This window comes from Dactylosporangium cerinum (assembly GCF_042653625.1).
In the GTDB taxonomy this organism is placed as follows: Bacteria; Actinomycetota; Actinomycetes; order Mycobacteriales; family Micromonosporaceae; genus Dactylosporangium; species Dactylosporangium cerinum.
The window spans coordinates 56,073-113,743 of record NZ_JBHSIU010000053.1 but is presented as its reverse complement, the minus strand read 5'-3'; the positions used below and the strand labels follow the sequence as shown (position 1 = coordinate 113,743).

At 71.9% G+C, this 57,671-nt stretch carries 44 protein-coding genes and 1 tRNA gene (2 of these 45 cut by a window edge); 19 read left to right on the top strand and 26 right to left on the bottom strand.

Going from position 1 to position 57,671, the window contains the following annotated elements; translation table 11 throughout:
• The 6 genes from ACFPIJ_RS37465 to fabG form a co-directional block, all read left to right on the top strand.
• Positions 1-1,403, top strand: the final stretch of a protein-coding gene (locus ACFPIJ_RS37465; RefSeq protein WP_380122536.1) for a putative bifunctional diguanylate cyclase/phosphodiesterase. It extends 1,603 nt beyond the left edge of the window; the window shows 1,403 of its 3,006 coding nt (coding positions 1,604-3,006); the start codon falls outside the window, past its left edge; the stop codon is at positions 1,401-1,403.
• 172 nt (positions 1,404-1,575) lie between these two features.
• Positions 1,576-2,820 carry an aminotransferase class I/II-fold pyridoxal phosphate-dependent enzyme gene (locus tag ACFPIJ_RS37460; protein WP_380122535.1) on the top strand — a complete coding sequence of 415 codons (1,245 nt, stop codon included), beginning with the start codon at positions 1,576-1,578 and terminating at the stop codon, positions 2,818-2,820.
• Positions 2,820-4,082, top strand: a complete 1,263-nt coding sequence (locus ACFPIJ_RS37455) for an MFS transporter (protein ID WP_380122533.1) — start codon at positions 2,820-2,822, stop codon at positions 4,080-4,082. Before ACFPIJ_RS37460 ends, ACFPIJ_RS37455 begins: the two co-directional genes overlap by 1 nt.
• 167 nt (positions 4,083-4,249) lie before the next feature.
• Positions 4,250-4,648: a YybH family protein gene (locus ACFPIJ_RS37450; protein WP_380122531.1), complete on the top strand. Its 399-nt coding sequence runs from the start codon at positions 4,250-4,252 to the stop codon at positions 4,646-4,648.
• 19 nt (positions 4,649-4,667) lie between these two features.
• Complete coding sequence (locus ACFPIJ_RS37445) at positions 4,668-5,828, top strand: thiolase family protein (protein ID WP_380122529.1); 1,161 nt, start codon at positions 4,668-4,670, stop codon at positions 5,826-5,828.
• A gap of 2 nt (positions 5,829-5,830) precedes the next feature.
• Positions 5,831-6,562: a 3-oxoacyl-ACP reductase FabG gene (fabG, locus tag ACFPIJ_RS37440; protein ID WP_380122528.1), complete on the top strand. Its 732-nt coding sequence runs from the start codon at positions 5,831-5,833 to the stop codon at positions 6,560-6,562.
• On the opposite strand, the gene ACFPIJ_RS37435 is transcribed toward fabG, so the two are convergent.
• Positions 6,563-9,148, bottom strand: a complete 2,586-nt coding sequence (locus ACFPIJ_RS37435; protein ID WP_380122526.1) for an Hsp70 family protein — start codon at positions 9,146-9,148, stop codon at positions 6,563-6,565.
• 43 nt (positions 9,149-9,191) lie between these two features.
• Positions 9,192-9,857, bottom strand: a complete 666-nt coding sequence (locus ACFPIJ_RS37430) for a Dps family protein (protein ID WP_380122524.1) — start codon at positions 9,855-9,857, stop codon at positions 9,192-9,194.
• Positions 9,858-9,940: 83 nt separating this feature from the next.
• Here ACFPIJ_RS37430 and ACFPIJ_RS37425 point away from each other — a divergent pair, with 83 nt between their 5' ends.
• The gene (locus tag ACFPIJ_RS37425) at positions 9,941-10,813 is read left to right on the top strand and encodes a hypothetical protein (protein ID WP_380122522.1); all 873 of its coding nucleotides are present in this window, start codon (positions 9,941-9,943) and stop codon (positions 10,811-10,813) included.
• A 102-nt stretch (positions 10,814-10,915) separates the two neighbouring features.
• On the opposite strand, the gene ACFPIJ_RS37420 is transcribed toward ACFPIJ_RS37425, so the two are convergent.
• Both ACFPIJ_RS37420 and ACFPIJ_RS37415 read right to left on the bottom strand, forming a co-directional pair.
• The gene (locus tag ACFPIJ_RS37420; RefSeq protein WP_380122521.1) at positions 10,916-13,834 is read right to left on the bottom strand and encodes a tetratricopeptide repeat protein; all 2,919 of its coding nucleotides are present in this window, start codon (positions 13,832-13,834) and stop codon (positions 10,916-10,918) included.
• Positions 13,835-13,846: 12 nt separating this feature from the next.
• Complete coding sequence (locus ACFPIJ_RS37415) at positions 13,847-13,999, bottom strand: hypothetical protein (RefSeq protein WP_380122519.1); 153 nt, start codon at positions 13,997-13,999, stop codon at positions 13,847-13,849.
• Positions 14,000-14,114: 115 nt separating this feature from the next.
• Between ACFPIJ_RS37415 and ACFPIJ_RS37410 the strand changes: the two genes are divergently transcribed.
• On the top strand, positions 14,115-15,395 hold the full coding sequence (locus ACFPIJ_RS37410) for an adenosylmethionine--8-amino-7-oxononanoate transaminase (protein WP_380122517.1): 1,281 nt from the start codon (positions 14,115-14,117) through the stop codon (positions 15,393-15,395).
• Here the strand turns inward: ACFPIJ_RS37410 and ACFPIJ_RS37405 are convergent.
• Positions 15,392-16,693, bottom strand: coding sequence for a carbohydrate-binding protein (locus tag ACFPIJ_RS37405; RefSeq protein WP_380122684.1), 1,302 nt, complete (start codon positions 16,691-16,693; stop codon positions 15,392-15,394). The two genes, ACFPIJ_RS37410 and ACFPIJ_RS37405, sit on opposite strands and share 4 nt — an antisense overlap.
• 347 nt (positions 16,694-17,040) lie before the next feature.
• Here ACFPIJ_RS37405 and ACFPIJ_RS37400 point away from each other — a divergent pair, with 347 nt between their 5' ends.
• Complete coding sequence (locus ACFPIJ_RS37400) at positions 17,041-19,686, top strand: ricin-type beta-trefoil lectin domain protein (RefSeq protein ID WP_380122516.1); 2,646 nt, start codon at positions 17,041-17,043, stop codon at positions 19,684-19,686.
• A gap of 376 nt (positions 19,687-20,062) precedes the next feature.
• Positions 20,063-23,242, top strand: a complete 3,180-nt coding sequence (locus tag ACFPIJ_RS37395) for a GH92 family glycosyl hydrolase (protein ID WP_380122514.1) — start codon at positions 20,063-20,065, stop codon at positions 23,240-23,242.
• Positions 23,243-23,413: 171 nt separating this feature from the next.
• Here the strand turns inward: ACFPIJ_RS37395 and ACFPIJ_RS37390 are convergent, their stop codons facing one another.
• The 4 genes from ACFPIJ_RS37390 to ACFPIJ_RS37375 all read right to left on the bottom strand — a co-directional run bounded on the left by ACFPIJ_RS37390 (position 23,414) and on the right by ACFPIJ_RS37375 (position 28,724).
• On the bottom strand, positions 23,414-24,079 hold the full coding sequence (locus ACFPIJ_RS37390) for a sporulation protein (protein WP_380122513.1): 666 nt from the start codon (positions 24,077-24,079) through the stop codon (positions 23,414-23,416).
• Between the two features lie 376 nt (positions 24,080-24,455).
• A tRNA-Met gene (locus ACFPIJ_RS37385) sits at positions 24,456-24,529 on the bottom strand.
• Between the two features lie 126 nt (positions 24,530-24,655).
• On the bottom strand, positions 24,656-27,637 hold the full coding sequence (locus ACFPIJ_RS37380) for a UPF0182 family membrane protein (protein WP_380122511.1): 2,982 nt from the start codon (positions 27,635-27,637) through the stop codon (positions 24,656-24,658).
• A 61-nt stretch (positions 27,638-27,698) separates the two neighbouring features.
• A complete protein-coding gene (locus tag ACFPIJ_RS37375) occupies positions 27,699-28,724 on the bottom strand; it encodes a YlbL family protein (RefSeq protein ID WP_380122509.1) in 1,026 nt (341 codons plus the stop codon).
• Between the two features lie 56 nt (positions 28,725-28,780).
• On the opposite strand from ACFPIJ_RS37375, the gene ACFPIJ_RS37370 reads away from it, so the two are divergent.
• The gene (locus ACFPIJ_RS37370) at positions 28,781-30,169 is read left to right on the top strand and encodes a zinc-dependent metalloprotease (protein WP_417323609.1); all 1,389 of its coding nucleotides are present in this window, start codon (positions 28,781-28,783) and stop codon (positions 30,167-30,169) included.
• Between the two features lie 413 nt (positions 30,170-30,582).
• Here the strand turns inward: ACFPIJ_RS37370 and ACFPIJ_RS37365 are convergent, their stop codons facing one another.
• Both ACFPIJ_RS37365 and ACFPIJ_RS37360 read right to left on the bottom strand, forming a co-directional pair.
• Complete coding sequence (locus ACFPIJ_RS37365) at positions 30,583-31,185, bottom strand: hypothetical protein (protein WP_380122507.1); 603 nt, start codon at positions 31,183-31,185, stop codon at positions 30,583-30,585.
• Complete coding sequence (locus ACFPIJ_RS37360; protein ID WP_203848002.1) at positions 31,182-31,709, bottom strand: M48 metallopeptidase family protein; 528 nt, start codon at positions 31,707-31,709, stop codon at positions 31,182-31,184. The genes ACFPIJ_RS37365 and ACFPIJ_RS37360 overlap by 4 nt, the downstream gene beginning before the upstream one ends.
• A 369-nt stretch (positions 31,710-32,078) precedes the next feature.
• On the opposite strand from ACFPIJ_RS37360, the gene ACFPIJ_RS37355 reads away from it, so the two are divergent.
• The 3 genes from ACFPIJ_RS37355 to ACFPIJ_RS37345 all read left to right on the top strand — a co-directional run bounded on the left by ACFPIJ_RS37355 (position 32,079) and on the right by ACFPIJ_RS37345 (position 34,941).
• The gene (locus tag ACFPIJ_RS37355; RefSeq protein ID WP_425516560.1) at positions 32,079-32,234 is read left to right on the top strand and encodes a DUF5679 domain-containing protein; all 156 of its coding nucleotides are present in this window, start codon (positions 32,079-32,081) and stop codon (positions 32,232-32,234) included.
• Positions 32,235-32,511: 277 nt separating this feature from the next.
• Positions 32,512-33,579, top strand: a complete 1,068-nt coding sequence (locus ACFPIJ_RS37350; RefSeq protein WP_380122505.1) for a TOMM precursor leader peptide-binding protein — start codon at positions 32,512-32,514, stop codon at positions 33,577-33,579.
• A 9-nt stretch (positions 33,580-33,588) separates the two neighbouring features.
• Positions 33,589-34,941, top strand: a complete 1,353-nt coding sequence (locus ACFPIJ_RS37345) for an ABC1 kinase family protein (protein WP_380122503.1) — start codon at positions 33,589-33,591, stop codon at positions 34,939-34,941.
• A gap of 410 nt (positions 34,942-35,351) precedes the next feature.
• On the opposite strand, the gene ACFPIJ_RS37340 is transcribed toward ACFPIJ_RS37345, so the two are convergent.
• The 3 genes from ACFPIJ_RS37340 to ACFPIJ_RS37330 all read right to left on the bottom strand — a co-directional run bounded on the left by ACFPIJ_RS37340 (position 35,352) and on the right by ACFPIJ_RS37330 (position 38,653).
• Positions 35,352-35,735, bottom strand: coding sequence for a WhiB family transcriptional regulator (locus ACFPIJ_RS37340; protein ID WP_380122501.1), 384 nt, complete (start codon positions 35,733-35,735; stop codon positions 35,352-35,354).
• Positions 35,736-35,853: 118 nt separating this feature from the next.
• Complete coding sequence (locus ACFPIJ_RS37335) at positions 35,854-36,399, bottom strand: hypothetical protein (protein WP_380122499.1); 546 nt, start codon at positions 36,397-36,399, stop codon at positions 35,854-35,856.
• A gap of 139 nt (positions 36,400-36,538) precedes the next feature.
• Positions 36,539-38,653: an ATP-dependent DNA helicase UvrD2 gene (locus ACFPIJ_RS37330; RefSeq protein ID WP_380122497.1), complete on the bottom strand. Its 2,115-nt coding sequence runs from the start codon at positions 38,651-38,653 to the stop codon at positions 36,539-36,541.
• Positions 38,654-38,749: 96 nt separating this feature from the next.
• On the opposite strand from ACFPIJ_RS37330, the gene ACFPIJ_RS37325 reads away from it, so the two are divergent.
• A complete protein-coding gene (locus ACFPIJ_RS37325; RefSeq protein WP_033358418.1) occupies positions 38,750-38,995 on the top strand; it encodes a mycoredoxin in 246 nt (81 codons plus the stop codon).
• A gap of 39 nt (positions 38,996-39,034) precedes the next feature.
• Positions 39,035-39,646: a hypothetical protein gene (locus ACFPIJ_RS37320; RefSeq protein WP_380122495.1), complete on the top strand. Its 612-nt coding sequence runs from the start codon at positions 39,035-39,037 to the stop codon at positions 39,644-39,646.
• On the opposite strand, the gene nudC is transcribed toward ACFPIJ_RS37320, so the two are convergent.
• The 10 genes from nudC to ACFPIJ_RS37270 form a co-directional block, all read right to left on the bottom strand.
• Entirely contained in the window at positions 39,627-40,532 is a 906-nt protein-coding gene (nudC, locus tag ACFPIJ_RS37315) for an NAD(+) diphosphatase (RefSeq protein WP_380122680.1), read from the bottom strand. The two genes, ACFPIJ_RS37320 and nudC, sit on opposite strands and share 20 nt — an antisense overlap.
• A 5-nt stretch (positions 40,533-40,537) precedes the next feature.
• Entirely contained in the window at positions 40,538-41,869 is a 1,332-nt protein-coding gene (locus ACFPIJ_RS37310) for a M16 family metallopeptidase (protein WP_380122494.1), read from the bottom strand.
• A complete protein-coding gene (locus ACFPIJ_RS37305) occupies positions 41,866-43,161 on the bottom strand; it encodes a M16 family metallopeptidase (protein WP_380122678.1) in 1,296 nt (431 codons plus the stop codon). The genes ACFPIJ_RS37310 and ACFPIJ_RS37305 overlap by 4 nt, the downstream gene beginning before the upstream one ends.
• Positions 43,162-43,191: 30 nt before the next feature.
• Entirely contained in the window at positions 43,192-44,367 is a 1,176-nt protein-coding gene (locus ACFPIJ_RS37300) for a S8 family serine peptidase (protein ID WP_380122492.1), read from the bottom strand.
• 67 nt (positions 44,368-44,434) lie between these two features.
• Complete coding sequence (locus tag ACFPIJ_RS37295) at positions 44,435-45,406, bottom strand: hypothetical protein (RefSeq protein ID WP_380122490.1); 972 nt, start codon at positions 45,404-45,406, stop codon at positions 44,435-44,437.
• A 45-nt stretch (positions 45,407-45,451) separates the two neighbouring features.
• Positions 45,452-45,613 carry a hypothetical protein gene (locus ACFPIJ_RS37290; RefSeq protein ID WP_380122489.1) on the bottom strand — a complete coding sequence of 54 codons (162 nt, stop codon included), beginning with the start codon at positions 45,611-45,613 and terminating at the stop codon, positions 45,452-45,454.
• A gap of 112 nt (positions 45,614-45,725) precedes the next feature.
• Positions 45,726-49,340, bottom strand: a complete 3,615-nt coding sequence (locus tag ACFPIJ_RS37285; RefSeq protein WP_380122487.1) for a UvrD-helicase domain-containing protein — start codon at positions 49,338-49,340, stop codon at positions 45,726-45,728.
• The gene (locus ACFPIJ_RS37280; protein WP_417323608.1) at positions 49,337-52,516 is read right to left on the bottom strand and encodes an ATP-dependent helicase; all 3,180 of its coding nucleotides are present in this window, start codon (positions 52,514-52,516) and stop codon (positions 49,337-49,339) included. Before ACFPIJ_RS37280 ends, ACFPIJ_RS37285 begins: the two co-directional genes overlap by 4 nt.
• 12 nt (positions 52,517-52,528) lie before the next feature.
• Entirely contained in the window at positions 52,529-53,095 is a 567-nt protein-coding gene (locus tag ACFPIJ_RS37275; protein ID WP_380122485.1) for an LOG family protein, read from the bottom strand.
• Complete coding sequence (locus ACFPIJ_RS37270; RefSeq protein ID WP_380122484.1) at positions 53,095-53,889, bottom strand: LOG family protein; 795 nt, start codon at positions 53,887-53,889, stop codon at positions 53,095-53,097. Before ACFPIJ_RS37270 ends, ACFPIJ_RS37275 begins: the two co-directional genes overlap by 1 nt.
• Positions 53,890-53,928: 39 nt before the next feature.
• Here ACFPIJ_RS37270 and ACFPIJ_RS37265 point away from each other — a divergent pair, with 39 nt between their 5' ends.
• Together ACFPIJ_RS37265 and ACFPIJ_RS37260 are read left to right on the top strand one after the other, a co-directional pair.
• The gene (locus tag ACFPIJ_RS37265; RefSeq protein ID WP_380122482.1) at positions 53,929-54,726 is read left to right on the top strand and encodes a DUF3152 domain-containing protein; all 798 of its coding nucleotides are present in this window, start codon (positions 53,929-53,931) and stop codon (positions 54,724-54,726) included.
• Between the two features lie 112 nt (positions 54,727-54,838).
• Entirely contained in the window at positions 54,839-54,973 is a 135-nt protein-coding gene (locus ACFPIJ_RS37260; RefSeq protein ID WP_380122480.1) for a hypothetical protein, read from the top strand.
• 6 nt (positions 54,974-54,979) lie between these two features.
• On the opposite strand, the gene dapE is transcribed toward ACFPIJ_RS37260, so the two are convergent.
• Entirely contained in the window at positions 54,980-56,047 is a 1,068-nt protein-coding gene (dapE, locus tag ACFPIJ_RS37255) for a succinyl-diaminopimelate desuccinylase (RefSeq protein ID WP_380122479.1), read from the bottom strand.
• Between the two features lie 33 nt (positions 56,048-56,080).
• Between dapE and dapD the strand changes: the two genes are divergently transcribed.
• Positions 56,081-57,010 carry a 2,3,4,5-tetrahydropyridine-2,6-dicarboxylate N-succinyltransferase gene (gene dapD / locus ACFPIJ_RS37250; protein ID WP_380122477.1) on the top strand — a complete coding sequence of 310 codons (930 nt, stop codon included), beginning with the start codon at positions 56,081-56,083 and terminating at the stop codon, positions 57,008-57,010.
• 626 nt (positions 57,011-57,636) lie between these two features.
• On the opposite strand, the gene dapC is transcribed toward dapD, so the two are convergent.
• Positions 57,637-57,671: the final stretch of a succinyldiaminopimelate transaminase gene (gene dapC / locus ACFPIJ_RS37245; protein WP_380122475.1), read on the bottom strand. The gene runs 1,066 nt beyond the window's last position; the window shows 35 of its 1,101 coding nt (coding positions 1,067-1,101); the start codon falls outside the window, past its right edge — the gene reads right to left on this strand; the stop codon is at positions 57,637-57,639.

The window sequence follows — 57,671 nt, the reverse complement described above, 5'->3', positions numbered from 1 at the left end:
ATCTGCGCGACGACCAGACGGTCGGCGGCCTGGTGCTCACCGTGCGGGACGTGACGGAGCGCCGGCAGCTGGAGGAACAGCTGATCCGCCAGGCGTTCCACGACGCGCTGACGGGCCTGGCCAACCGGGTGCTGTTCCAGGACCGGGTCGAGCAGTCGGTGGCCCGCGCCAAACGCGACCCGCACGGCCCGGGCCTGGTCGGGGTCCTGTTCATCGACCTCGACGACTTCAAGATCGTCAACGACACGCTCGGCCACGCGGTCGGCGACGCGCTGCTGATCGCGGTCGGCGAGCGGATCCGCGGGGCGCTGCGCGACACCGACACGGTCGCCCGGCTCGGCGGTGACGAGTTCGCCGCGCTGATCGAGGCCGGCTCGATGCCGGACCTGGAGCTCGCAGCGGAGCGGGTCCTGCTCGCGCTCGCCGAGCCGTTCGAGATCGCCGGCCAGGACGTCAACGGCATCTCCAGCGTCGGGCTGTCCACCACCGTGGACGCGAGCTCCGCCGAGGAGCTCATGCGCCAGGCCGACCTCGCGCTGTACGTGGCGAAGGGCGCCGGCAAGGGCCAGTGGCGGCGGTACCAGTCGGACCTGCACACGGCGGTGCTGGAGCGCCTGGAGCTGCGGGCCGCGCTCGACCAGGCGGTCAAGGAGCAGCAGTTCGTCCTGCAGTACCAGCCGATCGTGGACCTGGAGACCGGCTCGCCGCTGGGCTTCGAGGCGCTCGTGCGGTGGAACCATCCGACCCGGGGCATGATCGCGCCCGGCCACTTCATCGAGGTGGCCGAGGAGAGCGGCCTGATCGTGCCGATGGGGCGGATGGTGCTGCAACAGGCGCTGAACACGGTCGGGCGCTGGCAACGCTCCACGGCGCCGGGCGCGCTGCGGTACATCAGCGTCAATGTCTCGGTCCGGCAGTTCCGCACCCCCGGCTTCGTGGAGGAGGTCCGGCAGCTGCTGCGAGCGTCCGGCGTCGAGCCGGGCACGCTGCTGCTGGAGATCACCGAGAGCCTCCTGCTGCGCAACGACGAGCAGGTCAAGGCCGACTTCGACGCGCTCAGAGCGATGGGGGTACGGCTGGCGATCGACGACTTCGGCACCGGGTACTCGTCGCTGTCGTACCTGCAACACATGCCGATCGACGTGCTCAAGATCGACAAGTCGTTCATCGACGACATGCTGGAGTCCAAACAGCAGCGGGCGGTCGTCACCGCCATCGTCACCCTCGCCCAGACGCTCGACCTGGCGGTCGTCGCCGAGGGCGTCGAGCAGTCCGCGCAGGCGCTCGCCCTGCGCGACATGGGTTGCCCCTACGGCCAGGGCTACCTCTTCGCGCGACCGCTGTCCGAGCCGGATGCGTTCGCCCTGATCCCCAAAGCCGCGCCCTTCGCGGCAATGGCCTGAACCACCGACGTCAGCACCACCAACGGCCGGACCACCAACGGCCTGCGTCACCAATGGTGTGCGTCACCCAACCGGACAGCAACCCGACCGGACCGGACGACGCAACCGTGGCCCGATGCAATGGATTGCGTCACCCCTTCTACGAAAGGCAGCTGGAATGACCGTCAGCCCGATGCACAGCACCAAGGCCAGCTACATCCGCCGCGACGGACGGTGGGCCGACCTGGAGCGCCTGCGCACGAGCAGCCCGATGTACGACGCCACGATCGAGGAGATCGCCGGCCGCCGTATCCGGGTCGGCCAGCACTGGCTGTCTGACTTCGCCTCGTGCAACTACCTCGGCTTCGACCTCGAGCCGGAGATCATGGACGCGGTCGACCCGTACATCCGCACCTGGGGCACCCACCCCAGCTGGTCGCGGCTGCTGGGCAACCCGAAGCCGTACGTCGAGATCGAGGAGCGCCTCACCGAGCTGCTCGGCGCCCCCGACACCCTGCTGCTGCCGACCATCACCCACATCCACATGTCGGTGATCCCGATCCTCGCCGGCCAGGGCATGATCTTCCTGGACTCGCAGTCGCACAAGACGATCTACGACGGCTGCATGTACGCCAAGGGCCTCGGCGCGACCGTCACCCGCTTCCGCGCCAACGACCCGGAGCACCTCGAGGAGCTGCTGAAGGCCGCCCCCGCCGGCGTCACCAAGCTGGTCGCCATGGACGGCGTCAACTCGATGACCGGTCTCGCCCCCGACCTGGCCCGCTTCGCGCAGGTCTGCCGCGAGAACGACGCGCTGCTCTACGTCGACGAGGCGCACGGCTTCGGCGTCATCGGCGAGCGCACCCCGGACGAGACCTCGCCCTACGGCTCCCGCGGCAACGCGATCGTCAAGTACGCCGGCGAGACCTACGACAACATCGTGCTGGTCGGCGGCTTCTCCAAGTCGTACTCGTCGCTGATGGCGTTCCTGGCGCTGCCGACGTGGCTGAAGAACCACCTGAAGGTCGCCGCCCCGCCGTACCTGTACTCCGGCCCGTCCCCGACGGCGTCCCTGGCCACGGTCATGGCCGGCCTGGACGTGAACGAGAAGCGCGGCGACGAGATCCGCGCCGACCTGTACCGCAAGACGATGCACGTGCTCGACCACGTGCGCGCGCTCGGCCTGTACACGCCGAACACCGGCACCACGCCCATCATCGAGCTGCCCCTGGCCGAAGGCCAGGACATCCAGCAGGTCGGGCAGTTCCTGTGGGACCGCGGGATCTACGTGACCCTGGCCGCCTACCCGCTGGTCCCCCGCAACCAGGTCGGCTTCCGGGTGCAGGTGACCGCCGCGAACACGTACGAGGAGCTGGACCAGCTCAACACCGTGCTCACCGAACTGGCGGGCAGTTCTCAACTGCGAGACGCAGCCTGATGGCCCGGCACCGCGCCCCACGGGAACTTCCCGGGCTGCTCGTCCCCCTGAAGCGGCGGGAGTTCCGCCTGCTGTGGACGGGGATGAGCACCTCCCTGATCGGCGACGGCATCCTGCTCGTCGCGCTGGCCTGGCAGGTGTACGCGCTGTCCGGCGCCCCCGCGGCGATGTCGGTCGTCGGGTTCGCCCTCTCGCTGCCCCAGGTCGCCACGCTGCTGTTCGGCGGGGTGATCAGCGACCGGTTCGACCGGCGGAAGATCATGCTGTGCACCGATCTGGTGCGGGGCGCGGTGCTCACTGTCCTGACCGTGCTGAGCCTGACCGGCGTCGTTCAGGTCTGGCACATCGTCGCCCTGGTGGCGGTCTACGGGGCCGCCTCGGGCTTCTTCGGCCCGGCCTTCGACTCGATCGTGCCGCAGCTGGTGCCGGAGGAGGACCTGGTCAAGGCCAACGCCCTGGACCAGTTCGTCCGGCCGGCGGCGCTGCAGATGGCCGGACCCTCGATCGGCGGCATCCTGATCGCGATCGGGGGTAGCGGACTGGCGTTCGCGCTGGACGCGGCCACCTTCGCGGTCTCCGCGACCTGCCTGTGGCTGATGCGACCGGTGGTGAACGAGGCGGCCGACGAGGCGGCCGGGTCGGTCTGGGAGGAGTTCAAGGAGGGGATGAACTACGTGCGCCGCAACGTGTGGCTGTGGGGCACCTTCCTCGCCGCGACCTTCACCTACCTGCTCTTCATCGGCCCCACCGAGGTGCTGCTGCCGTTCGTGGTGAAGAACGAGCTGCACGGCACCGCCGGGGACCTCGGCCTGGTGCTCGCCAGCGGCGGCCTCGGTGCCATCGCGGCCGCGCTGATCGTCAGTCAGCGTGGTGTGCCGCGCAGCTACATGCCCTTCGTCTACGTCACGTGGACCCTCGCCACCCTCGCGGTCGCGGGGTATGGCATGGCCACCTCCTCGTGGCACCTGGCCATCGCGTGTGCCCTGGTCAACGGCCTGGAGGCGGCCGGCACCATCGCCTGGGCGACCGCGAAGCAGCGGCTCGTGCCCGAGGAACTGCTCGGCCGGGTGTCCAGCGTCGACTGGTTCATCTCGATCGCGCTGGTGCCGCTGTCCTACGCGATGGCCGCGCCGGTGGCCTCCGCGATCGGCGTGCAGAACACCCTCATCGGCGCGGGCGTGCTCGGCGCGATCGTCACCTTCGCCTTCCTCTACCTGCCGGGCATGCGCTCGCCCCGGCAACTGGTGGTGAGCACTTCATGAGCGGCCAGCGGAGCGGCTCGGGCCGCTCATCATGTGACAGGTTGGCTCAGGCCGGCGCCGGAGCGCAGCGGAGGTGACGGCATGAGCGGCCAGCGAAGCGGCTCGGGCCGCTCATCAGGATTGCAGGTTGGCTCAGGCCGGCGCCGGAGCGCAGCGGAGGTGATGGCATGAGTGACCCCATTGAGATGGTCGACAGATTGGGGATGGCGTTCCTGTCCCAGGACGTCGCGGCGGTGCTGGCCTGTTTCGTGCCTGACGACGACATCACCTACGTCGGCAGCGAGGGCGGCGAGTCGGCGACCGGTCGGGTGGAGGTGGAGAAGCTGCTGGAGACCCTCTTCGCCCGGCCGAAGTCCTACAGCTGGCAGGCCACCGCGGCGACCGTGCACACGGTGCCGGGCGGGGCGTTCGTCCTGGCCGAGGCCGACGGTTTCGAACACCACCCGGACGGGTCGACGACGCCCTTCCCCTACCGGGTGACGGGGCTGCTGTCCCGGCGCGCCTCGGGGGTCTGGCTGTGGCGCGCCGTCCAGGGCGCCGAGCCGACCGTCGCTTCCCCAGACTAACAGTGTTAGTTTAAAGGCTATGCGTGCCGTCTACTTCGCCGCCGCGCGGCGGACCCCCATCGGGAAGCTGCGCGGCGGCCTCAGCCATGTCCGCCCCGACGACCTCGCCGCCACTGTCATCCGGACCCTGGTCGAGGGCATCGACCCGGCCCGCGTCGACGAGGTCTACTGGGGCGCCGCCAACCAGGCCGGCGAGGACAACCGCAACGTCGCCCGGATGGCGGTCCTGCTCGCCGGGCTGCCCGAGTCGGTGCCCGGGGCGACCGTCAACCGGCTCTGCGCGTCCGGCCTGGAGGCGGTCACCGTCGCCGCCCGCACCATCGCCGCCGGCGAGGCCGACGTGGTCGTCGCCGGCGGGTCCGAGTCGATGAGCCGGGCGCCGTTCGTGCTGCCCCGCCCCGACGACGCCCTGCCCAACGCGATGTCGATCGCCGACACCCGCCTCGGCTGGCGCCTGGTCAACCCGTTGATGAAGGACCTGCACGGGCTGCTGTCCATGGGCGAGACCGCGGAGGAGGTCGCCGCCCGCCACGACGTCTCCCGCGACCGGCAGGACGCGTTCGCGCTGCGCAGCCACCAGCTCGCCGCCGCCGCCCGGGACGCCGGCCACTTCGCCGACGAGATCATCCCGGTCGAGGGACTGACGTCGGACGAGGGCATCCGCGCCGACACCAGCCTGGCGAAACTCGGCAATCTCAAGCCCGTCTTCAAGGCGGGCGGCACCGTCACCGCCGGCAACTCCTCCCCGCTCAACGACGGCGCCGCCGGCCTGCTCCTGGTCAGCGAGGACGCGCTGGGCGAGCTCGGCCTGGAGCCGCTCGGCCGTTACGTCGCCGGGGCGTCGGCCGGCGTGCACCCGGACGTGATGGGCATCGGCCCGGTCCCCGCCACCGCCCGGGTCCTGGCCCGCAGCGGCTGGAAGCTCGGCGACGTGCAGTCCGCCGAGCTCAACGAGGCCTTCGCCGCGCAGGCCCTCGCCGTCACCGACCAGCTCGGGCTCGACCCCTCCCTGGTCAACCCCTCGGGCGGCGCGATCGCGCTCGGCCACCCCCTGGGCTGCTCCGGCGCCCGCATCCTGACCACCCTGCTGCACCGCATGCGCCGCACCGGCGCCACCCGCGGCCTCGCCACCATGTGCGTCGGCGTCGGGCAGGGCACCGCCGTCCTCGTGGAAAGGTGATCATGTCAAGGTTCGCTGGAAAGGTCGCCGTCGTCACGGGCGCGGCGCAGGGCATCGGCCTGGCGACCGCCCGCCTGCTCGCCTCACAGGGCGCCCGCGTCGCGCTGCTCGACCTGGACGCCGCCCGCGTCCCCGCCGGGGTGGGCACCGCGTACTCCTGCGACGTCACCGACCAGAGCGCCGTCGACCGCACCTTCGACGCCGTCGCCGAGGACCTCGGCTCGATCGACGTCCTGGTCAACAACGCCGGCATCACCCGCGACAACCTGCTGTTCAAGATGCCGGCGCAGGAGTGGGAGTCGGTCCTCACCACCAACCTCACCAGCATGTTCCTGTGCTGCCAGGCCGCGCAGCGGCACATGGTGCCGGCCCGCTCCGGGCGCATCGTCAACCTCAGCAGCCGCTCCGCGCTGGGCGCCCGCGGCCAGGTCAACTACGCCGCCGCGAAGGCCGGCGTGCAGGGCCTCACCGCGACCCTGGCGATCGAGCTCGGCCCCTTCGGCATCACCGTCAACGCGGTCGCCCCCGGCTACATCGCCACCGCGATGACCGCGGCCACCGCGACCCGGGTCGGCAGCACCCCGGAGGACCACCAGCAGGAGGTCGCCGCGCGCACTCCGCTGCGCCGGGTCGGCCAGCCCGAGGAGGTCGCCGCCGTCGTCGCGTTCCTGGCCAGCGACGAGGCCTCCTACGTCTCCGGCCAGACCCTCTACGTGAACGGCGGCGCCCGGTAGTTACTTGACGACGACGTCCAGTTCGACCACGTCGGTGGGTTTCCTGGCGTCGCCTGCGATGTCGACCACGCGCAGTTTGTACGTGCCGGGCACGTACTTGAACTGGAAGCCGAGGTTGCGGGCGGACGCCAGGTTCTCCGAGCCGGATGACATCGCCTCGTTCGGCGCGGTCTTCGGGGCGACCTCGGTGCCGTCGGGCAGGCCCAGGCGGAAGTGCTCGGCGCCCACGTATTCGCTGCTCTTGCCGTTGTACCGGATGTCGAGCTTGCAGGTGAAGACCCGGTTCTCCTTGAGCGCCTGACCGTTGTAGTCCAGGAAGCCGCCGCGCACGTCGCAGGTGGTGAACGTGACCTCGAGGTCGTGGATGCTGAGCTTCTTGTCCTTGAGCACGTTGACCGGCTCGTAGGCGACGACCTCGCCGCCGCCGAGCGGGATCTTGCCCTGGGCCTCCTTGCCGTCGCCGATGAGCAGCGTGCCGGTGCCGATGCTGGCCTTCAGCGGGTCGTACACGGCGAAGGAGATGTGGAAGTTGCTCTTCTGCCCGCCGGAGACCTGTGACGTCTCCTTGAACGAGCCGGAGTATTCCTGACCGTCGACCTGGAACGCGGTCCGCACGCCGTAGGACTGCACGGTGTCGTCGCCGAGGTTCTCCATCTGCACCTCGACGACCAACGGGTCCTCGTCGGCGTCGGCGTCATAGGTCATCTTGCCGAAGGTGAGCTTGACCTGGCCGTACCAGACCGCCTTGTTGATGTCGACGGTCTGCTGTTTCGCGCCCGGCTTGGCGTCCTTGGTGTTGGCCGGGCCGGCCTGATTACCGCTACCGCCGGTGCCGGTGCCGCGGTTGCCGGTCGCGCTCGAGGTGGGCTCGTCGGACTTGTCGCTGCTGACGGCCCGCCAGGTGGCCACGCCGCCGAAGCCGAGCAGCAGCACGACGACGAGCGCGAGGCCGACGATGAGCGCCGTCTTGCCGCCGCCGCCCGTCCGCCTGGGCGGTGGCGGGGTGAAGGGCGGGAAGCCGCCGGGCGGCCCGCCCGGCGTCGCGGGGCCGCCGACGTGCCCGAACTGCGCGGTCGGCGGCGGCCCCCCGAAACCCGTCGGCGCCTGCGCGCCGAACCCGGCGGCACCGGCGACGGGAGCGCTGGCGGGCGGCGTGAATCCGGCACCGGGTGGGTACGCGCCCGGGCCGGCCGCGGGTGAGACCGGTGGCCCGCTCGCCGGGGGTGCGCTGTGCGGCATGCCGCTCGTCGGCGGGGCCGAGACGGGGACCCCGGAGGACGGCGGGAGCCCGCCGATCCATCCGGGCGGGGAGGCCGGCGATCCGGCCGGCGACATCGGGCCGGGCACCGGCGCCGACACCGGTGCGGCGGCGCCCATCGCGGCGGCCGCACCCGCCGGGCCGGAGACGGGCGCACCCAGCGGCGCACCCATGCCCGGTGGACGCGGACCCGCCGGGAACCCCGGATGCATTGCCGTCGCGGGGCCGGCAGCCGGCGCGGGGCGGCTCGGCATCGCGGCGATCGCGCTGCCCAGCGCCACCACCAGCTCCGGCTGCTCGATGATCGTGGGAGCGACGCCGAGCCGCTGGTGCAGCAGGGTGCTGACCATCGGGATGCGGCTCGACCCGCCGACGAGGAACAGCCCGGCGATCTGGTCGGGGCGCACGCCCGCGCGCTGCAGGGTGTTGGCGGTCAGGTCGACGGTGCGTTGCAGGTACGGCCGGGACACCTGCTCGAACTCCGCGCGCGTCACGTGCAGGTCGACCTCGAACAGCGGCACGTGCACGCCCGCGGACGAGGTGCGCGACAGCTGCTCCTTCGCGGTGCGCACGTCCTCGCGGAGCAGGAAGCTGCGCCGGCGGGAGATGTCGTCGGCCGGGTCGGTGAGCTGCCGCCACCGGTCGGCGTCGCCCATCGCGAGGCTCCGGCCGACGTCGGTGAGCAGGGCCGCGTCGAGGTCGACCCCGCCGACGTCGGGCAGTCCGTCGCTGGCGAGCACGTCCCAGCCGCCGTCCGGGCGGCGCCGCAGGACGGAGGTGTCGAAGGTGCCGCCGCCGAAGTCGTACACCACCAGCACCCCGCCGGGCGGGATCTGCCGTCCCATCACGGTGGTGAAGTACGCGGCGGCCGCGATCGGCTCGGGCACCAGGATCGGTGAGGGCATGCCGGCGCGGGACGCGGCGTCGGCGAGGACGGCCCGGCGGTGGGTGGCCCAGTTGGCCGGATAGGTCAGCACGGTGCGGACGGGCATGATGCCGAGGACCCGCGACGCCTCGTCGGCGGTGCGCCGCAGGACGGCCGCGAGCAGGTCGGACACCGGATACTCGCGGGCGCCGAGCAGCACCGTGCCGTCGTCGATGCGGCGCTTCGGGTTGGGCTCGAAACGGCTCGGGTCGAGCCGGGCGCTGCGCTCCGCGTCCTTGCCGGTGAGCAGGTGCCCGTCGACCTCCGCGAACACCGACGACGGCAGCAGGAAGCTCGCGTCGAACAGCAGGGGCTGGCTGCGACCGTCGGCAGAGGTCAGCGCCGCAACCGTGTGGGTGGTCCCCAGGTCGACGCCCAACTGCGAGTCGGATTGCCTCGTCACGCCGACACGGTATCCCCTCCCATCAACGCCTGGGCATACGGCGTCAACGCCGCGCGCCACCTCCCGCCTTTGTGGCCTCCTTGATGGTTTCGTCGGTCTGCACCACGGGCGTGTCGACCAGGTGCTCGGCCAGGAACCAGGCCTCCAGCTCGCCGGTGCGGATCACCTGGGAGACCAGGAGGTCGTTGGTGCCGTCGTCGGCCATCGCGGCCGATTTCGCCGCCGCGTCGTGCGCGTCGGTCAGGATCATCTCGTGGGCCTCGAGCAGCCGCGACAGCATCGCCGGCACCTCCTCGGCGCCGTCCGGCGGGCGCGGCACCCGGGTGAGCTCGGCGACGTGCCGCGGGTCGCCGACCGCGATGCCGCCAAGGGTCTGCACCCGCTCGGCGATCGCGTCGACGAGCTCCAGCTGCTCCCCGGCGTGCTTGTCGAGCAGCAGGTGCAGCTGGTAGAAGGTCGGGCCGCGCATCAGCCAGTGGTGCTTCTTGTACAGGGCGTACAGGATCTGGGTGTCGGCGAGGACCTGGTTGAGCCGCTCGCAGGAGTACATCCTGGTCTCCGCGGACAGCCCGACCGGGAACTGCCGGATCGTGCCGAACCGCTGGATCTCCCGGCCCTGCTGATGCAGCCACGGCTGGCTGCCCTTCTTCTTCGTCGCCGCTGACGTGGTGGTCTTCGCCGCTGGCGCGGCACTCTTCGCTGGTGGCATGGTGGCGCTCTGCCCTGCGCCGCCGGGGGTGAACCTCACCCGGGGGGCGGAACCAGCGGGTGGGTCACGGCGTCACACCTGGTATGACACGCCTGCGCGCGCTCGCCGCCACGTTGGTCCTCCTGGTCGCCGGCTGTGCCGGGTCGGCGCCCGTCGGCGGTGTGGGCACCCCGGGCGCCGCCGTCAACTACCCGCCCGACCAGCTCGTGCTGCGCATCGACGTGTCCGGCGGTATGGTCCCGGTCGCCATGACGGTCACCGAGGTCCCGACCCTGAGCATCTACGGCGACGGCCGGGTCGTCACCAACGGCCCCATGATCGAGATCTTCCCGGGCCCGGCGCTGCCGAACGTGCAGGTGCAGGAGATCCTCGCTGCCTCGAACGTGACGAAGCTGGCGCAGATGGCCCTCGACGCCGGCGTCGGCCGGGAGACCGACTTCGGCATGCCCAACGTCGCCGACGCCCCCACCACCCACATCATGGTCCGCACCGTCGCCGGCGAGCAGGCCAGCGACATCCCGGCGCTGGGCATCGGCGAGGACTCGCTGTCCGCCCCGCACCGCGCCGCCCGCCTGCGCATGCAGCGCCTGGTGGAGGCGCTGACCGACCTGCAGGCGACGCTGGGCAAGGGCACGGTCTCCGAGTCCCGGCCGTTCCCGGCGAAGGGCGTCGCCGCCGTCGCCGCGCCGTGGGCCGAGATGGGCGGCGACCAGGGCGTGCCGCCGCAGGCGCCGGTGGCGTGGCCGGGCCCGGCGCTGCCCGGTGCGGCGGTCGCCGACCGGCCGGGCGTGCACTGCGTCAGCGCGACCGGCGAGGAGGGCACGCGGATCCTCGCCGCCGCCGGGAAGGCCAACTCCCGCACCCCGTGGTCGTCGGCCGGGTCGTCGTGGCAGGTCACGTTCCGCCCGTTCCTGCCCGGCGAGTCGAGCTGCGACGACCTGACACACCGTTCCTGACGACGGCCGGGCTCAGGACTCCGGCCGGGCTCAGGACTCCGGCCGGGCTCAGGACTCCGGCCGGGCTCAGGACTCCGGCCGGGCTCAGGACTCCGGCCGGGCTCAGGACTCCGGCTGGGCGATCCGCTGGCGGACCTGGTCGGCGTCGGGGTGGCCGAGGTCCTCGAGGATGGTGAGAGCGGCCAGCCAGCAGGCGCGGGCCTCCTGCTCGGCGCCGGCCGCCCGGTGCAGGTCGCCGAGGTGGGTCTGGGTCTCCGACTCGCCGTAGCGGTCGCCGATCTCCCGCCACAGCTGGAGGGCCTGCCGGTAGCACTCGGCCGCCGGTTCGTGCTCGCCGAGCTGGTGGTGGATGAAGCCGATGCTGTCCCAGCTGTACGCCTCGCCGGTCCGGTCCCCGATCCGCTGCTGCAGCTCCAGGGCCTGGTGGCAGTGGTCGAGGGCCTCGCGGTGCTCGCCCGACGCGGCGTAGGACCAGCCGAGGTTGGCCAGCGCCGCGCCCTGCCCGGCCTGGTCGCCGGTGGCCCGCAGCAGGTCGAGCGAGCGCAGCAGGTGTCCGATCGCGTCGCGCGGGCGGGCCTGCCGGTCGGCGATGAAGCCGAGGTTGCCGTGCACCCTGGCCCGGCCGGCGTCGTCGCCGATCCGCCCGTAGCGGTCCAGGGCCAGCTCCAGGTGGGTGGCGGCGGCGTCGTAGTCGCGCATCCGGATGCAGGCCCGGCCGAGCTGGTGCGCGCTGACCGCCTCCCCGGCGGCGTCGCCGGCCCGGGCCGCGGCGGCGAACGCGATCCGCTGCGCGGCGAGCAGGTCCGGCCAGTGGCCGCGCCGGTCGAGGTGGTCCACGAGGGTCCACGCCAGCCGCCACGCATGCGCGTCATGGCCGGTCGCGGTGGCCTCCCGCACGGCGGCGAGCAGGGTGTGGTGCTCGACGGCGTACCAGGCGAGGGCCTGCGCCTCGGTCTCCAGCGCACCGCCGGCGGCGACGTCCGGCAGCGGCGTGCGGTGCGGGTCGAGCAGCAGCGCCGCGGTGTGGGCCGTGCGCAGGTAGTGCTCCAGCAGCCGCAGCGTCGCCGCGGCGCGCTCGACCGGGCCGTCGAGGGTGCCGGACAGTTCGGCCGCGTACGCCCGGAGCAGGTCGTGCGCGATGAACCGGCCCGGCGCGTGCTCGGTCAGCAGGCTCGCGTGGGTCAGCTCGGCGAGGGCCCGGCGCGCGTCGCCCGCGGCTCCGGGTGGCGCGGCCACCGTGCCGGGCTCACCGGCAAGCCGGGCAAGCGCGGAAGGCCCGGCAAGCCCGGAAGGCCCGGCAAGCCCGGCAAGCCCGGTCGGCCCGGCAAGCCCGGTCGGCCCGGCAAGCCCGGTCGGCCCGGTCGGCCCGGTCGGCCCGGTCGGCCCGGTCGGCCCGGTCGGCCCAGTCGGCCCAGTGCGTGCGGTCGGCCCGGCAAGCCCGGTCGGCCCGGCAAGCCCGGTCGGCCCGGTCGGCCCGGTCGGCCCGGTCGGCCCGGTCGGCCCGGTCGGCCCGGTCGGCCCAGTGCGTGCGGTCGGCTCGGCAAGCCCGGTCGGCCCGGCAAGCCCGGTCGGCCCGGCAAGCCCGGTCGGCCCGGTCGGCCCGGTCGGCCCGGTCGGCCCAGTGCGTGCGGTCGGCTCGGCAAGCCCAGTGCGTGCGGTCGGCTCGGCAAGCGCGGAAGGCCCGGCAAGCGCGGTCGGGCCGTCGGGGAGACCGCCGGGCAGCGTCGTCGCGGGATCGGGCTCGCCGAGGAGCGCGGTGCTCGGCGCACCTAGGAGCATGGCGCCCGGACCGCCGGGGAGACCGCCGGGCAGCGCCGCCACGGGATCGGGCTCGCCGAGGAGCGCGGCGGCGGCGTCCCGGCCGACGTCCGGCCCGGGCGCGAGCGCGAGCAGCCGGAAGAGGCCGGCGGCGGGTGCGCTCAGCCGCTGGTACGACCAGGCGAACACCGACCGGACGTCGGTGGCCGCGGCGGCGTCGCGCAGCACGGCGAGCCGCCCGCGCTCGGCGCGCAGCTCCCCGGCGAACCCGGCGAGCGGCAGGTCCGGGCGCGCGGCCGCGCGGGCGGCGACGATCACCAGCGCCAGCGGTAGCCGGGCGCAGGCCTCGACGATCGCGTCGACCGCGGCCGGGTCGGCGGCGACGCGGGCCGGGCCGACCCGGGCGGCGAGCAGCCGCCGGGCCTCCTCCGCGGTGAGCAGGTCGAGCGTGACGGGCACCGCGCCGTCGGTGGCGACCAGGCCGGTGAGCTGGTTGCGGCTGGTGACGAGGACGAGGCTGCCGGACCCGCCGGGCAGCAGCGGCCGGACCTGCCCGGCGTGCGCGGCGTTGTCGAGCACGACGAGGAACCGCCGCCCGGTGAGGAGGCTGCGGAACAGCCCGACCCGGGCGTCCAGCTCCGCGGGGATCTGGTCGGGTGCGACCCCGAGCGCGGCGAGGAACGCCCGGAGCGCCTCGTCCGCGGTGACCTCCGCCTCGCCCGGGCCGAACCCGCGCAGGTTCACGTACAGCTGCCCGTCGGGGAACCGGTCGGCGACCCGGTGCGCCCAGTGCACGGCCAGGGCGGTCTTGCCCACCCCGGCGGTGCCGATGACGATGACCGTGCCGGCGTCGGCGGCCTCGTCGAGCCGGGTCATCGCCGCGTCCCGCCCGGTGAAGGCGTCCGGCGCCACGGGCAGTTGCCGCGGGACGCCGCCGCTCGGCTCGGCCCGGACCCGGTCGTCGGCCCGGCTGCGCTCCTCGGCCCGGTCGCGGGCGTCGGCGAGCGCGCCGAGCTCGTCCGGCGCCGCGTCGAGGAGCTGGACGAGCGTGTCGAAGCGGTCGGTGGGCGGCAGGATCTTGCCGGTGAAGTAGCCGCCGATGCTGCCGTGGGACCAGCCGGTGCGGCCGGCCAGCTCCCGGTAGGTCAGGGGCGGGTCGCCGCGCCGCCGCGCCTGCCGCCGGCGCAGGTGCCGCAGCAGCTCGGCGAGGCCCTCGACGCTGGAGACGGCGGTCGCCAGGACCGCCGCGCTGTCGCTGTCCACGATGGACGGCGGTCAGCTCTGCACGGGTGGGCCCGATTCCATCAGGCGGTAGTTGGAGATCTCCTCCGGGTCGGGGGACACCGCGAGCGCCCCCGGGTCCACGACGAGGACGGCGCCGAGCAGGGCACCGATGACGACTAACAGTAAGGATTTGCGCGCCGACACCTTGACTCCTTACCCCGTGCAGTTTTGTAGAGGCCGCAGGATATCAACCGGCCACCAGTCACTCAGCAACATGGATCTTTTCGGTGCGGCGGGCGGGCGCGGATAGGGTCGGCCCATGCGCGTCGAGGAGTTGCTGGCGTTGGACCGGGCCCATGTCTGGCACCCGTACGGGCCGATGCCGGGCCGGAGTGCCCCACTGGTCGCCACGTCGGCGCAGGGCACCCGGATCCGCCTCGCCGCGCCGTTCGAAGGCCACGACGAACTGGTCGACGGGATGGCGTCGTGGTGGTCGGCGATCCACGGCTACCGTCACCCCACCCTCGACGCGGCCGCCGCCGACCAGCTCGGCCGGATGAGCCACGTGATGTTCGGCGGCTTCACCCACGAGCCGGCGGTCTCCCTCGCGGCGCGGCTGGTCGAGCTGACCCCGCAGCCGCTGCGGCACGTGTTCTTCAGCGACTCGGGGTCGGTGTCGGTCGAGGTCGCGATCAAGATGTGCCTGCAGTACCAGCGTTCGCTGGGCCGGCCGGCGAAGCGCCGGCTGTTGACCTGGCGCGGGGGGTACCACGGCGACACCTTCCATCCGATGTCGGTCTGCGACCCGGACGGCGGCATGCACAGCCTGTGGTCCGGGGTGCTGCCGGCGCAGGTGTTCGCGCCGGAACCGCCGGCCGGGTTCGACCCGGCCTACGCGGCGCGGCTCACCGCCCTGATCCACGAGCACGCGCACGAGCTCGCCGCGGTCATCGTCGAGCCGGTCGTGCAGGGCGCCGGCGGCATGCGCTTCCATTCGCCCGAGTACCTGCGGGTGCTGCGCGACGCGACCCGCGCCGCGGACGTCCTGCTCGTGTTCGACGAGATCGCGACCGGGTTCGGCCGCACCGGGGCGCTGTTCGCCGCCGACCACGCCGGGGTCAGCCCCGACGTCATGTGCCTCGGCAAGGCGCTCACCGGGGGGTACCTGTCACTCGCGGCCACCCTGTGCACCGCCGAGGTCGCCGACGGCATCTCGCAGGGCAGCGTCCCGATCCTCGCGCACGGCCCGACGTTCATGGCCAATCCCCTGGCGTGCGCAGTCGCCGGCGCGTCGGTCGACCTGCTCCTGGCCGGGGACTGGCGGGGCGACGTCAAGCGGATCGAGACCGTCCTGGCCGCCGGGCTGGAAGCGGCCCGCGGCGCGAAGGGCGTCGCCGACGTGCGGGTCCTCGGCGGGATCGGCGTCGTGCAGCTCGACCACGAGGTCGACGTCGCGGCGGCGACCCGGGCGGCCGCGGCGCACGGGGTGTGGCTGCGGCCGTTCCGCGATCTGGTCTACACGATGCCGCCGTACGTGACGACCGCCGACGAGCTGGAAATGATCTCGTCGGCGGTCGTCGCGGCCGCGCTTGCCGGTTAGCGGCCCTGCAGTGACTTCACGTTGTCGCCGAAGGTCCAGCTCTTCGAACCGTCCCAGTTGATCGACCAGGTCATCAGGCCCTTGAGCTGGGTGTTGTACGCCTGCGACACCAGCGACGGGGTCATGTAGCCGCCGCCCGCGCCGGACTGGGCGGGCAGCCCCGGGACCTGCTTGTCGTAGGGCACCCGGATCGTGACGCCCTGGATCGTCAGACCGCTGTTGAGGCAGTTCGTCTGCACCTGGAAGCCCTGCACCGTGCCGGCCGAGTAGGAGTCACCGGCGCACCCGTACATGCTGCCGTTGTAGTACTGCATGTTCAGCCACCACAGCCGGCCGTTGTCGACGTACTTCTTGATGATCGGCAGGTAGGAGCCCCAGATCGAGCCGTAGGTGACGCTGCCGCCGGTCACGTACGCCGTCTCCGGCGCCATCGTCAGACCGAAGTTCGACGGCATCTGGGCGAGCACGCCGTCGATGATCCTGATCAGGTTCGCCTGCGACGTGGACAGCGTGTTGATGTTGCCGCTGCCGGTGAGCCCGGTCTCGATGTCGATGTCGATGCCGTCGAAGTTGTACGTCTTGAGGATCGGCACGATCGTCGCGACGAACCGGTCCGCGACGGTGCTGGAGCTCAGGTCGATGCCGGCCGCCGCACCACCGATCGACATCAGGATCGTCGCGCCGGCCGCCTTCGCCGCGCACATCTCGGCGGGCGTGGACACCTTGACCCCGGCGTCCATGCCGTTCTCCCACAGCACCGTGCCGTCGGACCGGATCACCGGGAACGCCGCGTTGATCACGTTGTACCCGTGCTGCTTGATCCGCGCGTCGGTGATCGGGATCCAGCCGAGGCCCGGGTGGACGCCGTTGGAGGCGCCGTCCCAGTTCTCCCAGTAGCCCTGCAGGACCTTGCCGGCGGGCCGCGACTTCACCGCGCAGGTGCTGCCGCCCGGCGACGTCGACGTGGACGGGCTGCTGCTCGGGCTGCTGCTGGGGCTGCGGCTCGGGCTGGCGCTCGCGCTCGGGCTGGTGCTGGGGCTGCGGCTCGGGCTGGCGCTCGGGCTCGTGGTGGGCGTCCCGCCGGTGCACGCACCGAGGTCCTTCCACAACGACGGGGTGGCGGCGGGGTTCCAGCCGGCCCCGGCGTACGCGGTGTGGGTGACGAGGGCCTGGTACAGCTTGCCGCCGTAGGTGACCTGCGTCCCGGCCGTGTACGTGTTGCCCTCCGCCCAGGCGGGCGCCGAGCAGGTGACCGCGGCGGCGTTGCTGGCGGCCTCGGCCTGGGTGACGGTGGCCATGACCAGACCCGCTACGAGCGTCACCGCCGCACCGGCAATCAGGGCAAATGTTCGACGTTGCGCTCTCATGGGCGAGCCCTCCACATCGATGGTTCGATGGGCAGGGAGCGTATCAGTTAAGTTTCTTTCACAAAAGAAGTACCTCTATGTACGCAGGTCGTAGCGTTGCGCGCTTTAAGGTTCCGTTACGTTTCGCCCCCGCGAACCCCTTCCGGCAAGCCCCTTGCGAGGCGAGTTCGGTTGCATCTTGTTGTGATGGGTTCTGTTGATTTTCGTGTGACATCGTTAACATATCCATCAACATTCACCGATGGCCCGCCCGCCAGCAGGACCCAAGGAGAACCCCCATGTCCGCAACGCCCCACCGGCGACGGCTGCTCGGCGCAGCGCTCGCCGCGGTGCTCAGCCTCGGGACGGCGGTGTCCGCCGCACCGCCCGCATCGGCCGCGCCGGCCCAGCCGTCGCCACTGACCACCCCCTGGACGAGCCAGGCGCTCGCCGGCCAGCCGCTGCCGGAGTACCCGCGGCCGCAGATGACCCGCCCCGACTGGCTCAACCTCAACGGCGAGTGGCAGCTGCGCCAGTCGACGACCAACGACAACCCCGTCTTCGGCCAGACCCTGCCGGAGCGGGTCAACGTCCCGTTCCCGGTCGAGTCGGCGCTCTCCGGGATCAAGCGGCCCGCGAACGACAACCGGCTCTACCTGTTCTACCGGCGCACGTTCACCGTCCCGGCCGGGTGGGCCGGGCGCCGCGTCCAGCTGCACTTCGGCGCGGTCGACTACCAGGCCACCGTGTGGGTCAACGGCGTGCAGGTCGGCGGCCACACCGGCGGCTACGACCGCTTCGAGTTCGACATCACCCCGCAGCTCAACGGGGGCACCAACGAGCTGATCGTGCGGGCCTACGACCCGTCGGACACCCCCGGGCTCAACATCGCCCGGGGCAAGCAGGTGCGCAACCCGGGCGGCATCATGTACACGCCGTCGTCGGGGATCTGGCAGACCGTGTGGATGGAGCCGACGCCCACGTCGTCGATCTTCAGCGCCGACCTGTACCCCAACCTCGCCAACAACACGCTGCGGATTCGCGTCTTCACGCGGGGGGACGTCACCGGGCACTCGGTCCTCGCCGAGGCGCTCGACGGCACGACCGTGGTCGGCACCGCCACCGGCGGCTTCACCGAGTTCACCGTCCCGGTGCCAAACGCGCGCCGCTGGTCGCCGGACGACCCGTTCCTCTACAACCTGCGACTCTCGCTGCGCAACAGCTCCGGCGCGACCGTCGACCAGACCATGCACTACTTCGGCATGCGTGAGGTCGGCAAGGCCGTGGTCAACGGCAAGCTCGTGCCGACGCTCAACGGCCAGTTCGTGCTCCAGACCGGCGTGCTGGACCAGGGCTTCTGGCCCGACGGCCTCTACACGGCGCCGGCCGACGCGGCCCTCGCCGGCGACCTGCAGAAGATCAAGGACCTCGGGTTCAACATGGTCCGCAAGCACATCAAGGTCGAGCCGCAGCGCTGGTTCTACCACGCGGACCGGCTCGGCTTGCTGGTGTGGCAGGACATGCCGAGCATGGGTGAGGCGCCGGGCACCGCGGCGCAGCACGCGCAGTGGGAGACCGAGGTCGGGCAGATCGTGGACGAGCACCGCTCCTCACCGGCGGTCATCGTGTACGTGCCGTTCAACGAGGGCTGGGGCGAGTGGAACCTCGCCGACACGACCCGCGTGGTGAACAACGTCAAGAACCAGGACCCGACCAGGCTGGTCAACGCGCACAGCGGGTACAACTGCTGCAACTCCAAGGGTGACCCCGGCAACGGCGACATCCAGGACTGGCACTGGTACGTGGGACCGAACTCCCCCACGCCGACCAGCACCCGGACCGCGGTCCTCGGCGAGTACGGCGGGCTGGGCATCCGCTCCGCCGGCCATGAGTACAGCCCGAACGGCCAGTACTTCGCCTACGAGACGCACCCGAACGGGTTGTCGGCCACCGACCGGTACGTCGCCGTCCAGGCCCAGGCCCTCAACCTGGTCTACACGCGCGGGCTGGCCGGCATGGTCTACACGCAGCCGTTCGACGTCGAGGGCGAGTTCAACGGCTTCTGGACCTACGACCGGCAGGTGCTCAAGTACGACGGCGCCCGGATCCGCGCCGCGAACCAGCAGATGATCGCGGCGTCGAAGCGGCTCAACACCGCCGGCCCGCCGCCCGGCGCGCCGGTCACCGGCCCCGGCGGCAAGTGCGTGGATGTGGCCGCGGACGACACCGGCGGTAATGCCTCCGCCGTGCAGCTGTGGGACTGCCAGCTCAGCGCCGTGGACCAGCACTGGTCCTGGGACGGCACCGCGCTGCGCACCCTTGGCCGGTGCATCGACGCGACCGGTAACGGCACCGCCAACGGCACGCTGATCCAGCTCTGGGACTGCAACGGCGGCGGCGCGCAACAGTGGGTGCCGCAGACCAACGGCTCGCTGCGCAACCCGCAGTCCGGCCGCTGCCTGGACTCGCCGAGCGGCTCCACGGCCAACGGCGCCCGGCTGCAGCTGTGGGACTGCAACGGCAGCGGCGCGCAGGTCTTCCGCCTCGGTGGCGGCTCCCCCGGCGCGACCTTCGTCAACGGGCCTGGCGGCCAGTGCGTGGACGTGGCGGCGGACGACACCGGCGGCAACGGGGCCGCCGTGCAACTGTGGGGCTGCCAGCCCTACGCCGTGGACCAGCACTGGGCGTGGGACGGCACCGCCCTGCGCACGCTGAACCGGTGCATGGACGCGACCGGTAACGGCACCGCCAACGGCACGCTGATCCAGCTCTGGGACTGCAACGGCGGCGGCGCACAGCAGTGGGTGCCGCAGCCGAACGGTTCGCTGCGCAACCCGCAGTCGGGGCGCTGCCTGGACTCGCCGAGCGGTTCGGTGAGCAACGGCGCACGGCTGCAGTTGTGGGACTGCAACGGCAGCGCGGCGCAGGTGTTCCTCAAGCAGTGACCGCGTGAACACGGCGGGGGGTGGCGGCTCGCTGCCCCCGCCGTCTCGATTTGTCAAGAGTTGACAAAACCCGATATCGGCGCGAATCTCCGTATGGACGTCCGCATCCCCTTTTCGTTCCCGCCCCCTTGTCGTACCCCGCCCCATCACGGCGCCGCCCCGCCAGGCGCGCGCGTGCCAACCATCCCTCGGCGCATCGACGGCTGGTGATGGCTCGCGCGCTGACATCGTTGACACTGGCGACGGCGGCGAGACAACCCTCACCGAAACGGCAGGTTGCCGCATGACCATCCGTCACCCCCGCCTTGGTAGAACCCCTCGCAGACGCACCTGGTTCGCGGCGGTCGCCCTCGCCGCCGGCCTGATCAGCGCCACCGTGTCCACCGAGCCGGCGGCCGCCGCCCCCGGCGACTGGTCGACCGGCTTCGAGGCCGGCGAACCGCAGCCGACCTGGACCAACAGCGTCGAGAACAGCAACGGCATCGGCGGCTACTGCTGCTCGCTGACCGGCATGGAGAGCATCCCGGGCACCGGGACGGCCCACACCGGGACGACCGCGCTGCTGTACTCCGGCAACGACCTGAGCGCGACGACGTCCTTCTCGTACAACCGGGTCTTCGACGTCGACATCCCGGTCGGTGCGGCCAGCACGCTGTCCTACTGGGTGTACCCCCAGTCCGGCGGCCATCTCGACGTCGCCGTCGACCTGATGTTCACCGACGGCACCAACCTCCGCGACTCGGGCGCGGTGGACCAGTACGGCGTGCGGGTCCACCCGACGTTCCAGGGCAACGGCTCGACCCTCGGCTTCGACCGCTGGAACTTCGTCACGTCGAACATCGGCGCGGTCCGGGCCGGCAAGACGATCGACCGGATCATGGTCGCCTACGACCAACCGCTGAACACGGGCCTGTTCCGCGGCTGGTTCGACGACATCCAGATCACGGCCGACGGCGGCACGGCCGGCCGGCTGTCGGACTACGTCGACACGCGGCGCGGCTCCAACTCGAGCTTCAGCTACTCGCGCGGCAACACGTTCCCCGGCACCACGGTCCCGAACGGCTTCAACTTCTGGACGCCGGTGACCAACGGCAACAACGACAGCTGGCTGTACGAGTACAACGCCACGACCGTGCAGGGCTTCGCGATCAGCCACGAGCCCAGCCCGTGGATCGGTGACTACGCGCAGCTGCAGGTCATGCCGATGACCGGGGCGGTGAAGTCGACGCCGGACTCGCGCAAGTCGACCTTCAGCCACGCCAACGAGGTGGCGAAGGCGCACTACTACAAGACCCAGCTCGGCACGTACGGCATCACGACGGAGATCACGCCGACGGACCACGCCGGCGTCATGCGCTTCACGTTCCCGTCGGCGGCCGAGTCGGTGATCCTGTTCGACACCGTCGACAGCGCCAGCGGCTCGCTCACCGTCAACAACGCCAACCGGACGATCCAGGGCTCGATCAACCACCGCGGCCAGACGCTGTACATCTCGGCCACCACGGACAAGGCGATCGCCGCCTCGGGCAACATCACCGGCCAGGGCGCTACCAGCTGGGTCCGCTTCGCCACCGCCGCCAACGAGCAGGTGACCCTGAAGATCGGCACCTCCTACATCAGCGTCGCGCAGGCCACCGCCAACCTCAGCCAGGAGGTCGGCTCGAAGAGCTTCGACACGGTGCGCGAGGAGGCCGCGACCCTGTGGGACTCGACGCTCGGCAAGGTCCGCATCGAAGGCGCCGGCAGCGACAGCATGACGACGTTCTACTCGAACATGTACCGGTCGTTCATGTACCCGAACAACCGCTCGGAGATCGTCGGCGGGGTCCGCAAGTACCACAGCCCCTACGACAACACGGTGCACGACGGCCAGATGTACGTGAACAACGGCTTCTGGGACACGTCCCGCGCGGTGTGGCCGCTGTACACGCTGCTCGCGCCGACGAAGACCGGTGAGATGCTCGACGGCATCGTCAACGCGTACAAGAACTTCGGCTGGACGCCGCGCTGGACCGGGCCGGGCTCGATCGACATCATGGTCGGCACCAACCAGGACCTGGCCTTCGCCGACGCGTACATGAAGGGCGTGCGCAACTTCGACTACCAGGCGGCGTACGCGTCGATGGTGAAGAACGCGAGCACCTACTCCGGCGCCGGCAACAAGGGCCGCAAGGGCATCCAGACCTCGGTCTTCAAGGGGTACGTCGCCACCGACGTCCTCGGCGAGTCGGCCGCGTGGACCCTCGAGGACGCCACGAACAACTTCGGCATCGCCCAGATGGGCCAGGCGCTCGGCTACACCGAGGACGCCGCGTACTTCCGCAACCAGGCCCTCGACTACACGAACCTGTTCTCCCAGTCGGTCGGCTTCTTCCGCGGCAAGCAGAGCAACGGCTCGTGGCGCACCACCGACGCGAACTTCAAGCCCAACGAGTGGGGCTGCGAGTTCACCGAGGGCGCGCCGTGGCACTACGCGACCGCGGCGCCGCAGGACCCCAACGGCATGGCCAACCTCTACGGCGGCAAGACCCAGCTGTCGGCGAAGATCGACTCGGTGCTCGCCGCGTCCCGTGACTTCCTGCCCGGCTGCTACGGCGGGACGATTCACGAGATGTCCGAGGCGTACGACACCAACATGGGTCAGTACGCGCACTCCAACGAGCCGATCCACCACATGCTCTACATGTACAACTACGCCGGCACCCCCGCGAAGACGCAGAACCAGGTCCGGCGGGTGCTGACCACCCTGTACAACTCCGGCGCCGGAACGGGCAACGGCTACCTCGGCGACGAGGACAACGGTGAGATGTCCGCCTGGTACGTCTTCTCCGCGGCGGGCTTCTACCCGGCCCGGATGGGCTCGACCGACTACACCATCGGCGCGCCGCTGCACCCGAAGACGACCCTGTCGCTGGAGAACGGCAAGACGTTCGTCGTCAACGCACCCGGGGTCAGCGACACCAACCGGTACATCCAGAGCGCCACCCTCAACGGCGTCACCTACACGAAGAACTACCTGACCCACGCCGACCTGCTGGCCGGCGGCACGCTGAACTTCGTGATGGGCCCGAACCCGTCCTCGTGGGGCACCGGCGCGTCCGACATCCCCGGCTCCCTGACCACCGGCACCGCGGCGCCGGTGCAGCTCAAGGACCGGGCCACCGGCAGCACCGTCACCGCCACCGCGGAGAACGGCACCGCCGAGGGCCGCGCCATGCTCGTCGACGACACGTCGATGACGAAGTGGCTCGCGTTCGCGAACACCGCCACCATCACCTGCCAGCTGACGGCTTCGGCGACGGTCAAGCAGTACACGCTGACCTCCGCCGACGACGTCCCCGGCCGCGATCCGAAGAACTGGGTCGTGCAGGGCTCCAACGACGGCGTCACGTGGACGACGGTCGACACCAGAACGAACATCGACTTCGTCGACCGGCGCCAGACCAGGGCGTTCGTCATCCCGAACACGACCGCCTACGGCCGCTACCGGATCCAGATCACCGCCAACCACGGCGCCGCCGAGACCCAGCTGGCGGAGTTCGAACTGCTCGCCTGACGCTCGTGCACTGATGTCGAGGGCGGTCACCGATTCCGGTGGCCGCCCTCGCGCCTCTGTCCGGCTTTTCGGTTTCCCGGTTTCCCGGTTGCGGTTGCCGGTTGCCGGCTTGTCGGTTGCCGGCTTGTCGGTTGCCGGCTTGTCGGTTGCCGGCTTGTCGGTTTTGTCGGCTTATCGCACGCGGGTCGGCGTCAGCCGGTCCTCGATCAGCGCCGCAAGATCCGTCGTCTCGTCGTCGTGCCGCACCGCGAACCGGTGCTGCCCGTCCCGCCCCGCATCGAGCAACACGTCGGCGCCGACCGGATTCGCAACGGTCGTCAGCCGCAGCGGACCGGACGCGTGCATCGCCACACAGTCGAACCACTGCAGGAACGGGTCGCTCTGCCGCACCCCGGGCACCGTCCCCTGCCGCACCTCGCTGTGCTCGAAGCTCCACCCGAGCTCCCGCACCGCATCAAGCACCCGCCACTGCGCCACCGTCGGGTGCACGGTCACCGGGTCCACCCCGACGTCGCGCCACTCCCCGCCGACCCTGACCGTGGTCCGCACCCGCACCGCCACCGCCGCCAGGTGCACCCCCGCGAACTGCGTGAACGGCGTCTCCCACGGCACAGCCTGCTCGAACGGAATCGCCCGGCCACGCCCCGCCCGCAACGTGAACCCAGCAGACAGCTGCCCCCGCAGGAAGTCCACCTCAACCCCACTGACCACAGTCATGAGCGTCACGACGACCGCCTCGACAACCAGGTCCTCCCGCCCCCCACCAAGATGAACCTGCCCCGCCGCCATCGTCCCCGGCCGCACCCCACGCTCGTCGAGCATCGCCGATCCGTACACCCGATGCTCCTCGCCACCACAATTCGACACCAACACGTGCCACTGTACGGTCCACCCCTCCCACCCACCATTCCCCCAGCTCACCCCACCCACAGATCCCCCCAAACAAGCATCACCACCCACCCCCCGCTGGTGATCCGAGTGGAGCGAAGCTCCCCCACCGCGAAGCAAAGGCGAAGCCGAGCAAGCACCCCAGCAAAGGCGAAGCCGAAGGCGAGCAGCACCGTCCCCAGACAACAGCGCCGCAACCGCGTTGAGGGGGTGTGGGTGGAGCGAAGCTCCCCCACCGGGGAGCGAAGGCGAAGCCGAGCGCGAAGAACGCGGAAACCTGAATGGCAAGAGGCCCCCGCCGCGAAGCAGGGGCCTCTCAAGGTTGTAGCGGGGACAGGATTTGAACCTGCGACCTCTGGGTTATGAGCCCAGCGAGCTACCGAGCTGCTCCACCCCGCGTCGGCTTGTTTAGGTTAGCGCACGGTTGTGGGGAGTTCCAAATCGCTTACGGGTGACCGTGTCCGGCGTCACCGCCGGTCGTGAAGGGGGCCGCCGCACGCGAGCTGCGGCGGCCCCCTTCGTCGATCAACCGGAGGGTGCGGGCGACACCGTGACCGTCGGCGACGGATTGGCGCTCGTCGACGTGCTGGGTTGCGCGCCCGGTGAGGTGCTCGCCGACGGGGTCGGTGTCGCCGCCTTCACCGCCGCCTCGTAGCGCCCGATCGCGTCCTGCAGGGCCTTGAGCGCCCGGCCGTACGCCTCCGGGTCCCCGGAGATCTGCGCGGCCTTCAGGTCGGCCAGGGCCTTGTTCATGGCCGCGATCGCGTCCTGCACCTGCGGCGAGCCGCCGGGGTTACCACCCGTGGAAGGGGTGCCCGGGTCGGTGGTGTCGCCGGTGCCCGGGACCGGCGCCTGACCGGTCGCCTGTTTGACCAGCTCGGCGAGGCCGTCGGCCAGGTTGTTGGCGTAGGCCTTGTAGTTCGGCCCGTAGGCGACCAGGACCTTCTGCAGCGTCGGGAACGTCTTGTCGCTCTTCGTCCGCAGATAGATCGGCTCGACGTACAGCATGCCGTCGGCGACCGGCAGGGTGAGCAGGTTGCCGTAGATGACCTCGGAGTTGTTCGAGCTGAACTGGGTGATCTCGCGTCTGGCGTCGGCGATACCGGTCATGGCGCTGTGCATCTGCGCCGGGCCGAGGGTCGCCGTGTCCGGTGGCAGCTCCAGGATCTCGAACACGGGCTTGCCGTCGACATAGGACGCCGACATCAGCGCCGCCAGGTTGCCCCGGCTGCGCGGTGCGAGGGCCGTCGTGAGCTGGAACCGGGACTGGTCCTGGTTGGGCAGCTTGGCCACGATGTAGTACGGCGGCTGGTCCGCGGTCGGGTTGGCCGGGTTCTTCGGCACCTCCCAGAAGTCCTGACCGGAGAAGAAGCCGTTCGGCGTGGTGACGTGGAAGCGGCTGAGCAGGTCACGCTGGACCTTGAACTGGTCCTCCGGGTAGCGGAGGTGGTCCATCAGCGAGGCCGAGATCGCCGAACGCGGCTTGACCAGCTTGTTGCCGAACGCCTTGTTCCACGCCTTCAGGATCGGGTCGCTCTCGTCGAAGGCATACAGGCTGACCTCGCCGGTGTACGCGTCGACCGTCGCCTTCACCGAGTTGCGCAGGTAGGACACGTCCTGGCGCGGCTCGGGGAACATCCGGCTGTTGGTCGAGGAGTCCTGGATCGCGGTGTTCCAGTCGATGCGTTGCGCATACGGGTACGTCGCCGACGTGGTGTAGCCGTCGACGATCCACTGGATCCTGCCGTCGACGACCGCCGGGTACGGGTCGCTGTCCAGCGTCAGGAACGGCGCGATCTTGCGGACCCGGTCCTCGGGGTCGCGCACGTACAGCACCTTGGAGTTGTCGTTGAAGACGTCCGAGAGCAGGAAGTTCGTCTCGCGGAAGTAGGCGGCGTAGAGCAGGCGGCGCCAGTAGGAACCGACCGCGACCCCGCCGGAGCCCTCGTAGCTGCTGTACGAGTCGCCGGCGTTGGCGGTGGGGCGGTCGTACTCGGCGCCGCTGCCGCCGGCCATGCGACCGGTGACCGCGTAGACGTCGCCCATCTGCTCGCCGTAGTAGATCCGCGGTTCCTTCACCGGGATCTGGTCGGTCGTGGACGCGCACTGCTGACCCTGGTCGCCGACCGGCTTGGTCTGCTCGGTGAGGAAGCCGGAGACGTAGTACGGCTGGCCGTTGCAGACGACCTGGTTGGCCGGTGAGGCGACGAACCCGTAGCCGTGGGTGTAGACCGAGTGCCGGTTCTGCCAGTTGTTCTCCTGCAGCCCCGCGTAGTTGATCTCACGGACGCCGACGACGTAGTCCTGCGTCTTGCCGCCGATGGTGTACCGGTCGATGTCGAGCTTCGTGTTGAACTCGTAGAAGCCGCGGACCTGCTGCTGCTGCGTGTAGGTCTCACCGACGACGGTGGGGTCCAGCAGGCGGATGTTGGCGACCGTCTCGTCGACCGACGGCAGGTTCGTCGGTGGTTTCTGTTCTCTCGACGCATACGGTTTGACCTGGACGGTGTTCAACCCGTAGGCCAGTCTCGTGGCGTCGATGCTGCGCTGGAAGTATTCCGCCTCCTTCTGCAGCTGGCTCGGCTTCACCGTGAACGACTGCACCGCGGCCGGGTAGATGCCGCCGACCGCGACCGCGGACAGCGCCAGCAGGCCGAGCGCCAGCCCGGGCCACACGAGGTTGCGCATGAACGCGTTGGAGAACACCAGGATCGCGATCGCCACGACGATCGAGATCCAGGCGAGGATCTCCTTCGCCGGCAGCAGCGCGTTGACGTTGGTGTATCCGGCGCCGTACAGGTCCTGGGTGGGGAACTTGTCCAGCAGCAGCCCGCGCCGGTCCAGGAAGTACGCGGCGGCCTTGAGCAGCACGAACGCGGCAACCAGCGCGGTCAGGTGGGCGCGCGCCGCGGTGGTCATCCGCTCGCCGGCACCCTGCAGTCGGACGCCGCCGAAGAGGTAGTGCAGGGCAAGGGCACCGAGCAGCGAGAAGACCACCGCGGTGAAGGCGACGCCCAGCACGTAGCGCCAGAACGGATACTCGAACACGTAGAAGCTCAGGTCGACGTGGAACTGCGCGTCGGTCTGCCCGAACGGCGTGCTGTTGCTGAACAGCAGCCACTCCTGCCAGTGCCCCTGCGCGGACAGCCCGGAGAACAGCCCGATCAGCCCGGCGACGGCGACGACCCAGATCGTCATGTGCGGCAGCAGGAAGAGCCGGTAGCGGTCCAGCGCGTGCTGCTCGGCGGAGTGCGGCCGCAGCAGCGGACGGGTCCGGTACGCCAGGTAGAGGTTGCCCGCGATGGTCAGCCCGACCGCCGCCCCGAAGATCAGGAACATCCACAGGCGGGTCGTGAGCACCGTCGAGAAGACGCCGGTGTATTTGACCTCGGAGAACCACAGGTAGTCGGCCCAGGCCCCGACGACCCGGTCGAAGAGGGTGAAGAGCAGGAAGACGACCGCCAGCACGACGATCGTGACCCGACCGCGTCGGCTCACCCTGGTCATCGGATTACGCATTACCACGGTCGGCTCCGCCCGTTCGCGTATGGAAACTCGTTCAGCGTAGTCATTTACTGCACACGGGTGGCGTCTGACCGGCCCGCAACTGCTCGAGCGCGGCAAGCGCCTCGTCGGCGGTGCTGACCTTGATCAATGGCAGGCCCGACTGGGCATTGGCGACGGCCTCCGCACAGTTGGCCGCCGGGGTGAGGAAGACCTTCGCCTTCGCCGCCTTCGCCGCGACCAGCTTCTGCGGGATCCCGCCGATCGGCCCGACGTTGCCCTCGTCGTCGATGGTGCCCGTGCCGGCGATGATGATCCCGCCGGTCAGGTCCTCGTCCTTGATGGTGTCGATGATGCCGAGCGTGAACATCAGCCCCGCCGACGGCCCGCCGATGCGGTCCAGCTGGATCGACAGCTGGAACGGGTGCGGCTGCGACGACTTGACCGTCACGCCGAGGCGCGGGTTGCCGTCGTCGCCGGCCTTCGTGGCGATGGCGGCGCTGCGCTTCTCCGTGCCGCGGGTGAACTCGACCTGCCGCTCGGTCCCGGCCGGCTTGGCCCGCACCAGCTCGGTGAGCGTCGGCAGCGACGTCACCGCGGTGCCGTCGATGGCGGTGATGACGTCGTCCTTCTGCAGCTGGCCCTCGGCCGGGAAGCCCGCGGACACCTCGTCGACCGCGACCAGGACCGGGTAGCCGAGCTTACGCAGCGCGACCGTCTCCGCCGAGGACTGCGACGCCTGGAAGTCCTTCTTGTTGTCTTCCTCGACCTGCTGCTCCGTGCGGTTCGGCGGGTAGATCAACTCACGCGGCACCACCGCGCGGTCCTTCTGCCACCAGCCGATCATCGCCTCGAGCAGTGTCATCTGCGGCTGCACCGACACCGTGGTCATCCGCAGCTGGCCGGCCGACTTCGTGACCGGCGCACCGGTGACATTGATGATCGGCTTGCCGTCGTCGCCGGCGCCGAGCGTGTTGTAGGTCGGACCGGGCCCCATCTCGACGTAGGGCACCTTCAGCACGGTCGTCTGCCAGGACAGCAACAGCAGCAGCAACGCGCCGACCAACACGGTCACGCCACGACGTCTCATGGCGGCGAGCCTAGCGCTCTCAGTTTTCATGCATGGGAAGCGAGTACCTTTGGGACATGCCCGCAGACATCCCGTTCGGCTTCGGTCCGCCCGGCGGCGAGGTGCCGGATCCCAACGATCCGCGCCAGATGCAGCAATTCCTGAGCCAGCTGCAGCAAATGTTCGCCACGCCCGGCGGCGGCCCGGTCAACTGGGATCTGGCACGTCAGCTCGCCCAGGCCCACCTCACCGGCGGCGGACCGGCCGGCGGCCTCGCCCAGTTCCCCGTCGGCTTCGCCATGCCGGGCGTCGCGGTTACGCCACCAGCGAACACCGACGATCCTGACGCCGCGAAGCCGGTCGGTGACCCGTCGGTCACCACGGCCGAGCGGGCCGCGGTCATCGAGGCGCTCCGCCTCGCGGACCTGTGGCTGGACCCGGAGTCGGCGCTGCCCTCCGGCGTGCGGTCGACCGCCGCCTGGAGCCGCGGCGAGTGGCTCAACACCACGCTGCCCGTCTGGCGCAAGCTCTGCGATCCGGTCGCCGCCCGCATGGTGTCGGCGATGACCGAGCTGGTGCCGGAGGAGATGCGCGCCCAGATGGGCCCCATGACCTCCATGGTCGCGTCGCTCGGCGGCGCGCTGCTCGGCGGCCAGCTGGGCACCGCCCTGGGCTCCCTCGCCGCCGAGGTCCTCTCCGCCGGCGACATCGGCCTGCCCCTCGGCCCCGCCGGCACCGCCGCCCTCGTCCCGGCCAACATCGCCGAATACGGCCGCGGCCTGGAGATCCCCGACGACCAGGTGCGCCTCTATGTCGCCCTGCGCGAGGCCGCCCACCAGCGCCTCTTCGGCCACGTCCCGTGGCTGCGCGGGCACGTCTTCGCCGCCGTCGAGGCGTATGCCGCGGGCATCCACGTCGACCGCGAGGCGATCGAGGAGGCGATGAGCCGCATCGACCCCGCGACCCTCGGCAACGACCCGCAGGAGCTCGTCCTGGAGGGCATCTTCACGCCCGAGGACACCCCGCAGCAGCGGGCCGCCCTGGCCCGGCTGGAGACCGCGCTCGCCCTCATCGAGGGCTGGGTCTGCCACGTCGTCGACCGCGCCGCCGGCGACCGGCTCCCCGACATGGTCCGCCTCTCCGAGGCCTTCCGGCGCCGCCGGGCCGCGGGCGGGCCGGCCGAGCAGACGTTCGCCGCCCTGGTCGGCCTCGAGCTGCGCCCCCGCCGCCTCCGCGAGGCGACGGCCCTGTGGGCGGCCCTGGCCGAGCACCGCGGCGTCGCGGGCCGCGACGCGCTCTGGGACCACCCCGACCTCCTGCCCGACGAGGAGGCGTTCGCGGACCCGGACCTGTTCGCCCGGACGCAGCTGGACCTGAGCGACCTCGGCTTCGGCGACGAGACCGGCACCGGTGAGGCGCCGAAGGAGGGCGACACCCCGGCGGACGGCGACACTCCGAAGGAGTAACCGCTCCGCCGTCGACACCGACGAACCCAGGTGCACCCGCGCCGTCCCACTCCGTCGCAGCGGCGGCTTCCTGGCGGCGCGGCGAGTCCGATCGTGGCCACGGAACACCACCGGCGTTCCATGACCACTGGCGGTTTCATGGCCACCAGCCGGCGCGGCCCGTGGCTCGGGGCGGGGTTCCCGGTGCGTCCGGATCGCGCGTTTTGTGGGCTTGTTCCGCCGACGGATTTGATCTTGCTGGGGATCGAAGGCGCGTCATGGCCGTGCGAGCGGCCAGGGACGCCCTTCGATCAACGCCGCAAGATCAAATCCGGGCGGAACGTGCGCGAAGCGCCGATCACGCGACCCGCTCCCGTGGAAGTTCCACGATCGCGCGCCCGCCGGCCGGAATTCACGCCTACCGGCCCGGTCGGTCAGGAGAGCAGCGAGCGGGTGGCGTCCCAGCCGTCCAGGCCCATGTCCAGATGCCGCAGATCCTCCGGGCCGCGCAGGCGGTGCCAGCCCGGGGCAGCGGCGACCATCGTCGGCTCAGGGGCCGGACGGCGGGCCGTCACCACATCGCCGGTCTCGGGGTCGAGGTCGGGCAGCCAGGAGGGCACCGGCAGGCGGCACGCCACGCCCAGCAGGCCTCCGCCGGCGGCCGGGGCGACCGCGACCGTCCTGGTGGACAGCGGGCGGATCATCTTGCCGATGAGCATCGCCGGGAGGTCGGGGGCGTCGGCCATGAGGACCACGGCCCGCTCGTGACCGTCGGCGGCGGCGGCCGACAGGGCGGCACGGATCGACAGGGACGGCAGCTCGTACCGCGGCATGCTCGGCCAGGCGATCTTCGCGGCGAGCGGCAGGTCGGCGGCCATCGCGGCGATCGCCGGCTGGATGAGCGGCAGCGGGGCGACCAGGTCGACGACGTCCTCGGCGAGGGCGGCCCGCCATGAGGACGGGTCGATGCCGGGCGGCGACCACGGGGTCGGCACGAGCAGCACGATCACCGCCGCCGAGACAGCCGGATCGGTCATTCAGTGATCCCAAGACCTGCTGCCGCTGACACCCCCTCAAGATACCCCCGCGCCCGCTCCGACTTCGGATAGCGGCCCACGAGCGCCCAGAAGGCGGCGCTGTGGTTCGCGATGACCAGGTGTGACAGCTCGTGCAGCAGCACGTAGTCGATCACCCAGTCCGGCATCTCCTGAACCCGGTGCGAGATCCGGATGGTACCGTCTGCCGGCGTGCACGACCCCCAGCGCCCGTTCTGGTTCTGCACCCAGCGCACGCTGGTCGGCCGGGCGGCGTGCGGATGGTCGGGCAGGTAGCGGGCGGCGAGACGCTGCGCGCGGGCCGTCAACTCGCTGTCGGTGCGTCGGGCCCGCTGTTCGCGGACGGCGAGGCGCTCCAGCATTCGATCGACCCACTCGCGCTCCTCCGCCCGGGAGAACTGCGCGGGGATCAGCACGACGACCCGCTCACCATCACGGTAGGCAGACACCGTGCGACGGCGGCGCTTACTGCGCCGCACCTCGATGACCGGCTTGCGCGTCGTCATGCCGGCCCCCTCAGGGTACCGCTCACGGAGGAACGCTAGCTGGAAACGGCCATCCCTCCGCAAGGCCCAATCTCGCGGAGGCCGCCCGTATGTCACCCATTCGTGGTGGCTCGCCGGAAAGATTCCTCCGGTCGTCGGGCCTGGTAGGGCCACTCGGCGGCATTTCATCCACAGCAACCCACACCGTTGCCCACACAGTTATCCCCAGCCTGTGCATAGTGTGTAGCGTGCGGTTAGAGGAAGATCTTCCGATTACGCTCGGCGTGTCCCGTCTTACCGCACTTTCCCCGAGTGTCCGACAAGGCACACTCACCACGTCGACCTAGCTGGTCAGCACCGGTGCGTGCACCGGACCGAGATGAGGAGGGCATCGTGGCCGAGACGTACAACGGCTACTGCGTCAAGTGCAAGGAGAAGCGGGACTTCGAGGGCGAGATCGCGATCTCGAAGACGGGCATGAAGATGGCCAAGGGCGCCTGCCCGGTCTGTGGCACGACGGTCAACCGGATCCTCGGCAAGGCCTGACCACCGGACGTAGGGCAGGCACAACCGCAAACACGCAGGCAGGCACGGCCGCCGTCACCGGGCCGTACACATCGGCTCCTCGCCGCCCCCCGCCCGGCGCGTGAGCCCCGAGATCGTCGCGCTCAGAGCAGCAAGGTTGGCCCGCGCGGTATGAAGCGTTTGCACCTTTCGCTGTGGACAACTCGGCGGCTGGCTGTGGATAAGTCCGGCCGGCGGTGGATATCCCTGTGGACAACCACCCCGGCCGGAGTCCGCGCCGGTGGCAGTCTCGCCGGTCATGCGACCGACACTCCTGCCGAACCTGCGCCGCCTGTGGCGGGACGCGTCCACCGTCCAGCTCGGCACCGACCCTGCCGGCGCCGTCGTGCTGCACCTGCGGCGGCCGGAGCTGGCCCGGGTGCTGGACCTGCTGGACGGCGCGCACACCGAGCCCGCGGTCCTCGCCGCCGGTGAGGCGCTGGGGCTGGCCTCGGCGGAGGTGCTCGGCCTCGTGCAGACCCTGCGGGACGTGGGTCTCGTCGTCGCCGCGCACGCGCTGGTCCCGGTGGGCCTGCCCGAGCGGGTGCACCGCCGGCTGAGCGTCGAGGCCGCCGCGATCGCGCTGCGGCTGCGCACCGAGCCGTCGAGGAGCCTTGGTGCTCCTGCTGACGTGCTGCGCCGTCGGTACACCTCCCGCGTCGTCCTGGCCGGAGACGGTCCGCTGCTCGCTCCGCTGGCGGCACTGCTCGCGGCCAGCGGGGTCGGTCACGTCGACCCGGTCGTCGACGGGGTCACCGGGGCCGCGGACGTCCTGGTCGGCGGTCTGCACGTCGACGACGTCGGGGTGTCCAGGGCGGTCGCGACCGGCAGCGCCGTGGCCAGGTTCGCCCCGGGCGCGGACCTGTCAGCGGCCCGGACGGACAACGTCGACCTCGTGGTGCGGGTCGGCGACCGGCACCCGCCGGCGCTGGCCAAGCGGGGGTTGCGGCTGGCGGGCCTGCCGCGGCTGGAGCTGACCGTGCGGCTCGGCACGGTGCTCGTCGGTCCTCTGGTGCGCCCCGCCGGCTCGCCGTGCCGCGCCTGCCTGGAGTTGCACCGGCGCGACCGGGACCCGATCTGGCCGGTGCTCGCCGCGCAGCTGGCCACGGCGCCGCCCGGTGACGGGGAGCCGTGTGCGTCGGCGACGGCCCTCGCGGGGGTCGCGTTCGCCGCCGACGAGGTGCTCGCGTTCCTCGACGGGACGGCGTCGCGGACCGAGGCGGCGATCGTCGAGATACCCCGCGCCGGTGAGCTGAGACGGCGGGAATGGGTGGCACATCCCCGCTGTGACTGCCGTCGCCGTCGTCGTACCGCCATGAACGGGTAAGAATGACGTGTGACCGAGATCCCCAAGAGCGCCGTCGCCCGCACCGCACGACTGGCGTCGCTGCCTCTCGGGCTGGCCGGGCGGGCCGCGCTCGGCCTTGGCAAGCGCGTGACCGGCATGGCCGCCGACGTGGTGTCCGCCGACGTCCAGCGCCGCACCGCCGAGCATCTGTTCAGCGTCCTCGGGCAGCTCAAGGGCGGTGCGATGAAGATGGGGCAGGCATTGTCCGTCTTCGAGGCCGCGCTGCCGGAGGACCTCGCCGGGCCCTACCGGGCGGCGCTGACGAAGCTGCAGGAGGCCGCACCGCCGTTGCCGGCCGCCAGTGTGCACAAGGTGCTCCACGAGTCGCTGGGCGAGGACTGGCGGGACCTGTTCAAGGAGTTCGACGACAAACCGGCCGCCGCGGCGAGCATCGGCCAGGTCCACCGCGCGGTCTGGGCCGACGGCCGCGACGTGGCGGTGAAGGTGCAGTATCCGGGCGCCGGCGCGGCGTTGCGGTCCGACCTCAACCAGATGGCCCGGTTCGCGGGGCTGTTCAAGGCGATCCAGCCCGGCCTGGACGTGAAGCCGCTCGTGCAGGAGATCCGGGACCGGGTCACCGAGGAGCTGGACTACGAGCTGGAGGCGACCTCGCAGCGCGCGTTCGCGGCGGCGTTCGACGGCGACCCGGACATCTGCGTGCCGCAGGTCCTCAAGTCCTCGCCGCGGGTGCTCGTCACGGAGTGGATCGAAGGCGTGCCGCTGTCGACGATCATCGCGTCCGGCACGGTTGAGGAGCGCGACACCGCCGGCACCCGGATGGCGCTGCTGCACTTCTCCGCGCCCGCCCGGGTGGAGCTGCTGCACGCCGACCCGCACCCGGGCAACTTCCGGATGCTGCCCGACGGGCGGCTGGGGGTGCTCGACTTCGGTGCGGTCGCCCGCCTCCCCGGCGGCCATCCCGAGGTGATCGGCCGGCTGACCCGGCTCGCCCTCGCCGGCGACGCCGAAGCGGTCCTCGTCGGCCTGCAGGACGAGGGGTTCGTCAAACGCGACGCGAAGATCGACGCGGCGGCGGTGCTGAGCTACATCAGGCCGATGCTGGACCCGGTCGCGGAGCCGAAGTTCCGCTTCAGCCGCGCGTGGCTGCGCGCCGAGGCGGGCCGGCTCGCCAACCCGAAGAGCCCGGCCTATGCGATGAGCCGCCAGCTCAACCTCCCACCGTCCTACATGCTGACCCACCGGGTAACGCTCGGCTCGATCGGCGTGCTGTGCCAGCTGGAGGCGGAGGCGCCGTACCGGGAGATCATCGAGCGCTGGCTGCCGGGCTTCGCGGAGCCGAAGGACCTGGCGAAGAAGCCCCGCCGGCGCAAGGCCGAGTAACGCGAAGCGGAGACAGTGCAGGGCGCCGGCAATGCCGGTGCCCGATGGCTCGCTCCCCGGCGTGGCTCGCCCGCGTCTCAACGACGTCAATGGCAGTTTTACGGCAGCACGAAGGGCGGGCCCCCGATCGGGAGGCCCGCCCTGTCGCATGCGGTTCGGATCAGTGTCGGCTCAGCTGACGCTCCTGCTCACGGCGGGCGCGCATCGCGATCTGACGGGCGGACGAAGAAGCCTCAGAGTGACGTACAGCCTGAGGCTGACGCATTCGCGCTCGTGAGAGTGCTTCGTGGAGTAGTTGCAAAGACACGGAAATGCTCCTCATAGGAATGGTGCGAACTTCGGTGAGTTGAAGCCGGGTCGGCTGCGCGGCGCGCAGACCTCGGCTGGCTGGCAACGGATGTGCGCTCATGTCAGGCCGCCACAGTTGCGGCAACGGCGGCGGTACGAGCGGCGACCTCGACCCGCAGGACGGCGTCGCGAGCGACGTCCTCCTTGCGCGGACGGCCCCGCGGACGCTTCCGCGGAACCACCGCACCGCGCTCGAAGATCTCGCCACCCCAGACACCCCAGGGCTCGGCGCGCTCGATCGCACCGGCAAGGCACTCGACGCGCAGAGGGCACTCCACGCAGAGCGACTTGGCCAGCTCGAGCTCGGCCGGCGAGTCAGCGAACCACAGGTCCGGGTCGAAGGTGCGGCACGGCAGGTCGGACTTCACGCCTCGCGCAGCGACAAGGAGACGCTCGTCGACACCCGACTCAACGCGCACATCGCGCGATGCCAAGGCCAGGCTCATCCCGGTCACCCCTTTCTGTTTCTCGATCGTTTGGTGGTGATCGTCGGTGCAAATAAGTGAGGCCGCGGATCCCGGTGTCGGGTTCCGCGGCCTCGAGGTGAGCCGGTTGGTCGGTCTGTTAGACCGGCCTGCCTCGAGGTGGTGTGCCGCGGACTCCGCCGTTGGGCTTCGGAGCCGTCAGGTCGTGCTTGTCGTTCGCGGTGAGCCCACTGGTCCCCTGAACCTGGACTCCTCGCCGGTCGAGCAGCGCCACGCCAACGGCGGGGACCTGCTCAACGGTGCGGACATGCTGCATGGCGCTGGTGCCGAAACGATCGGCGCCCATGGAGCCGCCGGTCGCCGTGCCGCCCTGGATTTCGACGCCGCCCGCGACCTCGACGTCGCCCAGGGCCGCGACGCCACCCGTGACCGCGGAGAACGCGGACGGGGCGGCAGCCGGAGCGGAGGCAGCGGTCGGAATCAGGGAGACGGCCGACATCTCGGCGGCGGACAGTTTGCGGGCCCGGGCAGGCGCGGCAGCGACGCCCGCAAAGGCGCCTCTGACGGCAGACTCCTGCCATAGGACCGAAACTGACGGCGGCGGGACACGGCGTGTCGACACCGGGGACGGGACACAGAGAGCGCGCAACGCCAGCTGTTGCTCGGCTGAGATATAGAGCTTCACGGGTCGCACCTTCTCTCCACACTCGTCATGGGTCGACTGCCGGATCTCCGGCGTTCGTGTTCGCAGGCTATGTCGCCACTTCAGACTAGGGCAACCGAATTTCCGGGAAAAGTTCTTGTCACTTTTTTGCGCATCGAAATCAGTCGCTGCCGACGAGGTCCTCGACGGTCTTGCCGGACACCAGCGCGAGCACGTCGTCGCCATAGAGCCCCAGCTTCCGGGGGCCGATCCCGGCGATCACGGCGAGCTCCTCACGGCGTCCCGGGCGCCGTTCGGCGATCGCTGCGAGCGTGACATCGGTGAATATGACGAACGCCGGGACCTTCTGCACGGCGGCGAGCCGGGCCCGCCAGTCGAGCAGCCTGGCGAGGAGCTCCTCGTCGCGGTCGGCCGGGCAGGTCGCGCACCGGCCGAGCTTGCGCTCCGGGCCGCTGAGCAGCCCGGCGCCGCAGACCCGGCACGAGACGGCGACGGTGCGCCGCACCCGGGCCACGACCTCCCCCTTGCCGATGCCCGGCCGCGCGTTTCCGGCGGGGCGGCGGCCTGGCTCGTAGGCCCGGCCCGGCTCCAGGAAGGGCACGAACCGGCTGGCCCGCCGGGGGCGGCCGCCGGGCGCGCGGGCCCCGGCATAGGACAGCCACAGCGTGTGCCGGGCCCGGGTGACGCCGACATAGAGCAGCCGCCGCTCCTCCTCGACCGCGTCCGGCGTGCGGGCGTGGATGACGGGCATCGTGCCCTCGGCGAGGCCGACCAGGAACACCGCGTCCCACTCCAGGCCCTTGGCGGAGTGCAGCGACGACAGGGTCACCCCGGCGACGGTCGGCACGTGCTGCAGCGCCGCGCGGCGGGCCAGCTCATCGTTGAACGCCTCGAGGGACAGCGCCGGCATGCTCTCGGCGAGCGCGGCGAGCGCCGCCACCGCCTCCCACTTCTCCCGGGCGGCACCGCCGGCGGGGGTCTCGGCGGGCCGCCAGCCGACACCTTCCAGGGCCTGGCCGACCGACTCCGCGAGTGGCGCGTCCGCCGGCAGGGACCGGGTCGCCACCCGCAGCGCGATCATCGCCTGCCGGACCTCGGTCCGCTCGAAGAACCGCTCGGCGCCGTGCACCACATAGGGCACCCCGGCCTCCGCCAGGGCCTCCTGGTAGACCTCGGACTGCGCGTTGACCCGGAACAGCACCGCGATCTCCTCGGCCGGGGTGCCGCCGGCGATGAGCTCGCGGCAGCGGGCGGCGACGGCGGCGGCCTCCTGCGGCTCGTCGGGGAACGAACGCGCGGTCGGCTCGGGGCCCGCCGGGCGCTGGCCGATCAGCTCGAGCCGCAGCCGGGACAGCTCGCCGCGGGCCTGGCCGATCACGGTGTTGGCGAGGCCGACGACCTGCGGGGTCGACCGGTAGTCACGGATGAGCCGCACCACGGTGGCGGCGGGGTGGCGGCGCTTGAAGTCGACGAGATAGGACGCGCTGGCGCCGGTGAACGAGTAGATCGTCTGGCTCGCGTCGCCGACCACGGTCAGGTCGTCGCCGTCGCCGAGCCAGGACTCCAGCAGCCGCTGCTGCATCGGGTTGACGTCCTGATACTCGTCGACGACGAAGTGCCGATACTGCGAGCGGATCTGCTGCGCGACGTCCTCGTGCTCCTCCATGGCCCAGATCGCGGCCCGGATCATGTCCTCGAAGTCGATCACGCCCTGCGCCCGCTTGACCCGCTCATAGGCGGCGTAGACCTCGCCGACCCTGGCCGCGTCGAACGGCGGCTCGCGCAGCGCCTTGGCCGCGGCGACCGCATAGTCGGCCGGCTCGATCAGCGACGACTTGGCCCACTCGATCTCCCCGGCGAGGTCACGGGCGCCCGTGCCGTCGATCTTGACACCCACCCGGGTGGCGGCGAGGCCGACCAGGCGGGCCTTGCTGTCCAGCAGCTCGGGCATCTCGCGGCCGGAGAAGAGCCGCGGGGCGAAATAGCGCACCTGGCGCAGCGCCGCGGCGTGGAACGTGCGGGCCTGCACCCCACCGGCGCCGAGCTGGCCGATGCGGGCGCGCATCTCGGCGGCGGCCCGGGCGGTGAACGTGACGGCGAGCACATGCTGGGCGCGGACGTGCCCGGCCCGGACCCGGTGGGCGATGCGGTGCGTGATCGCCCTGGTCTTGCCCGTGCCGGCGCCCGCGAGGACGCACAGGGGCCCGGCCGGAGCGGTGACCACGGCCGCCTGCTCCGGGTCAAGACCTGCGAGTGGGTTTGAGGAGTCCGCCACAGGTAGGCATCATTCCAGCCGGGTATGACGTTTCCGCCGAAGTACCTACCGAGAACCGGCAGCGCCTACCGATACCCCGACTGAGGAGACCGCCCGATGTTGACGATGTACTCGACCACGTGGTGTGGCTACTGCCACCGCCTGAAGTCGCAGATGGACCGTGAGGGCATCCAGTACCAGGTCGTGGACATCGAGCGGGACCCCGCCGCGGCGAAGTTCGTGGAGAGCGTCAACGGCGGCAACCAGACCGTGCCGACCTTGAAGTTCGACGATGGCACGGCCCTGACCAACCCGACGATCGTCCAGGTCAAGGCGCAGTTGGCCAACGCGGTCAGTAGCTGACCCTTCACAGGGCGCCGCCGGCTCACTACGGTGACCGGCATGCGGGTGGCTCGCGACTTCGCCGTCGGCGGCGCCCTGGACCCACGCGGCTACCACGCGCCCGAGCGGCCGAGGGTGGCCGACCCGGGACGCCGCCGGCGCATCGCCGACTATCTGTCCGGCGGGACCACGATCGGGCGTGGGTCCGGTGTCCTGCACACCGACGGGCTGTGGCTGTGGCCCGACCGGTTCGTCGCCGAGGTCCTCGACCGCGGGCTCGCCCCCGAGGAGGACCTCCTCGGGCACATCCAGCGCGGCGGCTTCCGCGCGGCCGCGCCCGAGCCGGACGCCAGGCTGACCGAGGACGCACTGACGGCGTGGCGGGCCGGCCCGCCGCCGGCGCCGCGGGTGCTCATCACCTACTTCGTCCGGCTCGACGGCGAGACGACCCTGGAGGCTCCGCTGTCGCTGCTGCGCCGGTCGGTCGACCCGGCCGGCGGGGTGACCGAGGAGGCGCTGTGGCGCGACCTGGGCTGGCACCCGACGCAGGCGTTCAGCGCGCACAAGATCGACCATGACATCCGCGAGGTGACCCCGGCCCACGCCGCCGGGGTCCTCGACCGCTGGTGCGCCCAGTGGCACCGCGAATCGATCAGCCGAGCCACTCGGTGATCAGGTAGTGCGCGATCGACGCGGGGAACGGCAGGCCGAAGGCGTGGGAGTCGCCGGCCAGCACCGCGGCGATCTCGGAACGGGAGAACCAGCGCCCTTCCAGGATCTCCGTAGGGTCGACCTCGATCGGCGCGCCGACCTCCGCGGTGGCGTGGAAGCCGAGCATCAGCGAGCCGGGGAACGGCCACGGCTGGCTCGCCACGTAGGTGACGTCGCCGACGACGACGCCGACCTCCTCCAGGACCTCCCGGGCGACCGCCATCTCCGCGGACTCGCCGGGCTCGACGAACCCGGCGAGCGTCGAGTAGCGCCGGATCCCGCCGGCCGCCGGCCACTGTGCGTTGCAGCCCAGCAGGCAGCACCCGTCGGGCCCCTCGACACCGTCGTGCACCAGCATGATCACGGCCGGGTCCGTGCGCGGCCAGAGCGTCTCCGCGCCGTCCTCGGTGGTCCGCACCCACCCCGCCTGCGCGGGGACCGTCAGTTTGCCGCTGAGGGGGCTGTACGGGTGCCGCGAGTGCCAGTTGGCCAGCCCGACGGCCGTGATGAACAGCCCGGCCGGCAGGTCCGGCAGCGCGTGCCCGATCTGGCGCAGGTTGGCCCGCCGCGTGCCCGGCAGCACCGTCACGTCCGCGGCGACCGCGAAGTAGACGCTGCCGTCAGTGTCCTCGCCGAGGAAGAACCGCTCCCCTTGCGGCGCGTCGGCCGGGTCGATCAGCACCAGCTCCGGCGGGTCGTCGCCGCGGACCAGGACGTGCCCGTCGTCGACGACGACCACCCGGGAGCGGGTCCACGCCTCGGCGAGCCAGTCGGCGTCGGTGCGGCGGTGCGCCGCCCGGTCCAGTGCCCCCCGCGCGAGCGGAGGGCCGGGCCGGGCGGCTGACACCTCGGTCATGACGCCGCTCGGGTGACCGCCGTCAGTGCGGCCAGGGGCTTCTCGATCTGCGCCGCGTCGCCGAGGACCACGGCGGCGATCCGGGACGGCGCGAGGTACTGCGCGGCCGCGGCCGCCACGTCCTCGCGGCTGACCCGGGCCAGCCGGGCGGCGTGCTCGGCCAGGTAGTCCAGGCGCAGCCCGAAGCCAGCGTAGGTGGACACCAGCCCGGCCAGCCCCGCCTGGGTGGACATGCCCAGCTGGAGGGTGCCGAGCGCATACTGGCGGGCCTGCTCCAGCTCGTCCTCCTTCGGCGGGAGGCTGGCCAGCCGGCCGAGCTCGTACAGCGTCTCCAGCAGCGCCGGGCCGGTCACCTCGGTCGCCACCTCGGCGGCGACGACCAGCGCCGAACCGGCGACGGCGTGCTCGACCAGGGAGTGCGGGCCATACGTGTAGCCCTTGTCCTCACGGATGTTCTCCACCCAGCGGGAGGAGAAGTAGCCGCCGAACACCAGGTTGGCCAGTTGCAGCGCGGCGTGGTCCGGATGCCGGCGGGACACCGCGGGCAGGGCCAGGCGTAGCGAGGACTGCACCGAGCCGGGCCGGTCGACGAGCGTCAGCGGCCCGGGCTTGAGCTCCGGCGTCGGCGGCAGCTCCACCGCCGAACCGGCGCCGTCCCACTTCGACAGCATCCGCTCGGCCGCGGCGATCGCCTTCTCCGGCGCGATGTCGCCGACGATGACCAGGGTCGCGCCGGCCGGGTGCAGCCGCTCGGCGTGCAGGGTCCGCAGCGTGCCGGGCGTGACCGCCTCGACCTGCTCCGGTGCCGGGGTCTGGATCGCGTACGGGTGCTTGCCGTACATCCGCTTGAGCAGCGCGGCCCGCGCGACGTGGCTCGGCTGGCTCTGCGCGACCCGGATCCGGTCGACCAGCCGGGCCCGCTCGGTGCTGACCTCCTCGGCCGGGTAGTTGGCGTCGGTGAGCACCTCGGCGAGGAGGTCCAGCAGCCGTTCCAGGCCGCCGACGAGGGCGTTGCCGGAGATCAGCAGCCGGTCGGGGTCGGCGCCGGCGGACAGCCCGCCACCGACCTTCTGCAGCTCGGCGGCGATGTCGACGGTCGACATCGCGGTGGTGCCCGACAGCACCGTCTGGGTCAGCAGCGCGGCCCGGGCGAGGTGCGCCTTCGCGAACGGCACCCGCAGCCGGATCTCGACCAGCGGCACCGACGAGCGGCGCAGCGCGATCACGGTCAGGCCGTTGTCAAGGGTCCGTTCGACGGTCTTGGGCAGCTTCAGCGGGCGGTTCGGCCCCAGCACGGGGATGCTGCGCGGCAGGATTTCGGCAGTCACTTGGCTCCTCCGGCAATGACCTCGACCGCGGCGCGACGCGACGGGACCAGCTCGGCCGCCGCGGCGATGATCTGCTCCTCGGTGACCCCACCGATCAGCGTGTGGAGCTGGTTGAGCAGTTCGGGCTCGCCGCGCTGCTGCTCCAGCACCGCCATCTGCAGGGCCCGGCCGAGCACGGCGTCGGTGTCGCGCAGCAGGTGGGTGGCCATGCGGGCCTGGGTGCGGCTGAGCTCGTCGGGGGCCAGGCCATCGGTGGCGATGCGCTGGCACTCCTCCTCGACCGTGCGCAGGACCTTGTCGACGTCGCCGCCCGGGGGCAGATGCGCCTGCAGGACCAGGGCGGTGGGGTCGCGCACCGCGAACGGCTCACCCATGAAACCGATGTAGCCGCCGACGCTGGTCACCGTCCGGTCCCGCAGGACCAGGCGCTCCACCAGCCGGGACGCGTCGCCGTCGGTGAGGACCTCGGCGAGCACCACGTAGGGCAGGTAGCCCTCGAGGTCCTTGATCGGGTCCGGCACCCGCCACGCCGCCGCGACCGCCGGCAGCGGGGCGAGGCGGTCCTCGTAGGACGAGCGGCGCTCCGCGGTCAGGTCGGGCTCGGTGAAGTCGGGGCGGACCGGCGCCGGGCGGGCCGGCACGTCACCGAAGTGCCGCTCGATCAGCGCGGTCGCGGTCGCCACGTCGAAGTCGCCGGACACCGCGAGGACCGCGTTGCCGCAGGCGTAGTAGCGGTCGAAGAAGTCGGCGGCGTCGGCGACGGTCGCGGACTCCAGGTCGTCGAAGGAGCCGTAGCCGTCATGGGCGTTGGCGAACGTGTCGAACATGACCGGCGGCAGCCGCAGCCAGGGGAACCCCCCATACGGCCGGTTGAGCACGTTGACCCGGATCTCCTCCTTGACCACGTCGACCTGGTTGCGCAGGTTCTCCTCGGTCAGGCGGGGCGAGCGCATCCGATCGGCCTCGAGGAACAGCGCCCGCTCCAACGCGTTGGACGGCAGCGTCTCGAAGTAGTCGGTGTAGTCGAAGTGGGTCGAGCCGTTGAACGTGCCGCCGGAGCCCTGCACGTAGCGGAAGTGGGCCAGCTTCTCCAGGCTCTCCGAGCCCTGGAACATCAGGTGCTCGAACAGGTGGGCGAAGCCGGTGCGCCCCTGCGGCTCGGAGCGGATGCCGACGTCGTAGACGACCGCTACGCCGACAACGGGGGCGGCCCGGTCGGGCGTGAGCACCACCCGTAGGCCGTTGGGGAGGGTGAGGCGCTCGACGGGATACTTGGACGCGGGGATCCGCACAGCGGGACTACGACGAGGCACCCACCGAATCTATCCCGTCGCGCGCTGTTCGCCCGAGTCGACCGCCGACTCGGAGCGCCGGAGGCGGTGTTCGGCCCGCAGCGCGTACCAGAGCAGAACGCCGATGAACACGATCAGCGGCAGGCTCAGCAGCCATCCGAGCCGGCCCCGCGACCGGGCCTCGGCGGGCGCGGCGACCGGGGCGGCGACGGATGCCGACGCGGCCACGGACGGCGACGGCAGCGCGGACGGCTTCGGCGGGTTCTTCAGCGGGATCACCCTGGTCAGCGCCGGCACCAGGTCGATCCGGCCGACGCCGAAGACCGGGTCGACGCCGCTGCTCCCGGCGTCGACGGCCGTCACGGACAGCCGGTGGACGATCTCCTCGGCAGGCAGTTTGGGATACGCCGCGCGCACCAGCGCCACCACGGCGGCCAGTTCGCCGACGGACGCGCTGCCGGCGTCGACGCGGTACCCACCGCCGGTGTTCGTGGTCATGATCTCCTCGCCGGGCACCCCGAAGCCGAGCCGGCGGCCGCTGTCGGAGGTGACGAGCACGTCGCCGGCGTGCGACAGCGGCACCGCGGCGAGCACGCCGTCATACGCCGCCGGGTAGGGCTCGAACGCCTCGCCGGCCCGGTTGCCGTCGGCGGCGACGATGATCGCGTCGGCCGCCTGCGCCTGCCGCACCGCCTGCGCGAGCCGCTCGCTGCCACCCACGGAGTAGCCCACCACGATGACCTTCGCGCCGCGCACCGTCGCCAGCTCGATGCCCTCGGCCAGCTGGTCAGGGGTGACGGTGCGGGCACCGGTCGGGTCGGGGGTGGCCGGGCTGCCGAGGACCACCGGCAGGATGTCGGCGCCGGGCGCGATGCCCAGCACCCCGTACTGCCGGTTGGCGCCGTGCCCCTGCCCGGCGATCAGGCCGGCGAGCGCGGTGCCGTGGCCGTCGGGGTCACCCGGTGCGGTGAGGGCGCCGTTGGTGTAGATCGCCGGGAGCACGCTCGCGGTGAGGTCCACGTGGTTGCGGTCCACGCCGTTGTCGACGATCGCGACGGTGACCCCCTCGCCGCGGGTCTTCTCGTTGGCCTCGCTCACCCGCAGGTACTGCAGGTGCCACTGATCGTCACGGATGCCGTCTGCGAACGCCGGGCTCACCGGGACGAGCGCGAGCACGACTCCGACAACCAGCGCGGCCTGTTTCATCGCGCTAGCGTGACGGATCGACGCAAGCAACGCCAGTTGGCGGCCGGGCTGCCGGGTCTCATGATGATTACAGGGGGCGGACCGACTCCGGGGCCTCGTCGGCGATGTAGTCGAACTGGCGGTGAGTGTCCGGAATCGACACGTACAGGATGGCGGCCTCGGGCTTGCCGAGGTCGATGAGCGCGATCGACACCAGCTCGCTCTTCGCCTTCAGGCCGGCCTGGGAGAAGTGCAGGCGGAACTTCAGGAGCCGGGCCGGGCGGCCGCCGAGCGTCAGGTCCTTGGCGGAGATCTGCTCCAGCTGGTTGTTCTTCGGGTAGAAGCTGATCCGCACGTCGGCGGCGATCTGGTCGCCGACGCACTTGAGGTCGAGCACCATGCCGTCGTTGACCGCCGCCGGGACGTGCCCGGACAGGATGGTCGCGTGGTAGTCGCTGGAGCCGCTGTAGTCCGGCTCGGTGACGAAGTGCTGGCCGGTCTGGTACAAGACCTTCAGCTCACCCGCGTCGTACCAGGCCTGGTCCCACGGCCGCCACGGGTCGCCGTACTCCTTGTAGGAGATCCCGGACTCCGGGTCGGTGATCCGCGGGCCGGCCGGCACCTCGGCGCCGCCCGGGGGCAGCTCGGGCGGGATCGTCGGCGGTGGGCAGCGGCGGGCCAGCTCAGGGCGGGTGTCGCTGGGACCCTTGGCCCGGTCGTCGAACAGCCCGCCGGGGATCGTGGCGTTGCCGGTCATCAGCGACACGAGGATGACGACCAGGCCGATCGCGACGATCGCGATCGCACCGCCGCTGAGCAGCTTCAGGATGCGCTTGTTGCGCTTGACCGGGTCGTCGTCGTCACCGCTGCCACCGCCACCGGTCGGCCACGACGGCGGCGGCACGATCGGCGGGACGCCGATCCCGGAGACCCGGCCCGACCGGTAGCCCGGCGCGGCGCGCGGCGGCTCGGCCGCGCGCTGAATCGTCGGCGCCGGCCCGACGGGCGCCAGCACGACCTGCGTGTCCGGCTGAGCCCACGGTGAATGCTGCTCGGTCATCTCAGCTGCAAGTGTCGCAGCCCGGAGCCAGTCTGCCAAAAACCGCTACGGCTGTGGGTGCACCGGCGTCCGGACGTCGGTGACCTGCGGATATCTCGGGGCATCGGCGGCGGCCACCGGTCCGATGACGATCAGGGCCGCGGTCAGCACCCCGGCGGCGGCCACCCCGACCACCAGTGCGACCTCGCGCGTCGGCGATGTCTGCATCCTGCGCACTTCCCCTCGCATGCCCGTCCGCATGCCCCTTTGGACAGCTTCAAGGACGGCGCGGTTCCGTGGACAGCGAGGTGTCGGAAGCTTGACGCGAGCTTGCTGTTGATCAGGCCGCGGGCAGCGTGGCGATCAACGCGAGCAGACCGTCGGTGTCCAGCAGGTCGGCGGGGCGGACGGTGACACCGTCGCGGACGTAGAAGAACGCGGCGCCGACCCGCTCCAGCGGCACCGCCTTCAGCTCCGACCAGGCCAGCCGGTACGCGGCGAGCTGCACCGCGGCGGCCACGGCATCGGTGCCGACCGGCTGGGCGCCGGTCTTCCAGTCCACGACGTCGAAGCGCCCGTCGGGGTACGCGTACACGGCGTCCATCCTCCCCCGCACCACCACCCCGGCGACGACGGACGCGAACGGCACCTCCACGTCCAGCGGCACCCGGTCCGCCCACTCCCCCGCGAGGAAGCGCGCCTGGAGGTCGGCCAGGGCCTCGTCGGGCGCGGCGCCCTCGTCGGCGGCGCCGGGCAGCTCGTCGAGGTCGATCAGGCGCTCGGCCTTGAACCGCTGCTCCAGCCAGTGGTGGAACGCGGTCCCCCGGCGGGCGTACGGATCCGGCCGCGACGGCAGCGGCCGGCGCAGCGACCGGGCCAGCCGTTGCGGGTCGCGGCGCAACGCCACCAGCTGCGACACCGACAGGTGCCCGGGCAGCGCGACCTCGACCGGGGCGTTGAGCTGCGGGGTGAGCCGGGCCCGCTCCGCCAGGAGCAGCTCGGCCTCGGCTGCCCACCGCCGGCCCGAGCCGTCACCCGACACCACATCGGGCCACCCGATCCGCGCGATCGGACCCGTTTCGATCTCCTGCGCCGCCGGTACGCCCACCGCCGGCGCAACCGGTCCCCCCGTCCCGCCGGACTCCGGTCCGGCGGCCTCCGGGGTGGCGGACCCGGGCCCGACGGCTTCCGGGGTGACCTCGCCCAGCGCCGTGCCGGCCTCATCCGAGGGCGTCAGGGCGGCGATGGTCTCTTCCGTCGGCGCCCCGGCGGCGGCCTCATCCGTCGGCGCGAGGGCGGCGGACCCGGGCCCGACGGCTTCCGGGGTGACCTCGCCCAGCGCCGTGCCGGCCTCATCCGAGGGCGCCAGGACGGCGGCCTCATCCGCGGCGTCTTCATCCGACGGTGCGAGAGCGGCGGTCTCGTCCGGGGGTGCGAGGGCGGCGGCGGCCTCGCGGACCAGCGCCGCGGCGGCCTCCAGCAGCGGGCGGCGGACGCCGAGCGGGTCGGCGGGCCAGCTCGCGCTCGGGACGTTCTGCGCCGTCGGGTTCTGCGCGTCGCTGGCCGGCGCCTCGGTCCACACGTCGACCAGGCCGGCCCCGGCCGCGCAGCGCTCGCGGATCTCCTCCAGGAAGACCGACGGGCCGCGGGCGCGCTTGACGCCGTCGCCCCACCAGTACCCGCTGGCCAGCAGCAACCGGCGGGGGCGGGTGACCGCGACGTAGGCGAGCCGGCGCTCCTCGCGCACGTCGTGGTCGCGCCAGTCGGCGGTGAAGACCTCCAGGCGCCGGACCACGCCCTTGACGTCGGGCGCCGACGACAGGTCCAGGACCGGCAGGCCACCGCTGTCGCCGCGCAGGGGGAACGGCAGGACGCCGAGGCCACGCAGCCAGTGGTCACCGGCGTTGCTGGCGCCGGGGAACACGTCGACGCAGAGACCGGCGACCGACACCACGTCCCATTCGAGGCCCTTGGCGGCGTGCGCGGTGAGTATCTGCACCGCGCCCGAGACGACCTCGACCTCGCCGGGCGCCAGGCCACGCTCCTCGTTCTCCGCGGCGGCGAGGAACGCCAGGAACGCACCGAGGGTGGCGCCCTCGGACTCGGTGGCGAACCGGGCCGCGATGTTGCTGAACGCGTCGAGGTGGCCCCTGGCCAGTCCGGCGTCCCCGGGGCGGGCGGCTACCTCGACGTCCAGCCCGGTGGCCCGCTCGATGTCGGCGACCAGGTCCGGCAGCGGCTGGTCCAGCCGGCGGCGCAGCCGGCGCAGCTCCGTGCCGAGCGCGGTGAACCGGGCGAACCCGGGCGCCGAATACCCCTCCGGGTCGCCGAGATCGTCGATGGCCTCGACCAGCACGGCCTCGTCGAGCCGGTCGGCGAGGGCGGGTTCGTCGTCGGTGGGGCCGGCCCGGCGGGCCGCCGCGAGGGAGCGGGCCCGGCGATACAGCGCGACCAGGTCACGCGGGCCGATCCGCCATCGCGGGCCGGTCAGGATGCGCAGCAGCGCGGCGCCCTCGGCCGGGTCGGCGAGGACCCGCAGGACGCTGACCACGTCGCGGACCTCGGGCGTGTCCAGCAGGCCGCCCAGGCCGACGACCTCGACCGGCAGGCCGCGGGAGCGCAGCGCGTTCTCCAGGGCGGGGATCTGGGCGCGGGTCCGCACCAGCACCGCGGTCGTGGGCCGGTCGTCGACGGGGATGTCGAGCGGGAACGTCTCGGGGTCCACCTTCGCCGCGAGTCGCCACGACGCGACGACGCGGTCGGCGATCCAGGCGGCCTCCTCGGCATACGTGTCGAGCAGCGCGCAGTGGACCGTCGCGGTCGACGCCGGCTCGGCGAGGATGTCGGCGGGGGCGAGCTGGGCGACGCGGGCGCCGTGCTCGCGCAGCGGGGCGGAGATCGTGTTGGCGACGTCGAGGATCTCGGGGCGGTTGCGCCAGCTGGTGGTGAGGCTCAACTCGGCCGCCGTCTCCCCGGCTCCGGTCGGGAACTCGGCCGGGAACCGCTCCAGGGTGCCCGCGGAGGCGCCGCGCCAGCCGTAGATGGACTGGCACGGGTCGCCGACGGCGGTCACGGGGTGGCCCCGGCCGAACAGCGACCGCAGCAGCACCACCTGGGCGTGGCTGGTGTCCTGGTATTCATCCAGCAGGACCACCCGGAACCGGTCCCGCTCGACCGTGCCCACCTCGGGGTGCTCGAGCGCGACCCGGGCCGCCCTCGACAGCTGGTCGCCGAAGTCCATGGCCTCCAGCAGCGCCTTCTTCTCCTGATACTGGCGGATCAACGGCAGCAGCTGGAGCCGGGCCTGCTGGCGGGACAGCACGTCACGCACCGGCTTGGCCATCTTGCCGGTCTTGGCGCTCACCTCGGCGAAGAAGCGGCCGGTCCAGGCGGCGACGTCCTCGGGCGCGCGCAGGTGCTCGGCGAGGTCGCCGGCGAGGTGCAGGACCGCGTCCACGACGGTCGACGGCGCCGACGCGACGGCGGTCATGTCGCCGTCGTAGCCACGCACGACAGCGTCGGCCAGCTGCCAGCACGCGGCCTCGGTGAGCAGCCGGGTGGAGGGTTCGAAGCCGGCCCGCACCCCGTGCTCGCGCACGACCCGGGCGGCGTAGGAGTGATAGGTCGCCACCGTCGGCTCACCCGCGATCAGGTCGTCCCGGCCGAGCCGGCGGACCAGCTGCCCGAGCCGCTGCCGGATGCGGTGCGACAGCTCGCCGGAGGCCTTGCGGGTGAACGTGAGGCCGAGGATCTGCTCCGGCCGGGCGTGCCCGTTGGCGACGAGCCAGACGACCCGGGCGGCCATGGTCTCGGTCTTGCCGGAGCCGGCGCCGGCCACGACGAGCAGCGGCTCGACCGGTGCGGCGATCACGGCGGCCTGCTGCGTGGTCGGCGCCGGCTGCCGCAGCAGCTTTGCCAGCTCGACGGGGGTGTACCTGACGACGGTGTGGGTCATGTGACGTGCCGGCCCTTGCCGGAGACGGGGCAGGAGGTCTTGACCGGGCAGACCCGGCACTTGTTGTTGACGACGGCGTCGAACGTCGAGGCGGCCATCGTCTTCGCCGTCTTCTTCACCAGGGCCTGCGCCCAGTTGGGGTCGCCGGCCTCGGCGAGCGGCGGCTGGACCTGCTCGCGGGCGGCGCCGGTCTCGCCGCCGAGCTGGACCAGCGACGCGCCGCCGGAGACGGTGGACTCCTCGAACGCGCCGAGCTCGATCGCCGCCTGATAGGCCGCGAGCTGCGGATGCTCGGCCAGGTTGGCGTTGGCGGGGATGGACTTGCCGGTCTTGAGGTCGACCACGACGAGCCGGCCCTGCTCGTCGAGCTCGAGCCGGTCGACGCGGCCCTTGATCTCGACCGGGGCGTCGGGGTCGGCGAGCTCCACGAGGAAGTCCTGCTCGATCGCGACAAGCCGGCGCGGGTTGCCGGCGAGCCAGCCGATGAGCTTGTCGAGCATGGTCTCGGCGCGGTCCCGCTCGCGGCCGGCGAGCCACCGCGCGGACAGCTCGATCGCGTCGAAGCGGTCGGCGACATACGCGACGAGCTGGGCCCGGTCGGCGCTCGCGTCGGAGGCGAGCATCGCGGCGGCGTGCACGAGGTTGCCGATCGACTGCTCCGGCGACGGGGAGAGCTGCCCGCCGTGCCGCTCGAGGAGCCAGCGCAGGCTGCACCGGTCGACGCTCTCCACCGTGGACGGGGTCACCGTCACCGCCTCGCCCGGGTCGACCAGCGGCCGGTCGTCCGACAGCGGCGGCAGCCCCCACCAGCTGTCCGGGTCGGCGCCCGGCACACCCTCGGCGGCGAGCCGGGCGAGGATCGCGGCGGCCGCGGCGCGACGCTCCTCGGTGGCATCGGGGTCGATGAGCGCGACCCGCAGTTCAGCGACGAGCGTCGGCAGGGTCAGCGCCCTGGGCGGCTCGAACACGACGGCACCGTCGAGCTCCGCCTCCTCGTCGGCGTCGGCGTTGATCAGCTCCAGCAGGAACCGGCTCGGTTGCTCCTCGCCGTCGCCGGAGGCGACCGCGGTGACGAGGACCTGCTCGCGGGCCCGGCTGACGGCGACGTAGAAGAGCCGGCGCTCCTCGTCCAGCAGCGCCGACAGCCGGCCGATCGTCTCCATGGTGCGGCCGGCGAGGACCTCGACGAGCAGCTCGGAGCCCAGCACGCTGCCGCGCAGCCGCAGGTCGGGCCAGACCCCCTCCTGCACGCCGGCGACGGCGACGACGTCCCACTCGAGGCCCTTGGCGGCGTGCGCGGTCAGGATGCGGACCGCCTCGCCGCGGTCGGCGGACGGGGCGAGGGAGTCCGCGGGCAGGTCCTGGCCCTCGACGTGGTCGAGGAAGACGGCGGTGCCGGCGCCGGGGAGCCGGTCGGTGAACCGGGCCGCGGCGTCGAACAGCGACACGACCGCGTCCAGGTCGCGGTCGGCGGCGGCACCGCGGTGGCCGCCCCGGGCGCTCAGGGCCGCCCACCGCTCGGCGAGGCCGCTGCCCTGCCAGGCGGCCCACAGCACCTCCTCGGCGGTGGCGCCGGGGCGGGCGGCGGCGACCCGGACGGCGGCGAGGAGCTGCCCGACGGTGCGGGCCGGTGCGGCCCACCGACGCTCGATCGTGGCCAGCTCCTCGGGGCGGCGCAGGGCCTGCAGGATCAGCGAGCCGGACGGCCGCCGGTCGCCGGCGGCGAGCGCGAGGGCGCGCAGCCCCTGCCGGAGGCGCCGCTCGGCGAGGGGGTCGGCGCCGCCGAGCGGGGAGTGCAGCAGCGCGATCGCGGCGTCCTCGTCGAGCCGGGCGTCGTCCAGCGCGCAGCGCAGGAGCAGCAGCAGCGGCGCGATCGCCGGCTGCAGGTGCAGCGGCAGGTCCTCGGCCTCGGTGACGGTCGGCACGCCGGCCGAGTGCAGCGCCCGCTGCAGCGGCGCCAGCTGCCGGGCGGTGGAGCGCACCACGACCGCCATGCGGGACCAGGGGACGCCGCGCAGCAGGTGCGCCTCGCGCAGCCGGTGCGCGAGGAACGCCGCCTCGGTCGTCTCGGAGCCGAACGTCGCGGTCTCCACGGTGCCGCCGGGGCGCTGCGCCTCCAGCAGCCGGTGCCGGGCGGGGCCGCGCAGGCGCGCCGCGATCCGGCGGGTCGGCGCGAGCAGCCCCTCGCCGAGCCGGCGCGAGCGCGGGAGGGTGACCTGCGGCGCGGGCCGCCCGCCGGCGGTGCGGAACCGGTCGGGGAATTCGCCGACGATGCCGGGGTCGGCGCCGCGGAACGCGAACGTCGAGGAGTCCGGGTCGGCGAACGCGACGAGGTGCGCGCCGGACCCGGCGATCAGGTCCAGCAGCTCGATCTGGGCCGGGTCGGTGTCGGGTAGCTCGTCGAGGTAGACGTATTCGATGCGGCGCCGCTCCGCGGCGAGGATGTCGGACTCGTCGGCCAGCAGCCCGGCGGCGGCCCGCACCAGCTCGGCGTAGTCATAGGCGACGGCGCCCCGGCTCGTGGCGTCACGCAGGGCGAGGACCTGCAGATACTCCTCGAAGAACCGGGCCGCGGCGGCCCAGTCGGGGCGCTGGTGCACGACCGCGAGCCGGGCCAGCCCGGGCGGGCCGACGCCCCGCTCCACGGCGCGCAGCAGCAGGTCGCGCAGCTCTGTGGCGAACGCCCGGGTGGCGAGGGCGCCGCGCAGTGCCTCCGGCCACGGCGCCGGCGAACCCTGCAGCAGCTCGCGGATGACCAGGTCCTGCTCGGGGCCGGTGAGCAGGCGGGGCGAGGCCTCGCCCCGCTCGACGGCGGCACGGCGCAGCAGGCCGAACGCATAGCCGTGGAAGGTCCGCACCATCGGCTCGGTGGTGGTGCTCAACCCGGCCGCGCGACCGAGCCGGGCCTCGATGCGGTCCCGCAGCCGCACCGCGCCGCGCCGGCCGAACGTCAGGACCAGGATCCGCTCCGGGTCGACCCCTTCGGCGACCCGCGCGGCGACGGCCTCCACGAGGGTGGTCGTCTTGCCGGTGCCGGGCCCGCCGACGACGAGCAGGGGGCCGGCCCGGTGCTCCACGACGAGCCGCTGCCACGGATCCACGTCGATCGGGACCGCCGCCGGGACGGGCCGCCGCACCAGACGGTAGGTGCGGCGGGGGGAAGCGGTCGCGGTCACGCCGCTATGCAATCACGACGGTCCGACAGTTCCTCCGAGGAGGCTCGCTTCCAGCAGGTCGAGTGACTCGGCCACGTCGCGGGACATCAGCAGCATCGACAGCGCCGACGGGCGGACGAACTCCTGTGCGGCGAGGCCGCGCAGCCAGTCGAGCAGCCCGGCGTAGAAGCCGTCGGCGTCGAAGAGCAGCACCGGCTTGCGGTGCAGGTCGAGCATCGCGGTCGTCCACACCTCGAACAGCTCGTCGAGGGTGCCCAGGCCGCCGGGCAGGACCACGAACGCGTCCGCCTTCTCGATCATCAGCGTCTTGCGCGACGCCATGCCGTCGGTGACGACGAGCTCGTCGGACTTGGTGTCGGCGACCTCCAGGTCGACCAGCGACTGGGGGATCACACCGTACGTGCGGCCGCCGCCGTCGCGGGCACCGTCGGCGACGGCGCCCATCATGCCGACGCAACCACCGCCGGAGACCAGCTCGTGGCCGCGACGGCCGATCTCGAGCCCGAGGTCGTGCGCGAGGTCGAGCCAGCGCCGGTCGAGCCGCTGCGAGGAGGCGCAGAACACGCCGATGGCGGCCATCAGCCGCTCGCCTCGCGGGCCGTGCGGCGGGCGGAGGCCGCCTCGACGTCCTCCTCGCCGGCCTTGATGATGTGCCGGACGGCCTCGTCGACGTCGTCGGTGAGGAACAGCAGGTTGAGGTCCTCGGGCCCGATCTTGCCGTCCACCTGCATGGTGTTGCGGATCCAGTCGACCAGGCCCTGCCAGTACGCCGTCCCCATCAGCACCACCGGGAAGCGGGTGACCTTCTTGGTCTGCACCAGGGTCACCGCCTCGAACAGCTCGTCGAGGGTGCCGAACCCGCCGGGCAGGACCACGAACGCCTGCGCGTACTTGACGAACATCGTCTTGCGGGCGAAGAAGTAGCGGAAGTCGATGCCGAGCTCGACCCACTCGTTGAGGCCCTGCTCGAACGGCAGCTCGATGCCGAGCCCGACCGACAGCCCGCCGGCCTCCGCGGCGCCCTTGTTGGCCGCCTCCATGACCCCGGGGCCGCCGCCGGTGATGACCGCGTAGCCGGCCCGGGCGAGCGCCGCGCCGAGGTCCTCGCCCAGCTTCCACTCGGGGCTGTCCGGCTTGCTGCGGGCGGAGCCGAAGACGCTCACGGACGGCGGCAGGTCTGCCAGGGTGTCGAAGCCCTCGACGAACTCGCTCAGGATCCGCAGCGCCCGCCACGCGTCCTTCGTCTTCCACTCGCTGCGCAGGTGCGAGTCGAGCAGACGCTGGTCGGCGGTGCTCAGCGGAATCGAGTCGCGGCGCAGTGTCACCGGTCCGCGGTGCCGCTCGGGCGGCTGACTGGTCCTACCCTCGGTCATGGTCCCCACCGTACGTGGATCTCATGATGCAATGCAGCCATGGGGCGTCCTCGGGGGTTGGTCGCCGCGCTGGCGGTCACGGTCGTTGCCGGTGTCGGTGTGATTTGGTACGGCTTCGGCACCGCATCCGTGCCGACGGCCGCTCCGTCGCCGTCCCCGTCGCTCTCCTCCGCAGCGCCATCAACATCGGCGCTGACACCGTCTCCGTCGCCGTCCGTGGTGCCGTCCTCGGCGTCGCCGTCGCCCGCGGCGGTGGTCACCGCGGTCCCCGCCCGCGGCACCGGGAAGTTCGACTTCAGCACCACCGGCGCGGCGCGGGTGGGCGGCGCTGGGCGGCTCGTGCGCTACACCGTCGGCACCGAACAGGGGTCGGGGGTGGATCCGGAGGACTTCGCGGCGGCCGTCCACGCGACGCTCGCGGACCCGAGAAGCTGGATCGCCGGTGGCAAGGTCTCCTTCCAGCGGGTGCCGGCCGGGCAGCCGAGCGAGCTGACCGTGCACCTGGCCACGCCCGGCACGACCGACACGATGTGCGCGAAGCGGGGGGTGCGCACCCGCGGCGAGGTCTCCTGCCGGGGCGGGCGGGACGTGATCATCAACCTGAAGCGGTGGCAGCTCGGCGTCGCCTGGTACCCCCGGCTCGCCGACTACCGCGACATGGTGGTCAATCACGAGGTCGGGCACTTCCTCGGCAACGGCCACGCGGTGTGCCCGCGCAAGGGCGCGCCGGCGCCGGTCATGGCCCGGCAGACCTTCGGGCTGGAGGGCTGCGTGCAGAACCCGTGGCCGTATCCGGACGGCAGGACCTACGTGACCGGCCCGGCTGCCCCGCGCTGATGAGCCCGAACGTCGCGCTCCGGTGAGAAATCAGGTGCAGAGGGCAACGTTTGCCGGTGCCGACGCGTCGTACCCGATATACCGGACGGCAAGGTATAGGGGGGTGACCGGCATGACACGTGCGGATCACGATCGTCGCAAGCGGCAGATGAACCGCCGGATCCGTGAGGTCCTCGCGGTGCGCCGCTCGCTGGCCGCGATGGACCCCCGGGTCGATCCCCCGGATCCGTCAACGCACGACCGCTGAGATCGGTTACGGCCCGGTGGTGAGCCAGCGCCGCACCACGTCGGCGCCCTCGACGATCTTGTCGATCTCGACGTGCTCGTCCTGCTTGTGCGCGAGGTTCGGGTCGCCCGGGCCATAGTTGAGTCCCGGGATGCCCAGCTCCGCGAACCTGGCCACGTCCGTCCAGCCCAGCTTCGCCCGCGGCGGGCGGCCGATGGCGGCGAGGAACTCCCGGGCGGGCGGCGCGTCCAGCCCCGGCAGCGCGGCCGGCGCTGAGTCGACGACCTCCAGCTCGAAGCCCGCGAGCACGTCCCGCACGTGCGCCGCGGCCTGCTCCTCCGAGCGGTCCGGCGCGAACCTGAAGTTGACCTCGACCACGCACTCGTCGGGGATGACGTTGCCGGCCACCCCGCCGCTCACCCGGACCGCGTTGAGCCCCTCGCGGAACTCGCAGCCGTCGATGATGACCGTGCGTGCCTCGTACCCCAGCAACCGCTGCAGAATCGGGGCGGCCTTGTGGATCGCATTGTCCCCGAGCCAGGAGCGGGCCGAGTGCGCGCGCCTGCCCATGGTGCGGGCGAGGACCCGCAGCGTCCCCTGGCAGCCGGCCTCGACCAGGCCGTGCGTCGGCTCCAGCAGCAGCGCGAACGACGCGTCCGTGAGCAACGCCGGCCGTCCGTCGGCGAGGATCTTCAGCCCGTTGCGCGCCGAGTCGACCTCCTCGCACTCGTAGAAGACGTAGGTGACGTCGTGCCGCGGCTCCGGCTCGGTGACCGCGAGGTGCAACGCGATCGCCGTGCCCGACTTCATGTCCGACGTGCCGCAGCCGTGCAGCAGGTTGCCCTCGGTCCGCGACGGCCAGTTGTCGTTGTGCGGCACCGTGTCCAGGTGCCCGGCGAGCACGACCCGCTCCGGGCGGCCCAGCTCGGTGCGCGCGACGATCGTGTGCCCGAACCGCTCCACCTTCAGCGCCGTGCCGCTCAGCGCGTGCTGAACCTGATCGGCGATGTCAGCCTCGTTGCCGGACACCGACTCGATGTCGACCAGGGCACGGGTCAGGGCGACGGGATCGGCGAGCACGTCACGGGAAAGCATGCCCATACCCTAGATGCGGTAGCGTTCGACCACGTGACGACCGCCTACATCGACTCCCCCGCCTGGGGACTTGGCCTGGCCACCGTGACCGCCTCCGGGCAGGTGCTGGACACCTGGTTCCCCACCGGTCACCTCGGCCTGGGCCCGGTTCCCGCCGACCTTCCGGCGCTCGCCCCGACCGGCGCGGCGCCACTGCCCTCGCTGTCGGTCGAGGTGGTCCGGGTCGAGATCGGCTCGCTCGGCGACGCGCCGGCCTCCACCGCCGACGCGTACCTGCGGCTGCACCTGCTCTCGCACCGGCTGATCCAGCCGCACCAGGCCAACCTCGACGGGCAGTTCGGGCTGCTCGCCAACGTGGCGTGGACCTCCGCCGGTCCCTGCCTGCCCGAGCAGGTCGACGAGCTGCGCCTCGCCTCGGGGCGCCGGCTCAACGTCTTCGGCATCGACAAGTTCCCGCGCATGGTCGACTACGTCACCCCCTCCGGCATCCGCATCGCCGACGCCGACCGGGTCCGCCTCGGCGCGCACCTCGCGCCCGGCACCACCGTCATGCACGAGGGCTTCGTCAACTTCAACGCCGGCACCCTCGGCTCCTCGATGGTCGAGGGCCGCATCTCCGCCGGCGTCGTCGTCGGCGACGGCACCGACGTCGGCGGCGGCTCCTCGATCATGGGCACCCTCTCCGGCGGCGGCAAAGAGGTCATCCGCCTCGGCGAGCGCTGCCTGCTGGGCGCCAACGCGGGCATCGGCATCTCGCTCGGCGACGACTGCGTCGTCGAGGCCGGCTGCTACATCACGGCGGGCTCGAAGCTCACCCTCCCCGACGGCACCGTGGTCAAGGCCCGCGAGCTGTCCGGTGTGCCCAACCTGCTGTTCATCCGCAACTCGGTCTCGGGCCGCCTGGAGGTCCGCGAGCGGGCGGGTCGCGGCATCGAGCTGAACGCCGCACTGCACGCCAACTGAGCTCCGGGCCTGACCCTGGTCGTCAGGCCCTCGCTCTGTCACCCGGCCGCGAAATGGGCTGGTGGGTTGTTGCGGTTCGCGTGGGTTTTTCGACCAGACCTTCAAATATTCGCCCAACGTTGCGGGGACTTGATGGCACCGCCCGGCCTTCGGCCGTGCGACAGGGTTGCGTGGTCACCCTCGTAGCCGTCTTGCGGTGATGCCAAGCCAGGTCCGACCTCACACGGTCCAGGTCCGTCGAGGTCATCATTCGGTGCTACAACACCGCCTGCAGCCAAGAAACGAAAACCATCGATCACTGGACTGGTCGGTACCAGCGCTCCCGAACGGAAATCTTGAACTGCACGGTGGATTACCCCCCGTGGGACAACAGTGATTCACCGGGTAGCGAGGATCCACCGGGTTGTTTGTGGCCAGCGACGGTGTGGGACCACCGAATGATGACCTCGACGGCGCTGGACCGTGTGAGTGCGGACCTGGCTTGGGATCACCGCAAGACGGCACGGACCGGGACCACGCCACCCTGTCGCACGGACGCGCCAGCGGCCGGGCGGTGCCATCAAGTCCCCGCAACGTTTGGGCGAATATTTGAAGGTCATGCTGACCGGAAACCGCGGACCGCAACCTCAGGCGAGACGCTGCACAGCTTCCGCGACGCGCT

What these genes read in the sequence shown, in the direction of transcription:
- ACFPIJ_RS37460 (WP_380122535.1), top strand. Translation starts at nt 1,576, where the DNA reads ATGCACAGCACCAAGGCCAGCTACATCCGCCGCGACGGACGGTGGGCC.
- ACFPIJ_RS37455 (WP_380122533.1), top strand. Translation starts at nt 2,820, where the DNA reads ATGGCCCGGCACCGCGCCCCACGGGAACTTCCCGGGCTGCTCGTCCCC.
- ACFPIJ_RS37450 (WP_380122531.1), top strand. Translation starts at nt 4,250, where the DNA reads ATGAGTGACCCCATTGAGATGGTCGACAGATTGGGGATGGCGTTCCTG.
- ACFPIJ_RS37445 (WP_380122529.1), top strand. Translation starts at nt 4,668, where the DNA reads ATGCGTGCCGTCTACTTCGCCGCCGCGCGGCGGACCCCCATCGGGAAG.
- fabG (WP_380122528.1), top strand. Translation starts at nt 5,831, where the DNA reads ATGTCAAGGTTCGCTGGAAAGGTCGCCGTCGTCACGGGCGCGGCGCAG.
- ACFPIJ_RS37430 (WP_380122524.1), bottom strand. Translation starts at nt 9,857, where the DNA reads ATGCCACCAGCGAAGAGTGCCGCGCCAGCGGCGAAGACCACCACGTCA.
- ACFPIJ_RS37425 (WP_380122522.1), top strand. Translation starts at nt 9,941, where the DNA reads ATGACACGCCTGCGCGCGCTCGCCGCCACGTTGGTCCTCCTGGTCGCC.
- ACFPIJ_RS37410 (WP_380122517.1), top strand. Translation starts at nt 14,115, where the DNA reads ATGCGCGTCGAGGAGTTGCTGGCGTTGGACCGGGCCCATGTCTGGCAC.
- ACFPIJ_RS37405 (WP_380122684.1), bottom strand. Translation starts at nt 16,693, where the DNA reads ATGGCCACCGTCACCCAGGCCGAGGCCGCCAGCAACGCCGCCGCGGTC.
- ACFPIJ_RS37400 (WP_380122516.1), top strand. Translation starts at nt 17,041, where the DNA reads ATGTCCGCAACGCCCCACCGGCGACGGCTGCTCGGCGCAGCGCTCGCC.
- ACFPIJ_RS37380 (WP_380122511.1), bottom strand. Translation starts at nt 27,637, where the DNA reads ATGACCAGGGTGAGCCGACGCGGTCGGGTCACGATCGTCGTGCTGGCG.
- ACFPIJ_RS37375 (WP_380122509.1), bottom strand. Translation starts at nt 28,724, where the DNA reads ATGAGACGTCGTGGCGTGACCGTGTTGGTCGGCGCGTTGCTGCTGCTG.
- ACFPIJ_RS37370 (WP_417323609.1), top strand. Translation starts at nt 28,781, where the DNA reads ATGCCCGCAGACATCCCGTTCGGCTTCGGTCCGCCCGGCGGCGAGGTG.
- ACFPIJ_RS37365 (WP_380122507.1), bottom strand. Translation starts at nt 31,185, where the DNA reads ATGACCGATCCGGCTGTCTCGGCGGCGGTGATCGTGCTGCTCGTGCCG.
- ACFPIJ_RS37360 (WP_203848002.1), bottom strand. Translation starts at nt 31,709, where the DNA reads ATGACGACGCGCAAGCCGGTCATCGAGGTGCGGCGCAGTAAGCGCCGC.
- ACFPIJ_RS37350 (WP_380122505.1), top strand. Translation starts at nt 32,512, where the DNA reads ATGCGACCGACACTCCTGCCGAACCTGCGCCGCCTGTGGCGGGACGCG.
- ACFPIJ_RS37340 (WP_380122501.1), bottom strand. Translation starts at nt 35,735, where the DNA reads ATGAGCCTGGCCTTGGCATCGCGCGATGTGCGCGTTGAGTCGGGTGTC.
- ACFPIJ_RS37325 (WP_033358418.1), top strand. Translation starts at nt 38,750, where the DNA reads ATGTTGACGATGTACTCGACCACGTGGTGTGGCTACTGCCACCGCCTG.
- ACFPIJ_RS37320 (WP_380122495.1), top strand. Translation starts at nt 39,035, where the DNA reads ATGCGGGTGGCTCGCGACTTCGCCGTCGGCGGCGCCCTGGACCCACGC.
- ACFPIJ_RS37300 (WP_380122492.1), bottom strand. Translation starts at nt 44,367, where the DNA reads ATGAAACAGGCCGCGCTGGTTGTCGGAGTCGTGCTCGCGCTCGTCCCG.
- ACFPIJ_RS37295 (WP_380122490.1), bottom strand. Translation starts at nt 45,406, where the DNA reads ATGACCGAGCAGCATTCACCGTGGGCTCAGCCGGACACGCAGGTCGTG.
- ACFPIJ_RS37290 (WP_380122489.1), bottom strand. Translation starts at nt 45,613, where the DNA reads ATGCAGACATCGCCGACGCGCGAGGTCGCACTGGTGGTCGGGGTGGCC.
- ACFPIJ_RS37285 (WP_380122487.1), bottom strand. Translation starts at nt 49,340, where the DNA reads ATGACCCACACCGTCGTCAGGTACACCCCCGTCGAGCTGGCAAAGCTG.
- ACFPIJ_RS37275 (WP_380122485.1), bottom strand. Translation starts at nt 53,095, where the DNA reads ATGGCCGCCATCGGCGTGTTCTGCGCCTCCTCGCAGCGGCTCGACCGG.
- ACFPIJ_RS37270 (WP_380122484.1), bottom strand. Translation starts at nt 53,889, where the DNA reads ATGACCGAGGGTAGGACCAGTCAGCCGCCCGAGCGGCACCGCGGACCG.
- ACFPIJ_RS37265 (WP_380122482.1), top strand. Translation starts at nt 53,929, where the DNA reads ATGGGGCGTCCTCGGGGGTTGGTCGCCGCGCTGGCGGTCACGGTCGTT.
- ACFPIJ_RS37260 (WP_380122480.1), top strand. Translation starts at nt 54,839, where the DNA reads ATGACACGTGCGGATCACGATCGTCGCAAGCGGCAGATGAACCGCCGG.
- dapE (WP_380122479.1), bottom strand. Translation starts at nt 56,047, where the DNA reads ATGCTTTCCCGTGACGTGCTCGCCGATCCCGTCGCCCTGACCCGTGCC.